Genomic DNA, 55,627 nt, shown 5'->3' on the forward strand with positions numbered 1-55,627 from the left:
TGGCGACCCTGGTCTGGTTCAGCATCTCCGTCATCTGCCGGAAGCCCACCCCCGGACCGCCGACCAGCTCGGCGGCCGCTCCGGTGAACGTCACCTCTCCTGAGGCGAGGCCGCGCGTGCCGAGCTTGTCCTTGAGCCGGTTGATCACGTACGCGTTCCGCGATCCGTCGTCCAGGGTGCGCCGGACCAGGAACAGGGCGAGACCGTCGGTGCCGGGGCCGGCGCCGCGCGGGCGGGCCAGGGTGAGGATGAGGTCCGCCTGGCAGTTGGAGCAGAACCACTTGTCGCCGTGCAACCGCCACGTGCCGTCGGAGTCAGGGCGCGCCTCGACCTCGTTCACGCCCACGTCGGACCCGCCGGCCTTCTCGGTGAGGAACATCGCCGCCTGCCACGCGGTCCCGTCCGTCGCCGTGAGCCGGGGCAGGTATCTCTCCGCCAGTTCGGGCGCGTACAGCCGCAGGACGCGGGCCAGGACGTCCGTCATGGTCAGGCCGGTCACGACGTTGCGGTCGGCGTGGGCGAGCAGGAAGAACAGGGCCTGCTTGGCCACCTCGGGGGCGCGGCCCGGCCAGCCGAGCACACCCTCGCGATGGGACATGGCGGCGATGCCGAACCGCCGGTAGGCCACGTCGACCACACCGTCCCAGGCGGGATGGAACTCGATCTCGTCGATCCGCGCGCCGCGCTTGTCGTAGGGACGTAATCGCGGACCGTGCTGGTCGGCGGTGGCGGCGAGCTCGTCGAGGGGACCGGCGACGAGCTCGCCGATGCCGGCGCAGTGCTCGGCCGCCCACCGCGCCGCGTCGCCGTCCAGCAGGCGGCGCAGGATCCGGGGGAGTACGGGGCTGGCGGTGAAGGGGTTCAGCCCGACGGTGTCGGGCATCGATCGGGGCGGGGGGAGATCCGACATGTCATTCCAATCCGAGTAACCTCGCCTTTTCGTGCGCCGCGGGGAATGTCAGGGGACGCGCCGTGAAGATCTCCAGCGCGATGGCGGTGCGTTCGTCGCCGAGCGCGGTGAGCGCCCAGCCCGCCTGGGCGGCCAGCAGCGCCGCCTGGTACGTACGGGCCATGCCCAGCGCCAGCTCGCGGGCCGCCGCGGGGTCCGGCTCGCGCGAGGTGAGGTCCCGTGCCGCGGTCCGGATGATCCGCGCGGCGGCCTCGGTCCGGGGATGCGGGTGGAGGGTCAGCTGCTTCTCGACGTCGTCCCGGTACGCGGCGGCGACCTCGGGGTCGCCCAGCGCCCGCATCACGTCGAGCGCGAGGACGTTCGTCGTGCCCTCCCAGATGGACTGCACCTGCACGTCGCGCAGGACCTGCGGGATGCCGGTGTCCTCCAGGTAGCCAGCGCCGCCGAACGATTCGAGCAGCTCCGAGCAGGCCCGCACGCCCTGGCGGGCGGTCGACATCTTGGCGAGCGGCACGACGACCCGGGCCAGCCGCGTGTCGTCCCGCCTGTCGTCCCGCGCGTCGTCGGCGCGGGCCTCCTGCCGGCCGACCAGCTGCGCGGCGCGCAGAGCCATCTGCACCATGGCCTCGTACTCGGCCGAGATCTCGGCGAGCCAGCCGTAGTGCAGGGGCGACTCCTCCAGGAGGCCGCCGCGCACCACGCGCCGGCGGGCGTAGTCGCGGGCGAGCTGGAGCAGGTGGCCGGTCGCGCCCGGTCCGGCCTGGGCCGACGCCATGCGGGCGACGTGCAGCACGGACGCGACCTTGGCGATGCCGCCGCCGATCCCGCCCACGGGTACGGCCACCGCGCCGTCCAGGTCGAGCTCCGCCGTGGGAAGCCCGCGGGTGCCGTACTTGTCCTTCAGGCGGCGCACGCGCAGGCCGTTCCAGCCGCCGTCTGGCCCGCGCAGCTCCAGCGCGAACAGGGACAGGCCGCGGCTGCCGGGTTCGGCGTTCACGGGACGCGCCAGGGCGACGGCGACGTCCGCGGTGGTCGCCGAGGTGAACCACTTGGTCCCGCGCAGCGACCAGGTGCCGTCGCCCAGGGGCGTCGCGACGGTCGCGGAGCGCGACAGGTCCGAGCCGCCCTCCTTCTCGGTCATCCACTGGCCGGACGTCCAGCCGCCGACCCGTTTGGTCAGCAGCGGGGCATATCTGGCGGCCAGCTCCGCGTCATGGTCGCGCAGGCACGCCACGGCGCCGTCACTCATGGCGAGCGGGCACAGCGCCGTCGCGGTGACGGCCTGCGCGATCTGGTAGAGGGCGGCCTGCACCACCCGGCCGTGGGGTCCGTACGTCTGCTCGTAGGGGATCGCCACCGCGCCGAGGCCCTGCAGGAGCTTCACCAGCTCCGTCCAGGCGGGGTCGATCTCGATCCGGTCGACCCGCCTGCCCCACGCGTCGTAGGGCACGTGCCTGGGCGGGTTCCCCTCCGCCCTGGCCGCCAGGGGCGCCAGCTCGGTCGCGCAGCGCTCGGCGGCGTGCTCCAGGTCCGCCGCCGCCTTCTCGAAGACGTCGGCCGGGAGGACGCGCCGTACCGCGTGGCGCAGCACCCGGTCCGCCTTCCACCGGTTGGCGAGCCGCGGCGCCGCCTGGACGAACGGGTCGATCTCGAACTGCTCAGCCGACATCGGCGGTCACTCCAGTCACGTTCAGCGCCAGCTTCGTCACATTCGCGATCAGCGACTCGTCGTCGCCGTGATCGTGCTCCGGAGCCAGCGGGCCGACGAGGCATTCGGCCACCGCGCCCACCAGCGCGGCGCCCGTCAGCTCCGGGTTCTGAGGGGGGAGCTCCCCGGCGGCCACGCCCTCGCGGACCAGGCCGGCGAACAGGTCCCGGTAGCGCCGCCGGTACTCCAGCCTGGCCGCGTCGACGGAGGGGTCCACCGGCTCCGCGATCAGCGCGTAGGCGAGGCGGCGCCCGTCCAGCGCGCGGCGGGCGAACGTCGCGATGACGCGCGCGAGGCGCTCCCGCACCCCGCCGTCCGATGCCGCCACGGGGGCCGGTACGGGGGCCGCCACAGAGGCCAGCACGCCGAGCTCGTGGCCGGAGGCACGCTCGAAGACCTCGGTGAGGAGGGCACCCCTCGACGGGAAGTGCCGGTAGATCCCTCCGGCCGACAGACCGGCGCGTTCGGCCACGGCGGACACGCTGGCCGCCTCGAAGCCGCTCTTCGCGACCACCGCCCAGGCCGCCGAGACGATCCGCTCGCGCACTTCGGCGAGTCGCCGCTCGGTCTTCTCCGTACGCCGGTAGGCCATGCCAAGCAGTGAATCGTGATTTGCAGCTTCGGTCAAGAGGCCGCTTCGGCGGGCGAACGGTTTCCGGGCACGAGGACGCGCGCGAATCCCCCGCGCGAACCCGGGAAGGTGTCCACCATGGCGCAGGCCTCCCCCGCGGCCTTCGCCGACGGGAAGGAGCGAGGCCGATGCGGCGCAGACTGTTCGAGAGCGAGCACGAGGCGTTCAGGGAGAGCTTCCGGCGCTTCCTCGGCAAGGAGGTCGTCCCGCACCATCGGGAGTGGGAGCGCGCGGGCATCGTGCCGCGCGAGCTGTTCCTCGCGGCCGGCGCGCGCGGCTTCCTCGGCATGGCCGTCCCCGAGGAGTACGGCGGGGGAGGAGTGGACGACTTCCGCTTCAACGTGGTGATCGGCGAGGAGGTGCAGCGGGCCGGTGTCGCCTCAGCCGGGCTGGGGCTCACGCTCCACAACGACATCTGCCTGCCGTACTTCCTGGCCTACTGCACCGAGGAGCAGAAGGCACGCTGGTTGCCCGGCGTCGCGGCGGGTGAGCTGATCACCGCCATCGCGATGACCGAGCCCGGGATCGGCTCCGACCTGGCGGGCATGACGACGACCGCGCTGCGCGACGGCGGCGACTACGTCGTCAACGGCGCCAAGACGTTCATCACCAACGGGATCAACGCCGACCTGGTCATCACCGCCGCCAAGACCGATCCCGCCCGGCGGCACGACGGCATCAGCCTGCTCGTCCTGGAACGCGGGATGACCGGCTTCGAGCGCGGCCGCAACCTCGACAAACTCGGGCTGCACGGCCAGGACACCGCCGAGATGTCCTTCGACGGCGTGCGCGTGCCCGCCGCCAACCTGCTCGGTGAGGAGGGGAACGGCTTCCGCGAACTGGTGGCCAACCTTCCCCAGGAGCGGCTCAGCATCGCGGTCGCCGCCGTCGCGGCCGCGCGCGCGGCGCTGGAGTGGACCCTCGCGTACGTCAAGGAGCGGCACGCCTTCGGCCGGCCGATCGGCGCCTTCCAGAACACCAGGTTCCGGCTCGCGGAGATCGCCACCGAGATCGACCTCGCCTGCCACTACGTGGACGACTGCGTACGCGCTCTGGGGGAGGGCGAGCTCACCGCGGAGGACGCCGCCAAGGCGAAGTGGTGGTGCACCGAGCTGCAGGGACGGGCCGTCGACACGTGCCTGCAGCTCCACGGCGGCTACGGCTACATGGAGGAGTATCCGATCGCGCGGGCCTACGCCGACGCCCGGATCACCCGCGTCTACGGAGGAACCACCGAGATCATGAAGGAGATCGTCGGCCGGTCGCTGGGTCTGTGAGGCCGCGCTCACGCGCACACCGACAGCGCACGGTACCTCCCCGAGTGGAAGACCAGCGGCTCGCCTCCCTGCCGTTCGAACTGCTCGACCTCGCCCACGAAGATGCGGTGGTCGCCGCCGTCGTGGGCCGTCAGCGTCCGGCACGCGAAGTACGCCACGGTCCCGGGGAGGACCGGCAGGCCGGAGCGGGTGAGGCGGGTCTCCACGCCGGCGAACTTGTCCGGCAGCGGCGTCGCGAACCGCTGGGACAGCTCGTCCTGGTCCGCCGCCAGGATGTTGACCACGAACCGGCCCGCCCGGCGGAACACCGGCTCGCTCGGCGCCCGGAGCGACAGGCACCACAGGACCAGCGGCGGGTCGAGCGAGACCGAGGTGAAGGAGTTGACGGTGACCCCGGCCCGCTCCCCGCACGGGGTGGCGGTCGTGACCACCGCCACCCCGGTCGCGAACTGCCCGAGGGCGTCACGCAGGGATCTCATGACCGCCCCTCACCCGCCGAATCGGTCCAGGTACGCACGGGCCCCGGCGGGGTCCATGAACCACTCGGCGAAGTCCCGCGGGTCGTCGAACCCGTTGACGAAGCGGGAGGCCACCTCCGGCAGACCGCCCGCCGCGCCCAGGAGTTCGAGCACGTGCGGCGGCGGAGGCGCGAGCAGGGCGTTCGTCCACGCCGTGGCGTGCGAGGCGTCCGCCCAGTAGCGCTCGAAGGTCCGCTCCATCCAGGCCGCGTCGTACGGCTCCTCGCCGCGCTCCAGGATCGAGTCCAGATAGGAGGCGGCGCACTTGGCGGCGTTGTTCGAGCCCTGCCCGGTGATCGGGTCGTTGAGCACGACCACGTCGGCCACGCCGAGCACCGCCGCGCCCGAGGGCAGCGCGGCGACCGGCCTGCGGACGGTCGGGGCGAACCTCCCCGCCAGGACGCCGAGCTCGTCGGTGAGCTCCACCCCGGCGCAGCGCTCGGCCTCCCACGGCAGGAAGGTGTCCAGGATCCACCGGCTCCTGGCCAGGTGCTCCGCGGGGGTGCGCACGTCGGCCCAGCAGTCCATCGGCCCGCCCGGAATCCCCTCGAACACCATGATCTGGCACGGGCCCGTGACGGTCAGCGCGGGGAAGACGAAGTACTCGCCCACTCCCGGCACCAGGTTGAAGCACACCGCGGAGTAGTCGGGCCGCGGCGCGAGCCCGGTGACATAGGTGAGGGCGAGCGCCCGCTGCGGGGCGTCGTACGGCGAGCGCGCCGGGTCCCGCTCGAACAGCGAGGCGATCGGCCCCTTGCCCGCGGCGACGAGGACCAGGTCGTACTGCGCGGCGTAGGTCTCCAGGTCGGCGGGCGTCACGTCATGGATGATGATCTTGCCACCCAGTCGCTCGACCTCCGCCAGCCAGGCCGGCATCTTGAGCCGCTGGTCCACCGAGCGGGCGGGGGCGCGCAGCCGCGCCGCCCAGTCGATCGCCCGGCCGCCATCCGGGCCGGGGACCGTGAACTGGATCCCCTCGATCGGGGGGCAGGCGTCACCCCATAAGTCGAGGCCGAGGGCGCGTTCGTGGGCGAGAGCCGTACCGAACATGGCCTGGCTGGACATCACCCGGCCACCGGCGATGTCCTCCGGCGTCCGGTTGGAGACGACCGTGACGTCGTAACCGTGCCGCAGGAGGCCGAGAGCGAGATGCAGGCCGGACTGCCCGGCCCCGACGATCAGGATTCTGCGCATGGTGGGCGTTTTCCTTTCTGAAGTCGACCTGTTCAGAAAGTACGGTCCGTGACGGCGCGCTGACCATCCGCTGAGCGCGGATGTCATCCACCTGGCGCGGACATCACCCCGAAGACCACCTTGGACATGACCCTGAACATCACCCTGACGTCACTCTGACGGGACCCGGACCTCACCGGGCCATCATCCCTCGGTGACGACGAGACGAATATGCGATTCCGCCTGGACGGGTGCACCGTGATCCGTCACCATGTCGGCGTCAGTCCGACGTGCGGCGGGAGCGTCGATGCGTGAGCGGATCCTGCTCGAAAACCGGGCCGTCTTCGCCAGTGATGATCTGGATGAGGTCCGTGACCTGGTCGGACGGGTGTTCTGCCCGCACCGGCTGGACCTGACCGGCGGCCCGGCGCCGTTGTCCGCGCGTTTCAACTCGGCCCAGCTCGGGGCCATCCGGGTGAGCTACCTGGACTACGCGGCCGACGTCCACATAGAGCCGGGCGAGCTGGAGTCCTTCTACCTGGTGCAGGTGCCCCTCGCGGGACGCAGCCTGATCAGGTGCGGGGGACAGGAGATCGTGTCGACGCCGGACCTGGCCTCGCTGCCGTCGCCGACGGAACACCTGGACATGCGCTGGGCGGCCGGCTGCCCCCAGCTGATCGTGAAATTCGACCGCGCGGCCGTGGAGCACACGCTGGAGCAGATGCTCGGCGAGCGGCTCGACCGGCCGCTCGTCTTCGACCTGGGGCTGGACATGACCACGGGACAGGCGCGAGCGTGGCGCGCGATGGCCGACCTGCTCGTCCGGGAGGCCGAGCACGGCGACGGGCTGGCGGGGCAGCCGCTCGCCATGGCACACCTGGAGAACGCGCTGCTCGCCTCGCTGCTGACGATGCAGCCGTCCAACTACTCGGCCCGGCTGAACGCGCCGGTGCCGCCCGCGTTGCCCAAGGTGGTGCGCCGGGCCATGGAGTTCATCGACGAGCACGCCGGCCACCCGCTGAGCACCGACGACGTGGCGCGGGCCGTGGCGGTCAGCAGCCGCTCGCTCCAGGAGGGGTTCCGCCGCCACCTGGGCCTGACCCCGATGGCGCACCTCAGGGACGTCCGCCTGGCCCGGGTCCACGAGGAGCTCAGGGCGGGCGACCCGGCCCGGTGCACCGTGACCACGGTGGCCGCCCGCTGGGGGTTCCTGCACCAGGGCCGGTTCGCCGCGGCCTACCGCGCCCGGTACGGCCAGGCTCCCTCGGTGACCCTCCGCGGACGCTGAACGAGCCGCCGGGGTCTCCCGGAGGCTGCTCGATGTGGTGGTTCGTCCCCTGGCCGTGACTTCGGGGCCGCCTGTACAGCAGAGTGGACACGTGCGCAGTCGTATCGCTGTAGCGGCCGTACTGGCCGGTGTGACCGCCGCGTGTACGTCCGGCGACCCGTCAACGAGGCGAGAGGCCGCATCCTCGCCCCCTCCCGCGGCCTCCGCGACGGTGCGGTGTGACGAGGCGATCGGCGGGGGGCAGGCTCCCTCTGGCGACCTGCAGGTCGTCGGCGATGCTGTGGCCCTGCCGACGAGCAAGAGCAGGGCGCAGGCCCTGCAGGCGGCTGAGGCGGAGTTGCCCGGCGGGGGTTCGGGATGGTTCGCCAAGCAGGGCCTGCTCGTGCGGCGTGGACGACATGTCGAGGTGACGGTGCCGGAGGGCCTGACCGGCCGGCTGTGGCTGGCATGGGGCAGCCCGGGGTCGCCAGGTGCGCGTGTGGTGGTGGACCGCTGTGAATCGGGCGACGAATGGATCGCCTTCGCCGGGGGGTACATCGTCCGCGAGGCCGGATGCCTTCCGATTCGGGTCCGAGTCGACGGCGGTGCGGTGCACGAGGTGCTCATCGGTGTCGGTGCACCGTGTCGAGGGCAGAAGCCCGCTCCCCGGGTCTGATCCGGTTCCCGTGGACGTCGGGGAACGCCTCTCGGGTGTCGGTCATGTGACGCTTGCTTCCCGTGCGGCGGCACCAGCGGCGGCCGGCTCTCCATCTGTCGACGATCAGGGCCCGCACCTGGTGGTGCCGGGTGACCGGTGCGGAGGCAGGCACATCAGCCGGATCGCCGAGGTGAGGGTCTGTGCCTCCGGCCGCCTGTGGGGATAGGCCGTGTCAGTGGCCGTACGGGCATCTCGAGGGTGGGGCCGCCCAGTGCAGGGCGATGTACGGCTCGGCCCGGCCGAAATAGCGCACCCGTTCCCGGGTGACGCGATAGCGGGCGCTCGTCTGCGGGGCGGACGGTGACCGGCGCGGGACCGGGATGGTGAGAGTGCCGATGTCCTGGTCGATGTGGGTGAGCATGCCGTGGCACGGGCCGCCGAGGCAGATCGCGTTGCAGTCGTGAGGGCCGTCCGGCGGGTCGCCGGTCATGCCGGATATCCGTGGGTCTCAGTGGCCTTGACCGCCGCCCAGATCCGCCGGCCAGGGGTGAGGTCGAGCTCGGCGACGGCGGCGGGGGTGACGTCGGCGAACGCGGTGATCGGGCCGTCGAGGTGGACGCGGACGTTGTCGCCGTGCCGTTCGACGCCCTCGATGCGGGCCTGCCACAGGTTGCGCGGGCTGCCGTCAGGGCGGGATCGGTAGAGGGCGACCGCGGCGGGGGAGAAGGCGACGAACGCGGGCCCGTCGAGCTGTTCTGTGACGCTGAACAGCAGCTCGTCGACCTTGACCTGCTGCCCGGAGGCGAGGCCGCGGTAGAGGTTGAGGCCGACCAGGCGGGCGACGTAGTCGGTGCGCGGACGGCGGGCCACGGCCGCGGGGGCGCCCTGCTGGACGACCGTGCCGTTCTCGACGACGACGAGGCGGTCGGCCAGCACCATGGCGTCGAGCGGGTCGTGGGTCACCAGGACGGTGGCGCCGTCGAAGCCGGCCAGGTGGCGGCGCAGCTGGGAGCGGACCTCCAGGCGGGTGTGCGCGTCGAGCGCGGCGAGCGGCTCGTCCAGCAGCAGCAGGCGGGGCCGTACGGCCAGCGCCCGCGCGAGGGCGACGCGCTGCGCCTGCCCGCCCGAGAGTTGCCGGGGCCGGGCGGCGGCGTGTTCCGAGAGGCCGACCCGCTCCAGCAGGGCGGCGGCGACGCGCCGGGCCTCGGCCTTGGCGACACCCTGGCAGCGGGGGCCGAAGGCCACGTTGTCGAGGGCGGACAGGTGCGGGAAGAGCAGGTAGTCCTGGAAGACCATCCCGATCGGGCGTCGCTCGGCGGGGAGGGTGTGCAGCGGCCGGCCGTCGAGAGTGATGTGCCCGCCCGTGGACAGGGCGGTGAGTCCGGCGAGGGCGCGCAGCGCGGTGGTCTTGCCCGCGCCGTTGGGGCCGAGCAGGGCGACGACCTCTCCGGCGGCGACGTCGAGCTCGATATCCAGGGCGAAGGAGGGCCGGGTGACGACCAGGCGGGCGCGCAGGCCGCGCTGCTCAGGCTCGGGCCCGGACTCGGGCGGGGACGCGGGCACGGCTGGGAACGTCGGCCGGGTCATGGACTGGTCACCCACCTGTCGCGCAGGCCGGCCAGGATGACCAGGGAGACGGCGAGCAGGACGAGGCTGAGCACGATGGCGGCCTCGGGCTCCGTCTCCAGCGCGAGGTAGACCGCCAGCGGCATGGTCCGGGTGCTGCCGGGGAAGTTGCCGGCGAACGTGATGGTCGCGCCGAACTCGCCCAGCGCCCTGGCCCAGCACAGCACGGCTCCGGCGACGATGCCCGGGGCGATGAGCGGCAGGGTGACGCGGCGGAAGACCGTCCAGCGCGAGGCGCCCAGCGTGGCGGCGGCCTCCTCGAACCGCTGATCCGTGGCGCGGAGCGCGCCCTCGACGCTGATGACGAGGAACGGCATCGCCACGAACGCCTCGGCGAGCACGACGCCCGCGGTGGTGAAGGGCAGCGAGATCCCGAACGTGGCGTCCAGCCACTGGCCGACCAGGCCGCGACGACCCAGGACCAGCAGCAGCGCGACGCCCCCGACGACCGGGGGCAGCACCAGCGGCACGGTGATCAGCGCCCGCACCAGGCGCCGGCCGGGGAAGGACACCCTGGCCAGCAGCCAGGCCAGCGGCACACCCAGCAGCAGGCACACCAGCGTGGCCACGGTCGCGGTCACCAACGACAGCCGCAGCGCCTCCAGCACCTGCGGCTCGGCCAGCCGCTGGAACAGCGTCGACCAGGGGGCCCGGATCAGCAACCCGGCGAACGGCAGCACCAGGAAGGCCAGCCCGAGCACGCCGGGCACCACCAGGGCCCAGGGCAGGCGGCCGGTGACCGCGCCTCGCCCGGGGCGGTCCGCGAAGCCCCGGGCGGGTGACGGCGTGGTGGAGGTCATCGCGGATCAGGGCGCTTCGAAGCCGGCCTTGCTGAGCACGTCCCTGCCCTGCTGCGACAGCACCAGGTCGACGAACTGCTTGGCCAGGTCACCCGCGGGAGCCTTGGACAGGGTCGCGATCGGGTAGTCGTTGATCGCCTTCTCGGCCTCGGGGAACGCGATGCCGTTCACCTTGCCCCCCGAGGCGATCACGTCGGTCGTGTAGACCAGGGCGGCGTCGACCTCGCCGAGTTCGACCTTGGTGAGGGTGGCCTTGACGTCCTGCTCCAGGGTGACCGGCGTGACCTTCAGCCCCGCGGCGTCCAGCGCCTTGACCGCGGCGGCGCCGCAGGGCACCTGCTCGGCGCAGAGCGCGACCTTCACCTTCGGATCGGTCAGGTCGCTGAGCGCGTCCACCTTGGCCGGGTTGCCGGCCGGGACGGCGATCTGCAACTTGTTGCGGACGAACGTCGTCGGCGCGCTCGCCAGCGAGGCGTCGGTCACCGTCTTCATCGTGGCCGGGCTGGCGGCCGCGAACACGTCGGCCGGCGCCCCCTGGGTGATCTGCTGCGCGAGCGTCGCGCTTGAGCCGAAGTTGAACCTCACCGACGTGCCCGGATGGGCGGCCTCGAACGTCTTGCCGAGCTCGGTGAACGTGCCGGTCAGCGACGCGGCCGCGAACACCGTCACCGTCGTGGCTCCGCCGCCGGACGCGGGGTCGGCCGCCGCGGGCGCGCCCGGCTCGCTGGAACCGCAGCCGGCCACGCCCACGAGCGCGACGGCGAGGGGGAGCGCGACGGCCCACCGGGAAAGACGCCTGAACACCAAGGGGCTCCTTATCGCTTCATTGCTGGGTCACCACACGCGCGTGGTCGGGGATCTCCACGACGACGTTGGTGGACTTGATCACGGCGATCGCCACCACGCCCACCTCCAGGCGCAGCTCGTCGGCGGCCTGGCGGCTCATCAGCGACACCACGCGGTACGGCCCCGCGGCGATCTCCACCTGGGCCATCACCGCGTCCTTGATCACCTCGGTGACGATCCCGCGGAAGCGGTTACGCGCCGAGGAGTGGCCTGAGCCGTTCTCCGCCTCGATCTGCGCCCGGGCGAACGCGGCGAGGTCGGCGCCGTCCACCCGACGGTGGCCGTGCTCGTCCCGCTGGGCCGTCAACCGGCCCGCGTCCACCCATCGACGGACGGTGTCGGAGCTGACTCCGAGCAAGGCGGCCGCCTCGCTGATGCCGAACGTCGTCACAAGCAATCACCTTACTTCGCATAATCAAGCCTGAATACCCGTTTGCTGCCGCAATAGCGCATCGGTTTGGCGTATCGCCATGGCATCCACGAGACGGGAGGCGCGTGACGAGCCCTTTCCCCGCCGCGGTCACTGTGGCAGACGACTATGGCAAATATTTTGGTGCGCCTGTGTCCGGAACCGGGCCGCCCGTTCGTCACCGTGGTGAGTTCACGACGCCGAGTTCACGACACCGAGTTCACGACACCGAGTTCACGACACCGAGGAGCGAAGATGAAGTACATGATGTTCGTCTGCACCGACACCGAGCCCGACACCGACAAGACAGACGAGCCCGACATCGATGTGTGGGTGTCGGAGAACGACGCGCGCGGCCGCCGATTGGAGGGCAGCGTGCTGGCGCCGACGTCCGCCGCCACCACTGTCAGGGTCCGCAATGGCCAACTGCTGGTCTCGGATGGTCCGTTCACGGAGTCCAAGGAAGTGATCGTGGGCTACGACCTGCTGGAGTGCGCCGATCTGGACGAGGCGATCGAGGTTGCCCGCGCCCATCCGATGGCCCGAGAGGGACGGCTGGAGCTGCGCCCGTTGGTCGATCTGTGAGGATGACGGCGTGACCGATTCGTTCGCGGCCGCGACGGCCGACGCCGTCACGGCCGCGAGCGCGGATTCGTACGCGCGGATCGTGGCCGCGCTGATTCGCGTCACCGGCGACTGGACGCTGGCCGAGGACTGCGCCCAGGAGGCGCTGACGCTCGCCCTGCAGCGGTGGCCCCGGGAGGGCGTGCCGGGCGAACCTGGCGGCTGGCTGATGACGGTGGCACGCAACCGCGCGATCGACGTGCTGCGCCGCGCGTCGGTCGAACGCCGCAAGCTTGCCGAGCTGGCGGTGCTCGCGCTTGCCGATCCGGGCCCGGCCCCGGCGGCGGAGGAGCTCGTGGACGACCGGCTGCGGCTCATCTTCACCTGCTGCCATCCCGCGCTCGCCCTGGAGGCGCGCGTGGCGCTGACGCTGCGAACGATCGGCGGGGTGCCCACCGCCGACATCGCGCGGGCCTTTCTGGTCAGCGAGTCGACCATGACCCGGCGCCTGACCCGGGCCAAGAAGAAGATCGCGGATGCGGGCATCCCGTACCGGGTGCCAACCGGCCGGGCGCTCACCGAGCGGCTCCCCGGAGTTCTGGCGGTGCTGTACCTGCTGTTCACCTACGGCTACAACGCCGACGGCCGGCCCGCTTTCGCCGACGAGGCGATCCGCCTGGCCCGTCTCCTCCGGCAGCTCATGCCCGGTCAGGGGGAGGTGTCCGCGCTACTGGCGTTGTTCCTGTTCCAGCACTCCCGGCGTGACGCCCGCCGTGACCTGCACGGCAATCTGCTCGCCCTGGACAAGCAGGACCGGCTCCGCTGGGACCACGCCGCGATCGCCGAGGGCCTGCGCGCCCTCGCCGGGACAACGGAGAACGGCCCGTACGCACTGCAGGCCCGGATCGCCGCCTGCCACGCCACCGCCACCTCCGCCGACGCCACCGACTGGCCGGCGATCGCCACGTGGTACGACCGGCTCGCCGGGATCCAACCCTCACCGGTGATCGAGCTGAATCGCGCCGTGGCGCATGGCTACGCGCACGGGCCGGCGGCCGGGCTGGCACTGCTCGCCTGGGCCCGCGCCGGCGGCGCGCTGGACGACTACCCGCTCGCCATCGCCGTGGAAGCCGACCTCACCGCGCGCCATGGCGACCGCGACCGGGCGGCCGCCCTGTTCCGCCGGGCCGCCGCGGCCGCCCACTCCGAATCCGAACGGCGCGCACTGCTCGAGCGCGCCCGCTGCGAAGATCCCCGCCAACGTCGATCCGCCGAGTGGTCGCGAGAGTCAGCTGCAATGCCCAGGCAGCCTGAGAGCGGACCCGCCCGCCCGTGAGGCGGGCGGGCCGGTCACTCGGCGTCGTCGTCCTCGTGGTGGTCGTGGTCGGCCGTCCCGCGTTTCCAGTAGCCGTCGACGTCGACCTGCTCCTTCGCCAGGCCGCGCTCACGGCGCAGGTGGCGGCGGATCGGCTTGAGCGTCGTCGCCTCGCCCGCGATCCAGGCGAAGCCGACGCCCGGCGGGAGATCGACGGCGCGGATCGCCCGCTCCAGGAGGTCGCTCGTCCCCGGTGCCGCGTCGCCGCGGTGCAGCCAGGTCAGCGACAGGTCGGCCGCCGTGGCGAGGTCCTGCTCCTCCTCCGGCCCGGCGACCTCGGCGAACGCGATGACCCTCGCCCCGGCGGGCAGCGTCTCCAGCCAGCGGCCCAGCGCCGGGATCGCGGTCTCCTCCGCCGCCAGCAGATACCAGTCGTGGGTCAGCGGCGGCACGTGGGAGCCGCGCGGGCCGAGCACGCCCAGCCGCATGCCGGGCTCGGCCCGCGCGGCCCAGGACGAGCCGACGCCGTCGCCGTGCACGACCATGTCCACGTCCAGTTCGAGGGCGTCCGGCCGGTGATGGCGGATCGTGTAGTCACGCGTGATGGGCGCGACGGGGCCGTCCACCCAGGCGTCGTTCTCGATCACCGGTGCGACCGGCAGCTCGGCTCCGGGTTCGGCGAAGCACAGCTTCACGTGGTCGGTGGGCGCCTGCGACCTGAAGCCGGCCAGCGCCTCGCCGCCCAGGGTGACCCGCACCGTGCTCGGGGTGATCCGCACGACCCGCCTCACCTCAAGCAGCCGGTAGACCAGCGGGTGACGGACGATCGTGGTGCGCGGCAGGGTCATGACTCTGCGGTCCTCTCAGGATGGTCTCGGGTGATCCGGCGCAGGGCCTCGGGAAGGGCGACCCGCCAGCACAGGGCGTCGTGGCCGCCGTTGTACTCGTGATAGTCATGCTCGTACCCCCTGGCCGCGAGCACATCGCGCAGGTGGCGGGTGGGGGCGAGCAACGCCCATTCCTGCAACCCCACGTCGAGGTGGAAGCGCACGGGCAGGCGCGGGCGGCGGGCCAGCTCCCGCGTCAGCCAGGCGGGCTCGGCTCCCGGCGCGGCGGCGTTCGGCCACCAGAACGATCCCGACAGCGAGATGACCCTGTCGAACCTGTCCGGCGCGAGGTAGGCCGCGTACGCCGCGGTCAGCCCGCCCAGGCTGGCCCCGCCGATGATCGCGGGCCCGCTGTCGCGAGGCACCAGCTCCTCGGTGAGGAAGCGTGTGAACGGCTCATGGCAGGCCAGCTCGCGCACGCGGGTCGCCGTGTCCACGTTGCCGGGCATGATCGCCCGCAGCGGGGGCACGGCCCCCGCCGCGATGAGATTGTCCAGCACGGTGGCGATCCATCCCGACTGCGCCCACTCCTCGCCGTCCAGCAGCACCAGTACGCCTTCGGAGTGGACGGGCGGTTCGTAGGTCCACACCGTCCGCTCGTCGCCCAGGATCGCGCTGGCGAACCTCCGCTCGGTGAGCGTCCCCTTGGGGACGTCGCGGGGCGCGGACCAGATGTCGGGCGGCGCGTCAGGCAGTTCGACGACCGAGCCGTCCTGGGAGGCCCGGCGGTTGAGCGGGTCGGGAACGGCGTTGGCCAGGCCCTGGCTCCAGCGGCGGATCGCGGCCCTGGGCGCCGGGGAGCCCGCCGCGATCATCCGCAGCGCCACCGGCCCGTCCGTCTCGGGGGCGAGGGGGTCGCCCGGGGCCAGGCGATAGGTCGCGCGCCAGTCCGAGCGCATCACGTAGCCCCTGTGCCAGATGTCGGTGCCCTCGACGCGCTCCATGAGGGAGGCGTCCAGCACGCTGGGGTCGGTCACCTTGTTGACCATGACCAGGACGTCGGGCGCCTCGCCCCGCCACAGGAAGGTGACGATCCGGTGGCCGGGCTCGCCGGGGGCCTCCTCCACGAGGGGCGTTCCTCGCGTCCCGGCCGTACGCCAGAAGTCGTCGGCCGCCGAGGGGTCGCCCCGCCGTACGGACTCGACGAGGGCGGAGACCAGCGGCCCGGTGGCGGTCCTTGGCGGGGACGGGCGCGGCACCTGCGGCGGGACGGTGCGCGGGTCGGGCAGGGAAGGCATCACTGGCCCTTGAAGAACCCGGCCACGCGGTCCACCACGTTGGTGGCGCTGTAGTAGTCGAGGCGGAAGGAGTCCAGGCCCAGGTCGTACAGGCGCTTGTCCTTCACGGCGGGCAGGTCGCGCCAGAGCGGCTTGGCGGCGGCGTCGTCGATGTCCTTCTTGGTGTGGCTGACGAAGAAGAGGGAGGCGTCGCCGAACGCCTTGGTGACGTTCTCGGTGGCGACGGGCACCATGTCGGCGCGTGCTCCGCCCTCGTTCTGGTCGGCGGTGGTCTCCAGGCCGGGGGGCAGTTCGCGCACCTTCAGGCCGAGGGAGGTCAGGAGCTGGCCCTGCGCCGAGACGGGGGTGAAGACGGGGATCTCGGTGGGGTTGACCCGCAGCAGCGCGATCTCCTGCTCCGGCGCCTTGATGGCGGCCTTGACCTCGGAGACGTGCTGGTCGTAGCTCTGGATGACCTTGGCGGCGCCGGCCTCCAGGCCGAGGGCCTTGCCGATCTTGGTGGTCAGGTCCTGCCAGGAGAGGTTGTCGTAGCGGTAGATGAGCGTGGGCGCGATCTCGCTGAGCCGGTCGTACACCTTGGACGCGTCGTCGGCGCCGGAGGCCGAGCCGACGATCAGGTCGGGCCGCAGTCCGGCGATCTTCTCCAGCGCCGGTTCGAAGCCCTTGTAGGCCACCTGCACCCCGCGCTCGACGGCGACGTCGGACCACTGGGAGAAGAAGCCGTTGGAGTCCACGATCGGGGAGGGCGGGGTGGCCTGGCTGGCGATCAGCGGCGCCTCCATGGCCAGCAGGTGGCCGGTCAGCGTCACGCTGACCGAGACGATCCGCTGGGGCTTGGCCGGCACCTCCGTGGTCCCGCCGTCATGCCGGACCGAACGGCCGGCGCCGGAGGACGCGGGGGCCGCCGCGGCCTCGTCCCGCGTCTCACCCCCTCCTGATCCGCACGCGGTGACACCGGCGAGGGCGATGGCCGCGGCCAGTACGGCGGCGGCCCGGCGGGTGAAGGACATGGGCACTCCTCATGTAGGTAAAAATTAGGTAAGGCGAACCTTAGTTCATTAAGGCAAGGCTTACCTAATAAGGTCCCCCTATGATGAAGAAACGGGCCGTCGGCCTCGTCCTCTCCCTGCTGGCGCTCGGCGCCGCGGTGATGGCGAGCCTGGCCGTCGGGGCGCAGTCGATCCCGTTCGACGAGGTGTGGCGGGCGCTGTGGCACGGGGGCGGCTCGGAGCACGCCGTCGTGGTCAGAGAGCTGCGCCTGCCGCGCACCCTTCTCGGCCTGGGCGTGGGAGCCGCGCTCGGTCTGGCGGGCGCGCTGGTCCAGGCGCTGACCAGGAACCCCCTGGGCGACCCCGGGCTGCTCGGCGTCAACGCGGGAGCCTCCGCCGCCGTGGTGGTCGCCATCGCCTTCCTCGGCATCACCGCGCCGCTGTCCTACGTCTGGTTCGCCTTCGCCGGAGCGCTGGGCGCCGCGGTCGCGGTGTACGCCCTGGGCTCGCGCGGCAGGGGAGGCGCCACACCGGTACGGCTGGCACTGGCCGGCACCGCGGTCGGAGCCGCACTCCAGGCGCTGGTCTCCGGCATCGTCATGGTGGACCTGAACGCCTTCGACAAGTTCCGCTTCTGGGCGGTGGGCTCGCTGTCCGGGCGCGACCTGAACGTGCTGGCCGAGCTGCTGCCCTTCCTCGCCGTCGGGATCGCGCTGGCACTGGCGCTGGCCAGGCCGCTCAACAGCATGGCGCTGGGCGACGACGTCGCGCGGGCGCTCGGGGTGCGGCTGACCCGTACCCGGGTGCTCGGCGCGGTCGCGGTGGTCCTGCTGTGCGGCTCGGCGACCGCGTCCGTGGGGCCGCTGATGTTCGTCGGCCTGGCCGTGCCGCATCTGGCCAGGGCCGTCACCGGGCCCGACCAGCGGTGGCTGATGCCGTACTCGGTGGTGCTGGCCGCGGTGCTGCTGCTCGCGGCCGACGTGGCGGCCCGGTTGGTCGCCTGGCCGGGAGAGCTGGAGGTCGGCCTGGTCACCGCGTTCCTCGGAGCCCCCGTGCTCATCGCCCTCGTCCGCGGCGTAAGGATGGCCTCGCTGTGAACACCACCGTACGGACAGGTCCGATCTCCCTGCGCCTGCGCCCCCGCGCGGTGGTCGCGGGCACGCTCGTCGCCGTCGCCGTCGTCGTGGCCGCGATCCTCGCCGTCGGCACGGGAGACGTCCGGATCGCGCCGGGCGAGGTGATCCGCACCCTGTTCGGGCAGGGTGACCGCGCCACCGAGTACGTCGTGCTGAAGCTCCGCCTGCCGCGCACGCTCACCGCGATCATGGTGGGTGCGGCGCTCGGCGTCAGCGGCGCGGTCTTCCAGAGTCTGGCGCGCAACCCCCTCGGCAGCCCCGACGTGGTCGGCTTCACCACGGGGGCGGCCACGGGCGCGATCGTGCAGATCCTCGTCATCGGCGGCGGCCCCCTGCTGCTGGCGGGCTCGGCCGTCGGCGGGGGCGTGCTCACCGCCGCGCTGGTCTACGTCCTGGCGTACCGGCGGGGCGTGCAGGGCTACCGGCTGGTGCTGATCGGCATCGGGGTCAGCGCCATGCTGGTCTCGGTCAACTCCTTCCTGATCACGCGGGCCGAGGTCACCGAGGCGCAGCGCGCCAACGCCTGGCTGTTCGGCAGCCTGAACGGCCGGAGCTGGGAGCACGTCGGGATGATCGCCACCGCGCTCGCGCTCGTCCTGCCCGTACTCGCCGCCGCCGCGCGCAACCTGCCGCTGCTCGAACTCGGTGACGACGCCGCGAAGGGCCTCGGAGTGCCGGTCGAGCGGGTACGGCTGACGCTCATGGTCACCGCGGTCGCGCTGTGCTCGGTCGCCACAGCCTCGGTCGGGCTGATCGAGTTCGTCGCCCTCACCGCGCCGCAGATCGCCCGCCGCCTGACGCGCTCCCCGGGGCCGGGGCTGGTCGCCTCGGGGTTGACGGGCGGCCTGGTGCTGCTCGGGTCGGACGTGGTCGCCCAGCGCCTCACCGACGGCCAGGTGCCGGTGGGTGTGGTGACCGCCGCGCTGGGCGGCTGCTACCTGGCCTGGCTGCTGACCCGCGAACGCCGGGGCTGAGCGGACTCAGGCGGACCTCTCGCGGCGTCCGGCGCCGGAGTCGAGCCGTCCGCGCGGCACCAGGGTCGGGTTGACGTTGTCGAGCACGGTGGCGCGGTCCACCACGACGCGGGCCACGTCGTCCCGGCTCGGCACCTCGTACATCACGTTGAGCAGGATCTCCTCGAGGATCGCGCGCAGCGCCCTGGCGCCGGTGCGGCGCAGCAGGGCCTGGTCGGCGATCGCGGCGACGGCGTCCTCGGTGAACTCCAGTTCGACGCCGTCCATCCCGACCAGCTTCCGGTACTGCTTGATCAGCGCGTTGCGCGGCTCGGTGAGGATCCGCGTCAACGCCGCCCGGTCCAGCGGCCGGAAGGCCGACACCACCGGAAGCCGTCCGACGAGCTCCGGTATCAGTCCGAAGCGCACCAGGTCCTGCGGCATGACCTGGGCGAGGTCGTGGTCCTCGGCAGCCTCCGTGGGGCGGAGCGCGGCGCGGAACCCGGCGCCCACGCGGCCGGTCCGCTGCTCGACGATCCCCTCCAGACCGGGGAACGCGCCGCCGACGATGAACAGCACCCGGGTCGTGTCGATCTGGATGGTGTCCTGGTGCGGGTGCTTGCGGCCGCCCTGGGGAGGCACGCTCGCGGTCGTGCCCTCAAGGATCTTCAGCAGCGCCTGCTGGACGCCCTCGCCGGAGACGTCCCGTGTGATCGACGGGTTCTCGCTCTTGCGGGAGACCTTGTCGATCTCGTCGATGTAGACGATGCCGGTCTCGGCCCTGCTCACGTCGTAGTCGGCGGCCTGGATCAGCTTGAGCAGGATGTTCTCCACGTCCTCCCCGACGTACCCGGCCTCGGTCAGCGCGGTGGCGTCGGCGACGGCGAACGGAACGTCGAGCATGCGGGCGAGTGTCTGGGCGAGGTAGGTCTTACCGCAGCCGGTCGGGCCGATCAGCAGGACGTTGGACTTGGCCAGCTCCAGATCGTCGTCCCTGCCGCGTTCGCCGGGGTGCCGCACCCGCTTGTAGTGGTTGTAGACCGCCACCGCGAGCGTCCGCTTGGCGTCCTCCTGCCCGACGACGTACTGGTCGAGGAACTCGTGGATCTCCCGGGGCTTCGGCAGGCGCCGCGCTCCGTCCTCCGCGCTCTCGCCGCGCTCCTCCTCGATGAGCTCGTTGCAGAGCTCGACGCACTCGTCACAGATGCAGATGTGACCCGGACCCGCGATGAGCTTCCTGACCTGCTGCTGGCTCTTCCCGCAGAACGCGCACGTCAGCACGTTGTCACCGGTGCGTGCCACTCGGAAACGCCTCCTCGGCGGTCGCCCACTCCTGATAGCACCCGAATGTTCATAACATTCAGATGATGATGCCACTTGAATGGCCACGCTATCGTGGCTCGGCAGGTACGGCAAACGCCGCCACGAGGGAGGACGATGGCCCGGCTCAGCAGGGCGCAGACGCAGGAGCGCACCCGCGCCAAGGTGCTCGCCGCGGCCAGGGACGAGTTCGCCGCGCGCGGCTTCCGCGACGCGAAGATCGACGACATCGCCGAGCGCGCCGAGCTCACCCGAGGCGCGGTCTACTCCAACTTCCCCGGCAAGCGGGCCCTCTACTTCGCCGTCCTGGCCGACCTGGCCGAGCGCGCACCCCGCCCGTCACATCCGGAGCCGGGCCTGACCACCCGGGAGGCGCTGCGCGCCTTCGCCCGCGCCTGGGTCGCCCGGCTGCCGCTGGCCACGAGCGACGAGCACGGTCCGGCCCGGCTCGGCGTGGACCTGCTGCACGAGGTCCTCGCCGACGAGCGCACCCGGCGCCCGTTCGCGCAGCTGATGAAACTGGACGCGATCCTGCTCGGGCTCGCCCTCGAACGTCTGGCCCCGCCGGGGACGGGCCGCCTGGTCCGGGTGGCCGAGACCGCGCTCACGACCCTGCACGGCGCCGGCCAGATGGCCGCCGCCGCCCCCGGCTTCGTCGAGCCGTTCGACGTCGTCGGCGCCTGTGAGCGACTGGCGGACCTCGACCTCGGCGACCGGTGGCCGCCCCCGCACGTGACCTGGGTCCCGGCTGCCCGCCCCGCCGACGAGCCCTGGTCCCCGCCGTCCGCGACGGACGCGATCCGGGGCGAGCCCGCGCGGCTCACCGGCGACGGCGTGGTGGCCGTGCTCGGCCTGCACCGGCTGTCCGCGGCCGAGGAGGCGGTGCGGGCCGCGCCGCCCGGAGCCGAGGTCACCGCCGTCCTGGTCACCGGCGACCCGGGCGAGTTGGCGCCGCTGGCGCGGCTGGCCGTCGCCGACCTGTGCGGCTGCCTGCGCCCGGCGTTCCCGCGTTCGGCGTGGCCGCGCCTCCAGGTGGTGTACGACGAGTCCGGTGCCCTCGCCGCGGCGGCGGGCGTGGCCGCCGTCAGCGATGGGACGGAGGTCGCCGTCCGCGTCGAATCCGGCCGGATCGTCGCCCGTGCCGACGGCCTCGGCGCCGTCCACGCCGCCGCGTCCGCCATCGTCCGGTCCCCGTGGCCGTAGCCCGCCGCGCCGGGTTGGAGGACGGCACAACGAAACGGGCCGGATTCGTCGAGGCGGCCGAAGAAGTCGCCGGGGACGGGTGCCTAGTGTTCGGTCATGCCTCGCCTCTCCCTCAGCGACCTCTACCGCCTCGCGGTGCCGGGGGACCCCCGGCTCTGCCCTGACGGGAGCACCGTGGCCTACACGGTCACCAGGGCCGATCGTGAGTCCGACGAGAACCGGTCCGAGATCTGGCTCGCCGCTCCCGGTGGCGAACCGCGACGCCTGACGGGCGGCCCGCGCGACTCCTCCCCGCGCTGGTCGCCCGACGGGCGCTCGCTCGCCTTCCTCCGCCCCGTGGACGGGAAGCCGCAGATCCACCTGCTGCCGATGGACGGCGGCGAACCCCGCGTCCTCACCTCCGCGCCGCTGGGGGCGGGCGCCGCGGTCTGGTCGCCGGACGGGACGCTGATCGCGTACGCCGCGCCGTACGGCGACCTCGACCCGCACGCCCCGGTCGTCGCCGACAGCCTGGAGTACAAGGCCGACGGCACGGGTCTGCTGCGTGGCCTGACCATGCATCTCTTCGTGGTGTCCGTGGACACGGGTGAGGCCCGGCAGATCACCGCGGGCGACTTCCACGCGGGAGAGCCGTCCTGGTCGCCGGACGGCGGGAGGCTCGCCTTCACCACGAGCATGGAGGCCGACCGCGACCTGACCGCGGCCGGCGCGGTCTACTCGGTGGACGTCTCCGGCGGCGAACCCGAGCGGCTCACCGGCCCCGGCGTGATCTGCGCGGGCGCCTGGTGGCTGGGCGAACGGCTGCTGGTCGTCGGATACGACGGCGACCCGGTGGGCCACGCCCGCCTGTTCGACCTCGGGGCCGACGGCCTCGTGGAGATCGAGACCGGCATCGACCGCAACGTCATGGTGGGCGCCCCGGGATATCCCGGCGCGACGCCCCAGCTCGCGGGCGACGACCTGATCTTCTGCGCGCGAGACGGCGGCTTCACCCATCTCTACCGCGCGCCCGGCGAGAAGATCATCGGCGGGGACCAGGTGGTCTCCGGCGTCAGCGCGGCGAAAGGCAGGATCGCCTACATCGCGGCGACGCCGTACAGCGCGGGAGAGGTCTACCTCGCGGACGTCGCCGCGAACGGGGCCGTGACGGCCTCCGAGGCGACCATGCTCTCCTCCCACGGGCTCCACGACGTCGAGCTGTTCGTCCCGCGGAGCCGTACCTTCACCGCCCCTGACGGGACGCGGGTCGAGGGATTCGTGCTGCGGGACGAGACGCTCACGGAGCCGGGACCGCTCCTGCTGGACGCGCACGGCGGCCCGCACAACGCCTGGGCGCCGGTCTTCGATGGCGTCCACCTCTACCACCAGGTGCTCGCAGCCCGGGGCTGGACGGTGCTGACCATCAACCCGCGCGGCAGCGACGGGTACGGCGAGGCGTTCTACACCGCCGCCGTCGGAGCCTGGGGCGTCGCCGACACCGACGACTTCCTGAGCCCGATCGACGACCTGGTCGCCGAAGGCGTCGCCGACCCCGACCGGCTCGCGGTGACGGGCTACAGCTACGGCGGCTACGTCTCCTGCTGGCTGCCCACCCGGACCGGCCGGTTCAAGGCGGCCATCCCCGGAGGGTGCGTCAGCGACCTGACCAGCATGGCCGGCACGTCCGACGCGGGGCACTTCCTCAAGGCGTACGAGTGCCGGGGCGACATCGAGGAGCAGTCCCCGATGACCCACGTCGCCCGGGTGACCACGCCCACGCTGATCCTCCACGGGGAGGACGACGACCGGTGCCCGGTCGGCCAGGCCGAGCAGTGGTTCGCCGCGCTACGCGAACAGGGTGTGCCGGTCCGGCTGGTCCGCTATCCCGGCGGCTCTCATCTGTTCATCCTCAACGGCCGCCCGTCCCACCGGGTGGACTACAACGAAAGGATCGTCGAGTGGCTGGAGCAGTGGATCCCGGTCGATGGCACGCCCGTCTCGCCGAGCTGATCGCCGAATACGAGGTACCCGGCGCCAACCTGGCCTTCCTTCATGAGGGGGAGGTGCACGAGTACGCCGCCGGCGTGCTCAACACGGCCACCGGAGTGGAGGTGACCACCGACTCCCTCTTCCAGATCGGCTCGGTCACCAAGGTGTGGACCGCCACGCAGATCATGCTGCTCGTCGAGCGGGGCGAGCTGACGCTCGAGACCCCGGTCGCCGAGGTCCTGCCCGAGTTCCGGGTCGCAGATCCGGAGGTGACCAAGACCGTCACGATCCGGCACCTGCTCACGCACACCTCCGGAATCGACGGGGACCTGTTCCTCGACACGGGCCGCGGTGACGACTGCGTGGAGAAGTACGTCCAGGCGTGCGCCGACCTGGCGCAGAACCACCCCCTCGGCGCCACCCAGTCGTACTGCAACTCCGGGTTCATCGTCGCCGGGCGCGTCATCGAGCGCCTCACCGGTCAGGTCTGGGACGCCGCGCTGCGTGAGCAGATCATCGAGCCGCTCGGCCTCACCCACACCTGGACCCTGCCCGAGGACGTCCTGCGCTTCCGCGGCGCCATGGGCCACATGGGCGGCGCGCCCGCTCCCACCTGGGGGCTGATGCGCTCCTGCGGCCCGGCCGGGCTGATCTGCGCCCGCCCCGCCGACGTCGTCGCGTTCGCCCGCGCGCACCTGGGCACCGAGCTGCTCGCGGGCCCCGCGGCGATGTGGGAGCCGCAGGTGGACATCCCCAACCCGTACACCCTCGGAAAGCAGTGGGGCATCGGCTGGATCCTGGACGAGTGGCAGGGCCGCCGGGTCGTCTCGCACGGCGGCAACACCATCGGCCAGGCCGCCATGCTCTGGATGATCCCCGAGACGGAGACGGTGGTGTGCGTGCTGGCCAACGGCGGCCACACCGCCGCCTTCCAGCACGCCCTGGCGACCGAGCTCTTCGACGAGCTGCTCGGCCTGGCGGTGCCGCCCGTGCTCGGCCCGCCGGCGGAGCCGCACGAGACCGACGTCGCGCGGTACGCCGGCGTGTACGAGCGGGCGGGCAGCCGGATGACGCTGACCGCGCGCGACGGAAAGCTCTCGCTGTACGGCGAGGCCACCGGTGCCCTCGCCGGGCTGCAGCCGCCGATGGAGTTCGACCTCGTCCCGGTCGACGACACCACCTTCGTCGGCAGGCCGGACGGTGAGCCCCAGTGGCTCTCGGCCGTCTTCTACCAGCTCGACGACGGTTCGCCGTACGTCCACCTCGGCGTGCGCGCCACCCCCAAGATCGCCTGAGGAGTCAGCATGCTCGAGGACCTGCAGAAGCGTTTCGACGAGGCGGCCACCCGGCACGGTGTGCCGGGCGCGGCCCTCGCGGTCTGGACGGGTGGAGAGCTCGTCGAGGTCGCCACCGGCGTGGTGAACAGGAACACCGGCGTGGAGACGACGACCGACAGCGTCTTCCAGGTCGGCTCCACCACCAAGGTGTGGACCGCCGCCCTGGTCATGCAGCTCGTGGACGAGGGGCTGGTCGAGCTGGACCGGCCGGTGCGCGACTACCTGCCCGAATTCGCCGTCGCCGACGGCGCGGAGAAGAGCATCACCGTCCGGCACCTGCTCACCCACACGGGCGGCTTCGACGGCGACCTGTTCGAGGACACCGGGCGCGGCGACGACTGCCTGGACAAGTACATGGCCTTCCTGCACGGCGCCGGTCACGTGCACGAGCCGGGCGCTCTGTTCTCGTACTGCAACGCGGGCTACTGCGTACTGGGCGCGCTGGTCGCGCGGGTGCGGGGCACCACCTGGGAGGAGGCGATGCGCGAGCGCCTGCTGAAGCGGCTCGGCGCCACGAACTGGGCGCTCCTGCCCGAGGAGGCGATCCTCTTCCGGGCGTCGGCCGGACATGTCGGTCCCGAGGGCACTGTCTTCCCCTCGTGGCAGATGCCGCGCTCCAACGCTCCGGCGGGTTCCACGATGTGCCTGGCCCCGCGCGAGCTGGTCCGCTTCGGCCGGATGTTCATGGCCGGGGGAGTGGCCGAGGACGGCACCCGCCTGCTGTCGGAGGAGTCGGTCGCCGCCATGCGGACCGGGCAGGTCGACGTGCCCGGCGTCTCCGGGCTGCTCGCCGACCGCTGGGGGCTCGGGCTCGAGCTGTTCGACTGGGGCGGTGAGGTCTTCGGTCACGACGGCGGGACGATCGGGCAGAGCACGTTCTGGCGGGTCGCGCCCGGCGCGGACTTCGCGATCGCGATGACCGTCAACGGCCCCGGCTTCATGGGGCTGCTCACCGACGTGGCCCTGCCGCTGATTCGCGAGGCGGCCGGGCTCGACGTGCCGGACTTCCCGGTTCCGGCCGGGACGCCCGAGGTCGTGGACCTCACGGCCTACACCGGCAGGTACGACGGCCCGGCGCTCTCCTACGAGATCTCCGAGGCGGACGGCGGCCTGGACGTCACGTTGATCCCCGGCGAGTTCATGCTGAAGGCGGGCGGCGCGCAGGTCACCACCCGGTTCGTCCACTACCGCGATCACTCCTTCATCGCGGCCGAGCCGGAGGAGGGCAGGCACGAGACCCTCACCTTCGTGGTCGAAGACGGCCGGGCCGCCTACGTCCACAACGGCCGGGCGCTACGCCGTGCGTGACGCCCTGCGCGAGGCGTTCGACGACGCGGACGTGGAGGGTTTCGTCCACGTCCGCGATGTCGACGGCCCCGCCGAGGCCGGGCTGAACCCCGACGAGCCGGTCGTGCTCGCCTCGGTGTTCAAGATCCCTGTCGTGCTGGAGTACGCCAGGCAGGCGGCGGCGGGGACCTTGGAACGCACCGAGCGGCTCACTGTCACGGCGGCCGACAAGGACGGAGGCGTCGGCACCTCCGGGTGTGCCGACGACGTCTCGCTGACGTTGCGCGATCTGGCCCACTTCATGATGACCATGAGCGACAACGCGGCCACCGACGTGCTGCTGCGCCGGGTCGGGCTGGACAACCTGCACGCCACGCTGCGCGGGCTCGGTCTGGAGCGTACGCACCTGATCGGCGGCTGCGCCGAACTGCTGGGCAGTATGGTGACCGAGCTCGGTCTCTCCGTCGAGAACCTTTCCGAGGAGGATCTCTCGGGAGTGTCCGAGGAGCGGATCCGGGCACTGTCGGTCCTGGATCCGGCGCGTACGACGTCGGGGACGCCTCGCGAGACCACGACCCTGCTGAGCAAGATCTGGCGGGACGAGGCCGGTCCCCCGGAGGCCTGCGCGGAGGTACGGAAGATCATGGGGAACCAGATCTGGCCGCACCGGCTCTCCTCCGGGTTCGGCGACGAGGTGAAGGTCTCCGGCAAGACCGGCACCCTCCCGGGCGTGCGCAACGAGGCAGGTGTCGTGGAATATCCGGACGGACGGCGCTATGCCGCCGCGGTCTTCCTCCGTACGGACTCGCTCGGCCTGCGGCTGCCCACGGCGGACGCGGCGATCGGCCGGGCGGCCCGCATGGCTATCGAGCACCTTCGCGAGTGATGTCCATTTATGTTCACTATCGTGAGCGGATGAGTGACCGGCCACGTTCCAGCCTGCGGCGCATCCTGGAAGACCTGGGCAGCACCGTGCTGGACGTGGCCGCCGCACCCGGCGAGCTCGACGCCGAGGTCACCGGCGTGCACATCTACGACCCCCTCGACGAGCTGCTCCTGCCCGCGGGCGGCATCCTGCTCGCCGTCGGGGTCGACCGCGCGGAGCAGATCTGCGCCCTGCTCGACGCGGCGGGCGCGGCGGCGGGGATCGTCGTCAAGCAGCCGGTGGACGCCGACGACCTCGTCCGCGCGAAGGTCCGCCAGACCGGGGTGGCGGTCCTGGGACTCACCCGCGCCGCCTCGTGGGCGCAGGTGGCCGCGCTGCTGCGCTCCCTGCTGGCGGAGGGCGACCTCGCCGAGCCGGGGGAGGCCCCGCACGACGACCTGTTCGCCCTGGCCAACGCCGTGTGCGCGTTGCTGGACGCGCCGGTCACCATCGAGGACAGGTCCTCCCGGGTGCTGGCGTACTCCGGGCGGCAGGACGAGGCCGACGCGGGCCGGGTCGCGACCGTGCTCGGCCGCCAGGTGCCGGAGCGGTACCGCCGGATGCTGGAGCAGCGCGGATTCTTCCGGCAGCTCTACCAAAGCCGCGAGCCGATCTACATCGAACTGCACGACGGCAGCCTCAACCGGGCGGCGGTGGCCGTACGGTCGGGAGACGAGATCCTCGGCTCCATCTGGGCCGCCGTGCGCGAACCGCTGAGCGGGCAGCGCCGGCAGGCACTCGGCGACGCCGCCAAGATCGTCGCCTTGCAGCTGCTGCGGCAGCGGGCCGGGGCGGACGCCCAGCGGCGGCTCCGCACCGACCTGCTGTCCACCGTGCTCGCGGGCGGTGGGGACGCCGCCGAGGCCGCCGGCCGCCTCGGCGTCGCGAGCGAGCGTCTCTGCGTGCTCGCCGCCCAGCTCAGCGGCGGATCCGAGACCGACGCCGCCCGCAGGGAGAGCGACCGGCAGCGGTTCTGCGACGCGCTCGCCCTGCACGTCGGCGCCATCCACCCCAAAGCCGCGGCCGCGCTGGTCGGCTCGGTCGCCTACGCCGTGCTCCCGATGCACGCGAGCGGGGAGGAGGAGGCGCGGGCCGTGCGGGTCGCCGAGAGCTTCCTCGCCCGCGTCGGTCCCCGGCACGCGGCCAACATCGGCGTGGGGCGCATGGCGCGCAACCTGGCGGAGGTGGCCAGGTCCCGGGCCGACGCCGATCGGGCGCTGCGGGTGCTGCGGGCCCGCGAGGCGTCCGGCACGGTCGCGGGCTACACCTCCGTGCACTTCGAGTCGTTGCTGCTCCAGCTCTCGGACCTGGTCCAGGCCGAGGAGCAGACGCCCACCGGGCCCTACGAGCGGCTCCTCGCCCATGACGCGGAGCACGGCAGCGAACTGGCCGCCACCCTGCGGGCGTACCTGGACGCCTTCGGGGACGTGAACGCCGCCTCGGCCAGGGTGCACGTGCACGCCAACACCTTCCGCTACCGGTTGAAGCGGCTGCTCGAGATCAGCGGCCTGGACCTGGCCGACCCCGAAGCCCGGCTGGCCGCGATGCTCCAGATGCGGATCTTCGGGCGATAGCACGACGAGCCGTCCGCTTTTCGTCGCCGGGCACGAAGAAGGATCGCCGCCAACCGGCGAATGTGGGGCATCACCCCCGGCTTCCTGGAGTCCCCCATGAGAAACACCGGAGCGGCGGCCGTGCTCGGCGCCCTCTGCCTGTTCGCGGCCGCATGCGGCGGTACGGCGGGCACCCGATCAGGCGAAACCGCCGACGGCGGCACCTTCACCTTCGCGATCAGCAGTGACCCCGGCGTGCTCGATCCGGCCATGGGCGTGCTCTCGGTCACCAACACCGTGCTCTCGTTCGCCTACGACACCCTCGTCCACTACGGGCCCGACGGGAAGATGCTTCCCGGGCTGGCCGAGAAGTGGGACGTCACGCCCGACGCGGTCACCTTCACCCTCCGCAAGGGCGTCACCTGCTCCGACGGGTCCGCGCTCACCCCCGCCGACGTGGCCGCGAACGTCAACCACATCGCCGACCCCGCCACCAAGTCGCCCGTCTACGGCGTTCTCGTGCCCGTCGGGATGAAGGCCGAGGCGGACGACGCGGCGGGCACGGTGACCCTGTCCACCCCGAAGCCGTTCAGCTTCATCCTGGAGAGCGCCCCGCTGATGTTCGTCGTCTGCGGCAAGGGGCTCAAGGACCGGTCGGCGCTGGCCCACGGCACCTCGGGCTCCGGCCCCTACAAACTCGTCGAGGCGGTGCCCAGCGACCACTACACCTTCCAGGTGCGCGAGGATTACGTCTGGGGGCCCGGCGGCGCCACCACGAAGGAGCCCGGCCAGCCCGCCAAGGTCGTGCTGAAGGTCGTGCCGAACGAGCAGACCGCGGCCAACCTGCTGATCTCCGGCGGCCTCAACGGCGCGATCGTCTACGGCGCCGACCGCGCGCGGCTCGAAGCGCTGCCCGGCATCGGCAAGATGGTCCTGTCGGCGGGCAACGGGCAGTTCTTCTACCACCAGGGCGACGACCGTCCCGCCAAGGACCCCGCGGTGCGCAGGGCGCTCACCCAGGCGATCGACCTCAAGGAGCTCGCCGGGATCGCGTCGAGCGGCACCGGCCGCCCCGCCACCGGGCTGGTGCTGGAACCGCGCCCCTGCCAGGGCGACACCGTCACCGGCCACGTCCCCGCCTTCGACGCGTCCGCCGCTTCGGCCGCTCTGGACGCCGCGGGCTGGAAGGCCGGCCCCGACGGCGTACGAGCCAAGGACGGGCGGAAGCTGACCCTGCGCCTGCTCTACGCCACCACCAAGGGCGCGGGCGTGCAGGCCGCGGCCGAATACCTCGCCGCGGCGTGGAAGAAGGCGGGCGTCGACGTCACGCTGAACGGCGTCATCGACACCAAGCTGTCGGAGTCGCTCAACGTCACCCAGGACTGGGACGTCGTCTGGCTGCCGATCGGCGTCACGCTGCCCTCGCAGCTCGTCGGGTTCCTGTCCGGCCCGGCCGCGCCGAAGGGCGCCAACTTCGCCCACCTGGCCAACGAGCGGTACGAGAAGCTGGTGGCCGAGGCCGTGCTCAAGCCGGGCGAGGAGGGCTGCAGGCTCTGGCTGGAGTCGGAGTCCGCGCTGTTCGAGGCCGCCGACCTGGTGCCGGCCGTGGAGACCACCGTGCTGGTCGCCACCAAGAACGCGACGTTCGGCCTGATGGCGGGCTTGTTCTCGCCGACCTCGATCCGGCTGACCGAGGCGGGCTGAATGGCCCAGGCTCCGCGCCCGAGGAGGGCGGGCGGCTCGTTCGTGCTGCGGCGCGTCGTCAGGTTCGCCGTCTCGCTGGCCGTTCTGCTCGTGGCGTCCTTCGCGATGATCCACCTGATCCCGGGCGATCCCGTACGCGCCTCGCTCGGCCCGGCGGCGCCGGTCGAGCTGGTCGCCGCCAGGCGCGCGGCGCTCGGGCTGGACCAGCCGATCCCGGACCAGCTGCTGTCCTACGTCCGCGACGTGCTCGGCGGGGAGTTCGGCACGTCGTTCATCAGCGGGGAGCCGGTCCGCGACGTCATCGCGGCCCGGCTGCCCAACACTCTCGGGCTCGCCCTGCTCGCCACCGTCGTGGCCCTGCTCGTGGCGGTGCCGCTCGGCATGTGGGCGGCGATCCGCACCGAGAACGGCCGCAACAGGGGCACCGAGGCGGCCTTCACCACGGCGACGGGCGCGGCCGTCGCCGTGCCCGAGTTCCTCTATTCGATCGCCCTGGTCGCCGTGTTCGCGATCGGGTTCGGCTGGTTCCCGCCCGCGGGCAAGGGCGGGCCGGAGTCCTTCGTCCTGCCGATCCTCGCCCTGGCCATCGCGCCGACGGCGATGATCGCCCGCATCTCGCGGGTGGAGACGCTGCGCGAGCTGGGCACCGACCACATCCGGCTGGCCCGGGCCAAGCGCCTGCCCGCCGCCCGGCTGTACGTCCGGCACGTCCTGCCCAACACGCTCACCGCGACCCTGACCGTGGGCGGGCTGCTGCTCACCGGCCTGATCGCCGGGAGCGTGCTCGTCGAGTACGTCTTCGCCTGGCCGGGGCTGGGGCTGCGGATCGTGGAGTCCATCACGCAGAAGGACTATCCGGTCGCGCAGGGCGTGATCCTCGTCTACGGCGCGATCGTGCTGGCCGTGAACCTCCTCGTCGATCTGCTTCTCGGTGCGCTCGACCCGACCTCCGCGCTGAAGGAGACCTGATGCGGCATCTGCTGCGGTCCCCCGCCGGGATCGCCGGGACCCTCCTGGTCACGCTCATGGTGATCCTGGCGATCGTCGGCCCGCCGATCTGGGGAGCCGAGGCCGAACGCATCGACTCGACGGCCATCCTCCAGGGAGTCTCGGCCGCGCACCCGCTCGGTACCGACAACCTGGGCCGCGACATCCTCGCCCGGGTGCTGGTCGCCGGACGGCTCTCGCTCGCCCTCGCCCTGCTGGCGACGCTCATCGGCGCGGGGGCCGGCGTCGTCCTCGGCGCCCTTCCCTCGGTGCTGCCCCGCCGCGCCGCACGCCTGGTCACCGGTACGGTCAACGCGCTGGTCGCCTTCCCCGGCCTGCTGCTCGCGATGTTCACCGCGGTGATCGCGGGGCTCGGGGCGCGAGGAGCGGTGCTGGGCATCGGCGCCGCCGTCGCCCCCGGATTCGCCCGGCTCACCCAGACGCTCGCGGCGTCCGTCGCCGGCGCCGACTACGTGTCGGCCGCCCGCATGCTCGGTGTCTCCCGGTGGCGGGTGATGAGCCGGCACGTCCTGCCCAACATCGCCGAGCCGCTGATCCTCAACCTCACACAGGCGCTGGGCGGCGCGCTTCTCGGGCTCGCCGGCATGTCCTTCCTCGGCCTCGGCGTGCAGCCGCCGTCGTTCGACTGGGGCCGGCTGCTCTTCGACGGCTTCAGCCGGATCTACGCCACCCCGGCCGTCGCCCTCGGCCCCGCGGCCGCGGTCGCGCTCGCGGGCATCGGCTTCAACCTGCTGGGAGACGTCCTGGCACGGGCGGCGGCACGCGGTTCCGCGCCGGAGGCGAAGGCCACCGGCCGGGCCGTACCCGACACCGGCGGGATCGGCGAACCCGACCCGGACGCGGTCCTGGAGGTGCGCGACCTGACGGTCACCTTCCCCGGCGGCGTGACACCGGTGCGCGGGCTGTCGCTGACCGTCGCGCCCGGCGAGATCGTCGGCCTGGTGGGGGAGTCGGGCAGCGGGAAGAGCCTGACCGCGTCGGCGATCGGCGGGCTGGTCCCCTACCCGGGCGAGGTGAGCGCGGGACGGCTCCGGCTGTGCGGCGCCGACCTCGGCGAGCTGCCGGAAACGGAGCGCCGCAGGCTGCTCGGGACGTCGCTGGCGATGGTCTTCCAGGACCCGATGGCCTCGCTCAACCCGGCACTGCGGGTCGGCGGGCAGCTCGCCGAGGTGGCGATCGTCCACCAGGGCGCGAGCCGTACCGAGGCCGGGAACCGGGCGGTGGACCGGCTGGAGCACGTGCGCGTCCCGGAGCCCGGCAGGAGGGCCCGGCAGCACCCGCACGAGCTGTCCGGCGGCATGCGGCAGCGTGCGGTGATCGCGATGGGCCTGATGGGCGAACCGCGGCTGATCATCGCCGACGAGCCGACCACCGCGCTCGACGTGACCGTGCAGCGGGAGATCCTGCGCCTGCTGCGCCAGGTGACCGACGAGACCGGCGCGGCCACCCTGTTCATCTCCCATGACATCGCCGTGGTCGGCGAGCTGTGCCATCGGGTCGTGGTGATGTACGCGGGACGCGTCGTGGAGGAGTTGCCGGTCGAGGAGCTGGTCTCCGGCGCCGCGCATCCCTACACCCGCGCGCTGGTCGCCTCGTTGCCCGACATGGAGACCGACAGGTCCCTGCCGCTGGCCAGCATCCCGGGCCGCCAGCCTTCGCCCGCCGAGGTTGGCGGAGGGTGCGCCTTCGCGGCCCGCTGCGAACTGGCGACCGCCCGGTGCGCCGAGCTCCCGCCCCTCATCTCGTACGGCACGGCGCACCGCGTCGCCTGCTGGGAGGCTTGATGATCATCAAGAACCTGACGGTCAGGTTCGGCGCGTTCACCGCCGTCGACGACGTCACGCTGGAGATCCCCCCGGGTTCGATCGTCGGCCTGGTGGGGGAGTCGGGGTCGGGCAAGTCCACGCTCGCCAGGGCGGTGAGCGGTCTGGTGCCGTACACCGGGGCCGTCGAGGGCGGAGATCCGCGCCGGATACAGATGGTCTTCCAGGACCCCTCCACCTCCCTCGACCCGCGCATGACCGTGGGCGCGTCGGTGGCCGAGGGGTTGCGCCTGCCCAGGACCGCGCGCGGACCCGAGGTGGAGCGGCTGCTGTCGCTGGTGTCACTGCCGGCCGAGCTGGCGGGGCGCTACCCGCGCGAGCTGTCGGGTGGCCAGCGCCAGCGGGTGGCGATCGCCCGCGCGCTCGGCGCCCGGCCCGAGCTGCTGATCGCCGACGAGATCACCTCCGCCCTGGACGTCTCCGTCCAGGGCGCGGTGCTCAACCTGGTCCGCTCGCTGCGCGCGGAGTTCGGCCTGTCGATGCTGTTCATCTCGCACAACCTCGCCGTCGTCCGGTACGTCTCCGACGTCGTGGCGGTGATGCACGAGGGCCGGCTCGTCGAGACGGGGCCGACCGAGGAGGTGGTGGGCGCGCCCAAGGAGGGCTACACCCGCTCGCTGCTCGAGGCGGTTCCCCGCCTCGGCCGGGGCTGACGGGCGGCCTCGCGCTACCTCGTGATCCACTCGGTGGAGGTGGTGACCTCGTCCAGGATGTCCTGGACGGGGTCGACGCCGATACCGGGGCCCGCCGGGACGTTCAGGTGGCCGTCGCGCAGCTCGAACGGCGGTGTGATGTCGGTGGCGAAATAGCGGCGTGAGGCCGAGGTGTCACCGGGCAGCGTGAAGCCGGGAAGGGCGGCCAGGGCGACGTTGGCCGCCCGGCCGATCCCCGTCTCCAGCATGCCGCCGCACCACACGGCGACGCCGTGGGCGCGGGCCAGGTCGTGGATGCGGCGCGCCTCCAGGTAACCCCCGACGCGGGCGGGCTTGACGTTGATGATCGAGCAGGCGCCCAGCGTGATGGCGGCCGCGGCGTGCTCGGCCGACTCGATGGACTCGTCCAGGCAGACCGGGGTGGTGATCCTGCGGGCGAGCGCGGCGTGCTGCACCATGTCGTCGTTGGCCAGCGGCTGCTCGATGAGCAGTAGGTCGAAGGCGTCGAGCTTGGCCAGATGGGGGGCGTCGGTCAGGGTGTAGGCCGCGTTGGCGTCGACCTGGAGCGGCACGTCCGGGCCGAACCGCTCGCGTACGGCGCGGACGGGTGCGAGGTCCCAACCGGGCTGGATCTTCAGCTTGATCCGGACGTACCCCTCGGACAGGTAGCCCTCGACGGCGTCGAGCAGCTCGGGGATCGAGTCCATGATGCCGACCGACACCCCGCAGGGCACCCGCTCTGCGGCGGCGCCGAGGAAGGAGGCGAAGGACTGGCCGGAGGAGCGGAGCTGGGCGTCCAGGACCGCCGTCTCCAGGGCGGCCTTGGCCATCCGGTGGCCCTTGAACGGAGCCAGTGCCCGGCCCGTGCCGAAGGCGTCGACGCGGGCGGGCAGGGCGGGGATGAGGAAGCGGCGCAGCGCCTCGGCGGCGCCGTCGGCGTACTCGGAGGAGTAGAGCGGCTCCGACATGGCCGCGCACTCGCCCCAGCCCTCGGAGTCGGGGGTGACGACCCGTACGAGCAGCACGTCGCGGGCCGTCTCGGTGCCGAACGAGGTGCGGAACGGCGCCACCAGCGGCATCGCGATCCGCCGCATCTCGATTCCAGTGATCTTCATGATGGTGCGGCTTTCCGCCGCGTCTCCCTCCGACACGGCCGCCGGTCGGGCGGCCTGCTCGTCTCTTCCACCGCTTGCCCCCATGTGTCCGCCGACCGGCCGGGGGAAGGCCGTCTGATCAGGCCGGATGTTCCACGACGTAACAGGACTTCCGGTGGAACCCGGTGACCCGGTAACCGTCTCGCAGGAGGCCGCCCAGCACTTCGCGTACGGCGTGCCGCCACGCCTTGGCCGCGCCGGGATCGGTACGGCGCAGGCTCTCGATGTCGCCGGGCACCGCCACCAGGACCGTCCGCGCGTCGGTCCGGCCGGGGACCGGATGGCCGTCCCTGTCGGCCAGCCCGATCGCCGCGTCCGGCGGGAGCTGCGGCGCGTACGGCTCCCGCCGGACGGCGGCCAGCACGTGCGGATCGGTCAGGCGCCAGATGGCGAGCATCCGGTCCGACTCGTCCCCGCCGTTGATCGCGTCCTCCATGGTGCCGTAGAACGACGGCAGGTACTCCTCGGGGCGCGCTCCGAGCTTGGCCAGGTTGAAGTGGGCGTTGCGGCGCACCAGCGGGTCGTAGGTCCAGGTGATCCGGTCCAGGCCCCGGGCGAGCGCCCAGTCGCGCTGGTGCAGCTTGAGCGCGTACCCGATCCCGCGGCCGATCGAGGCGCCGGTGACGTGGGAGTGCAGCACCCGGCCGGCCGGGGCCGCCAGGAAACCGACGGAAGCGCCGGCCAGGCGGTCCCCCTCGTAGGCTCCGGTGACGTAGTTCCCCGAGTGCGACAGCGCCCGCATCAGCTCCACGGTGATGGGCGCGCCGCCCGGTTCCGGGTGCCAGATGTCGTCGAAGAGCCGGAAGACGTCCTCGAACTCCGCGATGGTGTGCAGTTCGCGCACCGCCACACCGGTCATCCGAGCACCGTCCGGACCAGTTCGGCGAGCAGCCTCGTCCGGCCGGGCATCTCCGCGACGAGCGTGTGCTCGTGGGCCGCGTGCGCGCCGCCGCCCACCGCGCCCAGCCCGTCGAGCGTGGGACAGCCGACCCCCGCGGTGAGGTTGCCGTCGGACGCGCCGCCCACGGCCACGCCCCGCAACGGCGGCATGCCCAGCTCCTCGGCGATCCGGCGCGCCAGCGCGAACAGGCGGGCCGAGGACGCCTCCTCCAGCGGCGGCCGGTTCGGACCTCCGCTCACCAGCAGCCGGGTCCCGGCGAGACGGGGGGACAACCCCCGCACCAGCTCGTCCACCCTCTTCTGCTCCTTGAGGGAGGGGACCCGTACGTCCACCGCCACCGAGGCCAGCGCGGGCACGGTGTTGATCGTGCTCCCGCCGGACAGCACGGTCGGGGTGACCGTGGTGTCGCCCTCGCCCATCGCGGCGAGCGCGAGGATCTGATGGGCCAGCTCCATGCCGGCGTTGGCCCCCGCCTGCGGCTCCAGGCCCGCGTGCGCGGCCCTTCCCCGGACGGTGACCTGGTAGGTGGAGATGCCCTTGCGCGCGGTCTTGAGCGCGCCGCCGTCGGCCGCGGCCTCGAGCACGAACGCGGCCGCGCACCCGCGCGCGGAGTCCTCGATCAGCGCGCGCGAGGAGGGAGAGCCGAGCTCCTCGTCCCCGGTGACCAGCACGCACACCCCCTCGAGCGAGGGAAGCGCGGCCAGCGCGTGGAAGGTCTGCACCAGCCCGGCCTTCATGTCGAACACGCCGGGTCCCCTGGCGATCCCGTCCTCCAGCGACCAGGGGTGCTCGCGCAGCGAACCGATCGGCCAGACCGTGTCGTGGTGACCGACCAGCAGCACCCGTGGCGCACCGAAGGTCCAGCGCAGATGGCTGACGCCGTCGATCACGATGGTCTCGGGACGCGCGCCGAGCCTGCCGGCCCCCTGGTCGGCGACCACCGTCGCGCTGCGGGCCACCGCCTCGTGGTCGGCGGAGAAGGACTCGCAGACGACGAGCTCCTCCAGGTCCTCAAGCATCAGGCCGAGGTTCACTACGGACACGTACCAGCCCTCCGATGGATGTTTACCGCAAACGGTATGAGAAGGCAGGGCTGGGGAATTCGTCCGCTTCACCTAAGCGGATCGCGTTGTTCGTCCGTGCGGCCAAGAGGCGGGCATACCCCGGGGATCACGACCCGGTGTGGGCGGCGAACCACGCCACCCACCGCCGTTGCCAGGGAGTCTCGATCGCCCGGTGGTGGTAGTGCTCGCGTGTCCAGGTGACGGCGTCGTGAGGGGACAGACCCGTGAGGGTGGCCAGACAGGCCATGACCGTGCCGGTCCGGCCGACACCCCCGTCGCAGGCGACCTCGACGGCCTCGCCGGACCGTGCCCGGTCATGCAGGTGGGTGATGGAGCGGGCGGCCGCGTGCCGGTCCAGGGGGAGCAGGAAGTCCGGCCAGCGGATCCATTCGTGCGGCCAGAGCAGGGCGGCCTGATGGCGACGCCGGAGGCGGGCGGAGCCGAGGTAGACCGCGAAGTCGGGTACCGGGCCGCCGGGAGCCGGCCTGCGCAGTCCCCGACCGCGGATCTGGACGCCGTCGGGGAGCCGGGTCGCGCCGGTGAGCGGTTTTCTCATGCGGTGATTGTGGCTCACCGGCGTCGCCGCCGGCGTCCGGCGGATTCCGGTGTCAGGAGTTGGGGATGACCGCCGCGTACGGCAGGCTGCCGCCGAGGACGACGTTCGCCCGGCTGCCGCAGGTGGAGAGATCGTCGGAGTCACCGCAGTAGTGGGAAGCGGTGTACGAACCGGTCGCGAGGTCCCGCGCCCAGGTCGAGGTGAAGTCGCGCAGCCGGGAGACCTGCGTGGCGTTGGGGGAGCAGGCGGCGCCGAGGACGCCGATCGCGTCGGTGTTCTCCCCCTCGGCGTCGATGTGGCAGCTACCTCCGGAGGGGACCCCGAGGGTGTACTTCGTCCACACGAGCTGGATGCCGACGAAGTCCGACCCGAGGCTCGCCAGCGCGTCGAAGGAGTTGTTGAACAGGTTGGCGACGCTCGGCCGCGCCGCGATCTGGAGGACCGGGCGGGTGGCGCCGGCCGAGATGGCGAGGAGGTTGCCGGTGAAGCCCGAGGACGCCACGCCGTCGAACAGGATCGCGCCCTTCAGGTTCGGGTAGCCGTTGCCGGCCAGGCGCCACACGTTTCTCCCTGTGCTCGGCGGGGTGGTGGCACCTTTCACTGGTCGGGTGAAAAGGAAACAGTGTTTCGTACAGTAGAACGGGCTGCCGGGTTGTGCAATGCTCGGGAGTCCGGCCAGATCCCCGCACGGCCGAGCTGGGCGGGGACCCGGGTGCCCAGCGCGGCCTCGACGAGCTCGGCGGCGGCCAGTACGCCGGCCAGATCGACCCCGGTGGCGATCTCCGAGCGGTGCAGCAGGTAGGCCAGATCCTCGGTGGCGATGTTGCCGGTGGCGGCGGGGGCGAAGGGGCACCCGCCGATGCCGCCCGCGCTGGCGTCGAGGGCGACGGCGCCCGACTCCAGCGCGGCCACGGCGTTCGCGTACCCGGTGTTGCGGGTGTTGTGGAAGTGGAAGCGCAGCGGCAGCGGGCTCACCTCGCGGACGGCGGCGGCCAGCCGCCGCACGTCGGCGGGGACGCCCACGCCGATGGTGTCGGCCAGCGCGATCTCCTGCGCTCCCGGACAGCGCCGTACGATGCCGGCGACCAGGTCCGGGGCCACCTCGCCCTCGAACGGGCAGCCGAAGGCGGCCGCCACGGTCAGCGTCACCCGGAGCCCCGCCTCGCGGGCGCGGACGGCGATCACGCCGAACCCGGCGACGGCGTCGTCCACGCACATGCCCTGGTTGCGCTGGGAGAAGGTCTCCGTGGCCACCACAACGGCGTTGACCTCGTCCACCCCGGCCCGCAGCGCGCGGTCGAGGCCGCGCTCGTTCAGCACCAGCCCCGCGTAGCGGACCCCCGGGACACGCGGGACGCGGGCCATGACCTCCTCCGCGTCGGCCATCTGCGGAACGCGGCGCGGGTGGACGAAGCTGACGGCCTCGACGCGCCGCAGCCCGGCAGCGATCAGCGATCGGATGTAGGCCACCTTGGCGGCCGTGGGCACGATGACCGGCTCGTTCTGCAGCCCGTCGCGCGGCCCGACTTCGATGATCTCGATGTCCATGGATTGTATGCAACCCCTTGCTCGAAACCGGTGTTTTCCGCATCATGGTGGCAGTTCGACCGGAGGAATGTACACATGACAGTGACGGATGATTTGCGGAGCCTGATCCTCGGCGGGCACTACGCCCCGGGAGACCGGCTCGGCGAGGTCGATCTCGCCGAGACGCTCGGCGTCAGCCGCACCCCGGTCAGGGAGGCCCTGTGGCGCCTGCAGGCCGAGGGACTGGTCGAGATCACGGCCAACAAGGGAGCGCGGGTCGTGGAGTACCCCCGCGAGGACCTGGAGACGATCTTCGAGCTGCGGGCCAGGATCGAGGGGCTCGCCGCCAGACAGGCGGCCGTCACCGCCACCGCCGAGGACGCGGCGCACCTGCACGAGGTCGCCGTCGCGATCAGGGACCACGCCGGGCGGCGTGACCTGGACACCGTCTACCGGCTGAACGCCGACTTCCACCAGGCGTTGGTCCGGCTCGGCGGAAGCATGGTGCTCGCTCAGTCGATCAGCTCGCTGGTCCACTCGGCGGTTCTGCTGCGCACGTACAACTCCTTCGACGACGAGGCCATGCGGCGCAGCGTCGACCACCACATCGAGATCGCGGCGGCCGTACGGGCCGGGGACCCGGAGTGGGCGGAGGCGGTCATGCGCGCCCACCTGTTCTCCGCGCGGGCGTCGCTGCTGGGTCCGCGTCACCACGAAACGAACCTTGACCACGAAACGAGCCCTCACCAGGAGATGGAATGAGAGACATCCCCCTCGGCGACGTCCGCGTCATCGAGCTCGGGCAGCTGCTCGCCGGCCCGTTCTGCGGCCAGCTGCTCGGCGACTTCGGCGCGGAGGTCATTAAGGTCGAGGACCCCGGAAGGGGCGACCCCATGCGCCAGTGGGGCAGGGAGAAGCCCTACGGCAAGTCGCTGTGGTGGCCCGTCGTGGCGCGCAACAAGAAGTCGGTGACCTGCGACCTGCGCACCTCCGCGGGCCAGGACCTGGTCCGGCGGCTGGTGGAGCGGGCCGACGTCCTGCTGGAGAACTTCCGGCCCGGCACGCTGGAACGCTGGGGCATGAGCCCGGACGAGCTGCACGCGATCAACCCGCGGCTGATCATCACGCGGGTCACCGGGTTCGGACAGACCGGCCCCTACGCGCCGCGGGCGGGCTACGGCTCGATCGGTGAGGCGATGGGCGGCATCCGCCATGTCACCGGCGACCCGGACCGGCCGCCGTCGCGTGCCGGGATCTCGCTCGGCGACTCGCTCGCCGCCGTGCACGCGTGCGTGGGCACGCTCGTCGCGCTGCACGAGCGCACGCGCAGCGGCAAGGGGCAGGTGGTCGACTCCGCGATCTACGAGGCCGTGCTGGCGATGATGGAGTCGATGCTGCCCGAATGGCAGCAGTCGTCCTACCAGCGCGAGCGCACCGGGCCCGTGCTGCCCAACGTCTCGCCGAGCAACGTCTATCCCACGATGGACGGCGACTCCGTCCTCATCGCCGCCAACCAGGACAGCGTCTTCACCCGGCTGGCCAAGGTCATGGACCGGCCCGAGCTCGCGGCCGACGACCGGTACGCGACGCACAGCGCGCGCGGCGAGCACATGGCCGAGCTGGACGAGATCATCGCCGCCTGGACCGCCGGGATCGACGCCGACGACCTGCTGGCCCGGCTCAACGAGGGCGGCGTGCCGGCCGGGCGCATCTACCGGGCCGAGGACATGTTCGCGGACCCGCACTTCGCCGCCCGCGAGGCGATCGTGCGCGTCCCGCACCCCGACTTCGGTGAGCTGGCGATGCAGAACGTCGTGCCCAAGCTGTCGGCCACGCCCGGCAGCGTGCGCAGCGTGGGACCCGCGCTGGGCCAGCACAACGAGGAGGTCTATCGGGGCCTGCTCGGACTCACCGACGCGGACCTCGCCCGCCTGTCGGGCGACGGCGTCATCTGACGTCGCCGGACGAGCCAGGAAGGAGCGCCCATGCCCCTGCCTCATGAACCTCATGACGTGGTCAGGCCCCATGACGAGGTGTACGGGCGCTCCCTGCCCTTCGGGGACCGCCCGGTGCTCCTCCTCATCGACCTGATGCGGGCCTACTTCGAGCCGGGAGCCGAGCTGTACATGGGCTCGCGCGCGTGCCTGGAGTCGGCGGCCCGTGTCCTGTCCGCGGCGCGTACGGCGGGCGTCCCGGTCATCCACACCCGGGTCGCGTTCGGCCCCGGTGGGGTCGACGGCGGGCTGTTCTTCCGGAAGGTGGCGCCGCTGCGGCATCTGGTCGGTGACGGTCCGCTCGGCGAGTTGATGCCCGAGGTGGCGCCCCGGGACGGCGAACTGGTGATCGTCAAGCAGTACGCCAGCTCGTTCTTCGGCACCACCCTGGCCTCCACCCTGACCGCGTCGCGGGCCGACACCCTGGTCATCGCCGGAGTCTCGACCAGCGGCTGCGTCCGCGCCACCGCCGTCGACTCCGTGCAACACGGGTTCGTGCCCGTCGTGGTACGGCAGGCCGTCGGCGACCGCGACGACCGCCCGCACGAGGCGAGCCTGTTCGACATCCAGGCCAAGTACGGCGAGGTCTGGGATGAGGCGGCGGTCGTCGCCCGGTTCTGACCGCCGCTTCTCAGTGGTCGCGCAGCAGGGATCCGGCGCCGTGGACCTTGTCCTCGACGCCGTTGTCGCGCAGGGCCATCCACCAGGTGGCGGCGTTGATCGCGATGACCGGCTTGCCGAGCCAGCGCTCGGCCTCGTCGGCGAGCCCGACCATCGACAGGTTCGTCCCGCACTGGACGAGCGCGTCGACGTCCGGCCCGTCGACGCTGAGCAGGGCCTTTCTCAGCTCGTCCTCGGTGACGTGGGCGATCGACACGGCGGTCGGACAGCGCAGGCCGTTGATCGCCGTCACCTCGAAGCCGATCTCGCCGAAGAACCGGACCACGTTCGCGTCACCCACCGGCTGGTACGGCGTGACGACGCCGATGCGGCGCGCGCCGTACAGCTTCAGGGCCCGCTCGCACGCCTCCGCGCCCGTGGCGACCCGCAGCCCGGTGATGTCGTGGATCTGCTTGACGAACTGGCGGTTCCCCTCGACCCCGCCCCAGAACGTCTCGGCGGACATGCCCATCACCATGTAGTCCGGCTCGCAGGTCAGCACCCGCTCGCAGGCCGCGCCGATCTCCTCGCGGATCTGCTCGAGCAGCCGCTCCATCCCCGCGTCGCCGTCCATGTTCTGGTCGCGGATGTGGATGCGGCTGAAGTGCGCGGTCACGCCGGGGACCGCCATGCGGTAGAAGTCCGGCTCCACGATCGTGTTCGTGGAGGGTGCGATCACGCCGAACTTCCGGCGCCAGCCGAGCGCGTCGGTCATCGAAATCTCCTTCGGTGTGGGGGCTACGGAGTACGGCTCAGGCCGTGAAGAGGTCACGCCTGCGGAAGGGCGCGGTGGCGAAGCGGGCCATCGTCCTGGTCGTGGTCAACCATCGGACGTGGGCGCCGTTGCGGGTCTGCGACACGGCCTGCTCGGCCAGCCAGGGGGCGACGGTCTCGACCCGGTCGGCCAGGATGTTGAAGATCTTCTTGGCCTTCTCCAGCGCCTCGGGGTCGTAGTCATGGGTCAGCAGATCGGTGACGACCATCCCGGGGCTGAGCAGCCCGGCCGACACCCCGGGCGGCACCTCCTTGGCCAGGGCCCGGGTCAGGTAGGTCACCGCGCGCTTGGTCGCGCCGTAGATCGCCAGCCCGGGTACCGAGCGGCCGTCGCTGCCGAGGCCCTCCATGTTCCACAGGTGTCCGGAGCCCTGATCGGCCATGCCGGCCAGCGCCACCGCCGAGCCGTTGAGCACGCCGAGCAGGTTGACGTCCACGACCGAGCGGGCGGCGCCCGCCGTCAGCTCCCACATCGGTCTCCTGGCGTGGGAGATCCCCGCGTTGTTGATCCAGACGTCGATCCGGCCGTACCGCTCGGCCGCGGCGTCCCAGAGCGCCCTGACCTGCTCCCGGTCGGCCACGTCCGCGACCATGGCGAGGGCGTCACGAAGGTCCGGGCCGGCGCGTTCCACCGACTCCTCCGTGCTGCCGCAGACGGCCACCGAGTGGCCGCGCTCCAGCAGCGCCCGCGCCATGCCGAGGCCGATGCCCCGGGTGCCGCCGGTCACGACGACGACGGTCAAGCCTCGACTCCACCGGTGCGGCGCTCCAGCACACCGTGCGCGACGGCGGACAGCCCGCCGCCCTCGAACAACTCGTAGACCACGGCGAGCGTGGAACCGGCGCCCATGCCCGGCTCGGCGTCGATCATGAACTCCCTGGACCTGAGCTTCCACACATCGGTGAAGTGGAGGGTGCCGTAGTTCGCCCTGCCGTACGCGATCGCGTTGCCCCAGGCGTCCGGCCCCTCGTAGAGGGAGCGGAAGCCGTCGCGGCGCACGACCGTCTCATAGGAGCGGTTGAGCGATCCGCTCCAGGTGACGCGGTGCCGGGTGGTCAGCAGGTTCACCGGTTCGAGCTCGATCGTGATCTGCACGTTCCCGCGCGGCTTCTGGTCCGCGCCCCACAGCTCGCACGTCCCGCCGTACACCGCGGTGTCCTTGGTCGGCAGGATGTACGGCACGGCCCCGCACCGCGTCTCCTGGGCGAGCCTGGCCTCGACCTTCTCCGGGTTGCGCGTGTAGACGCCGTTGAAGATGCCGATCATGGCCGGGCCCTGGTAGAGCGCCGACGAGTAGACCTGGGTCTCGCCGTCGGGCAGCACCTGGTTCCAGGTGTTGAGGTCGGTCTGCCAGCCGGGTCCGTAGTAGTGGGCGTCCACGAAGGAGCCGTACGGCTGGCCGGTGCCGAAGAAGTCGGGGCCGGTGTAGACGCGGTCGAGGTCGGAGTCGGTCACCCCGAAGGCGAAGGGCGCGCCCAGCTTGAAACGCCCCGCCATGGGCCCGCCGCCGGTGAGGCCGCCGTCCATGTAGTAGGTCGTGACGCCGTCCTCGAACACCGACGATCGCCGGATGTCCTCGAAGCCCTGCCAGGTGCCCGTCGCGTCGAACAGCGACGGCCGCCCGACCCACTCACCCGCGATGCGCCGCTGCCACTCGCTCGGCTCGCTCATCGGACCAGTTCTCCTCTCACGCGTTCGGACTGTTCGGCTCCGATGAGCCGGGTGACCTGGTGCCAGACCGGGTCGACCTCGGGGGAGAAGAGGTTCTCCCGGCCGGCGCGGTCACGGGCGGCCAGGTCGCCCTCAAGTGCGGGCACGCCCCCGGCGACCAGGCTGAGCCAGTGCCGGAGGTACGCGTCGACGGTGCCGTCCAGCGCGGTGAACGCTTCGGGGGTCGCCCTGCACACGACCATCCACGGCGACATCATGGCTCGCTGCCGGGGCCCGATCGCCGCTGGCGAGACGCCCTCGATCTTCGCGGCGTCCTCCAGCAGGGGGGTCAGCTCCAGGTAGCACGCGTCCAGGTAGGCGAGGTTGACCGCCAGTTCGCCCCGCGGGATCAGGTCGAGGTGCATGGCGTGGTAGTCCGGCGAGGCCACCGAGTCGAGGGTGAAGTGCGGCACCGCCGAGTCAGGCACGGTGAACGCGAAGATCATGTGACTGTCCAGCCCGATCATCGGCACGACCAGGCTGACCGCCACCACCTTGTCGACCACCAGGTCCACCGGCTGCTCCGCCCCCTTCGCGGCCGGGGGCCGGCGCAGGACGAGGAGGCGGCCGACGGGATCGGGCGACATCGGGCTGGTCAGGGGGATGTCGTCGACGGTCTCAAGGCCGAGGGCCTCGCTGAGCGCCGACAGGGTCCGCTCGCTGAGAGCGGCGGGGAGGCTCATCACGCGACTTCTTCCGGTTTCTATAGGGGGCCGTCGGCGTCCGCGGACAAGCGGCCGCGCTCGGACCTGGCCTTGTGCACCCACGCGCGGGCGAGTTCGGGGTTGTCGCGGCGCGCGGGGGAGGGGATGACGGTGGCCCGGCGGTGCGGGTGCTCGCTGACCACCGTGTCGTCGTCGCCGACCCACCAGCCCTTCTGGATGAGCTCGGCGCGGCGGCGGCGGTAGGCGACCTGGAGCGCGTCGCTGCGGATGTGCAGCTCGTCGGACAGGTCGAAGGGCAGGAGTTCCGGGCGCTGCGACTCCACGATCGGTATGTCCTGCTTGAGGATCCGCATGGTCCGCTTGATCGCGTTCTTGTCGGCCCAGGCTCTGGGGAAGAAGGTGCGGAAGGCCAGGATCTTGATGAGCGTGCGGTCCTGCGAGAGCGGGATGTTGAAGTCCCACATGATCAGTTCGCCGAACGGGAGCCGGACGTGCAGCTTGATCACGTTGGGCAGGTACCAGCCGTTGGTCACGGTCACGTGCTCGGGCCGCTTCCTACGCCTGGCCAGCATTCCCCAGATGCCCTTGGGCATCGGCGGGCTGAGCTGGACGTCGGCCTCGGCGAACCAGTCCTCCTGCCGGATGGTGTAGTCGGGGATCTCCGGCTTGTCCGGATTGCCGAACACGGTGCCGTGAACGAACGGGGTGTGCGCGGCGTCCACCGCGTTCTCGAAGGCCCGCTCGTAGTTGGCGTTGACCTCCATCTCGAGCCGGACCATGCGGAAGGCCGGATTGTCGTACTCCGGGATGTGCGGGATGGGCGGCCGCTCCTCCTCCGGCAGGTCGCCGAGGAACGCCCACACCAGGCCGTATCTCGTGGTCGTCGGGTAGGAGTCGACCCGGGCCTTCCTGGGGATGCCCCGTCCTTCCGGGTTGGCGGGGATCCGCACGCACGCGCCGCCGGGTTCGTACTCCCAGCCGTGGTAGGGACACACGACCGTGTCGTCCTTGAGGGTGCCCATGGACAGCGCGCCGCCCCGGTGGACGCACAGGTCGGACAGGCAGGCGACCTCGCCCTTGCGCGTGCGGTAGAGCACGAAGTCCTGGCCCAGGCAACGTACTTTGATGGGCTTGCGCCCGACCCTGTCGGCGAACTCCAGCGCGTACCAGAAATTCTTGAGCATGATCTCGCTCCTAACGTCGACGTAGTCCGTCGAATCCGTCGAGTGCGGCTCGGGCCCCGTGGTCCTGAGACAGGTGGGCCCCCAGGAAGACCATGACGAGATGCCCGAACTGAGGGAGGACATCGCGAGAGGCGGGGCCGTCCAGGAACGCGCGCGCCACGGTCGGGTCCACCGGGTCGGCGATCGCGAAATGGTTGGCGCCTTCGTAGACGGCCAGCAGATGGTCACCGCCCCGCCCGCTTTCCGGCGACTCGGGCAGGGCCTCCTCGAAGGTCCTGGTCACCGGATCCCGCCGGGTCGCGGGGTCCTCGCCGTACCGGTCGGCGCTGCCGTCGACGACGCCGTCGTTGCCTCCGGCGCCGAGCAGTACGGGGCAGGTCACCTGGGCGGGCAACACCGTGCCCGCCGGCCAGCCGAGCATGGTGGCCGCCATCGTGTGCGTGCCCCAGGCGAACACCGCCTTCACCTGGGGGAAGAAGCGCGCGGACTGCAGAGCGACCGTGCCGCCGGCGGAGTGGCCGCCGAGCGCGACGCGGTCCAGGTCCAGCGCGCCCTTGAGCGGTCCCGTCTCGTTGAGCCGGGCCAGCGCGTCCAGCAGCGCGGGGATGGCCGGGCAGGTGGGGCGTGTGCCGTACGTCCGCGGTGTGGCCGCGTCGACGTCGACTCCCGGCGTCAGGCCGTACTGGCCGCCGAACAGTTCCGCCACCTGGTCGAAGGTCACCACGGCGAAGCCCCCGGCCGCGAGCAGGCAGGCGAGCCGCCGGTAGGCGTCCTGCCCGACGTTGATGCCCGAGAGGAACAGCACGACGGGGTACGGCATGCCGTCCGGGGCGGGCGGGAACACTCCGGCCAGCCGCTCCGCGTCGTCACCGTGGGCCGTCGCCGGATAGTAGACCTTGAGATGCGCGGTGTCGAAGGGAGGTCGTCCCCCGGTCCGCGCGGCCCACCACAGTGACCTGACCAGGCTCATAGGGTCATTCACCCGGTCCCGAGGGCCGGGGGAGCACCCGGTCGCCGCCCCACAGGGAGCGCACCAGCATGTCGGTGGTCTCCTGGCCGAACAGCTTGACGCCCATCACGTTCGCCGGGTCGCGTTCGGCGATGTTCCTGCGGACGGCGAGGTCGCGCTCGGACAGCGCGGCCCGCTCCTCGAACGGGACGGGCTCGGCCTCGTCCACCCAGGCCAGCCACTGGTCGACCCGCCGGTGCAGCACGTCGCGTACGACCTCGATGTTGGCTTGGGAGGCCGGGAAGGAGTAGCAGTACGCCGTCGGGGAGAGGCTGGCCCGGATGAACGCGGTCGGGCTGGTGAACCAGACGAAGTCCTCGTGCTTCTCCCTGTGCTCCAGCCAGTCCGCCTCGTTGGGGGTGTAGTAGCGGTCGTAGTAGTCCCCGTCGCCGATGAGGTCGCCGCGTGGGATGGCGTCGGCGTAGAACCACCCTTCGGGCCAGAGCAGCAGCGCGATGCCCAGGTGCGGGACCCTGATGTGCGGGCCGAGCCAGACCGTCAGGTGCAGGTTGACGAAGCTCGCCTTCGGGTTCCCGATCCAGGAGTGAACCATCCAGTCGATCTCCGGACCGCTGAAGGCGGCGAGCCTGCCGCCCGCCCCCTCAGGGTAGGACCCGTACGACTCGAGAGCCTCGGTGGACGGGTCGCGCCTCAGTTCGAACCGGGCCTCGATCTTCGCTGTCAGCTCGCCGAGCAACTCCTGCCACCGCTGGAAGGCCTCGGTGACGTCGACGATCGGCGACTGGTCGACCATGTCTTCCACGTTCTGGAGCGTCTCTTTCAAAACGGGACTCCTGTTCGAAACATTGTTTCCCATGGTGAAACTCTTGGCGTGGCTATGTCAATGGCCGGTGACGAGTGCGTCGACCAGCCGCCAGGGCCTGCCGTCCACGAGGTCGGTCAGGCGGGAGACGTGCCGGTTGACGGCCTGCGCCGGGTAGACGTCGGCGCGAACCACGCGGTCGCCGTTCTTGACCGGCGTGACGAGCGGGTGGCTGATCCGGCCGCTGAACGGGCCCTCCCAGGCGGTCCAGAGGGTGAAGTCGCGCGGCGCCGCCAGGATCGCCCCGGCCAGGCCCGCCGGTCCGTCATGGCCGGCGGCGACGACGTTGAGCCGGTTCTCCGCGGCCCGTTCCAGCAGGCCGTACTCCAGCTCCCAGGGTTCGGACGGGGTGAACGGAACCGCGACGACGTCCGCGTCGGCCAGCGCCGCCAGCCTGAACGTCTCGGGGTACACCGCGTCGTCGCCGACGACGACGGCGAGCCGTCCCCAGGGCAGTTCGAAGATCTCCAGGCCATCGCCCAGTGAGGTGACCCGCCCGGCGTGCCGTGCGGAGGCGTGGAGGGCCCGCTGCCGCCCCACGACCCCCTCACCGGAGACCAGCAGCCCCTCGTGGGCCCCGTCCCGGATCTCGGTGAGCACCACGTGCGCCGCCGTCCCGCGGACCGCTCGTGCCGCGTCCGCCGCCGTCACCCCGCAGAGTTCGGGGAGCACGACCAGTTCCGCTCCGCCTTCGGCCGCCTGCCGGATGAGATCCGCGGCGGTACCCGGCTCGTCGCCGGGCCGCACTGCGGACACGACCAGGCGCTCGGCTCCGGCGGAAGCCCTGCGGCCCCGGGGCTCGGCGGCGATCGGCCCGTAGAGGGCCGGGCGGCGAGCGGCCAGGATGTCCGTGCCGTCGGGGCGGAGCTTGTCGTCGGCGAGGGCCATGTCGATGTCGGCGACGACCACCGCCTCGCCGGTCCGTGGCGCTCGGGCCACGATGGCGCCGTCCGGAGCGACGATCTGGCTCTCGCCCGCGCCGTGCAACCATTCCGGCGGGACGCCGAGCCCGGCGCTGACCGAGCCCAGCGTGTCCGCGGGCACCAGCGGCCCGACCTTGTTGGCGGCGACCACCCAGACCTTGTTCTCGGCGGCGCGGACGGGGATGTGCAGGCTCGCCTCGTCCACGGCGAACGAGTTCAGGCTGTTGAGCAGCACCTGCGCGCCGCGCAGCACCAGCCCCCGGGTGATCTCGCTGATCACGCCCTCCATGCAGGCGTACATGCCGAGCCGGCCGATCTCGGTCGCGATCACCGGGCCGACGGTCGTTCCGGGGTCGAGGTGGTCGTTCTCCGCGCCCATCAGGGTCTGCTTGTCGGCCTCGCCGAGGAGGGTTCCGTCGGGGCCGTAGAGCAGTGAGGCGCCTGTGGTGCGTCCGTCCCGCCTCGCCAGGGTGACGCCGATCTTGACGTACGCGCGGTGCCTGGCGGCCCGCTCGGAGACAGCGGAGAGAAACGGGTCCCCGTGTCGGCAGGCCAGCCGTCGCGCGTGCGCGCGGTCCTCGTACCAGGACAGGTGGTTGCAGAACTCGGGCAGCACGATCACCTCGGCTCCCTGGGCCGCGGCCGAGTCGATCACGCGGAGGCAGGCGGCAAGGTTGGCCGCCACGTCCTGACCCGTCTCAAGTTGCGCCGCCGCGACACGCACCATGCCCGCTCCTCGACTGTTACATCTAGAGAAACACTGTTTCCAAGTCGTAGGATCTCGCGGAACCGGAGGAAATGTCCAGGAGGAAAATCATGCTGACCCACGTGGTGCTGATGAGGTTCACGGATCGGGAGGACGCGCCGAAGGCCGCGGAGCTGCTCCAAGGGCTGAGGGGCAGGGTGGAGCAGATCCGCGATCTCGTCGTCGGGCTCGACACGGTCGGGTCTCCGGTCTCCTACGACCTGTGCCTGATCACGCGGCACGAGTCCCTCGAAGAGCTGACCGGTTACCAGGAGCACCCGGCCCACCTCGAGGTGGCCGCCTGGCTCCGCCCGCGGCTCGCCGCTCGCGCCGTCGTCGACCACGATTCGTGATCCCACCCGCTGTTGCTAGTCTTCGTAGGCAAAACAATGTTTCCTTATGGGAAACACACTGTGGTTGGAGGATGAGATGAGAAAGCTCCATCTGAACGCCTTCCTCATGGGCGTCGGCCACCACGAGGCCGCCTGGCGTACCGCGGGCGCGGATCCCTCCCGGGTCACCGACATCCGGCACTACCAGGAGCTGGCCCAGATCGCCGAGCGGGGCAAACTCGACTCGGTGTTCCTGGCCGACTCCCTCTCCTTCTGGGGAGACATCAAGTACCACACCCTCGGCGGCCTGGAGCCGGTCACGACGCTGGCCGCGATGGCCGCGGTCACCGAGCACGTGGGCCTGATCGGTACCGTGTCCACCACCTACAACGAGCCGTTCAACGTGGCGCGCAAGTTCGCTTCGCTGGATCACATCAGCCATGGCCGCGCCGGATGGAACATCGTCACCTCGGCCTTCGAGTCGGAGGCGCGCAACTTCGGCGGGGACCTCCCGCCCCACGCCGCCCGATACGTCAGGGCGACCGAGTTCGTGGACGTGGTCACCAAGCTCTGGGACAGCTGGGCGGACGACGCCATCGTCGCCGACCAGGACCAGGGCATCTACGCCGACAAGGAGAAGGTCCGCGCCGTGGACCACAAGGGACATCTCTTCAAGGTCCACGGACCGCTGAACATCCCCCGCCCGCCGCAGGGCCGGCCGCTGCTGGTCCAGGCGGGCTCCTCCGAGGACGGCAAGGAGTTCGCCGCCCGCTACGCCGAAGCCGTCTTCACCGCGCAACCGGTCATCTACTCGGCCCTGGCGTTCTACGCCGACTTCAAGGGACGGCTCGCGAAGTACGGCCGGGACCGCGACGATGTGGCGATCCTGCCGGGCCTGTCGCCCATCATCGGCTCCACCGAAGCCGAGGCGGCGCGGCTGCAGGAGGAGCTCGGGGCGCTCGTCGTCCCCGAGTCGGCGCTCGGCGCGCTCTCCGACGTCCTCGGCGTGGACCTGACGGACCATCCACTCGACGAGCCGCTGCCCGAGATCCCGGGGGTGAACGAGGGCCAGCGGAGCCGGGCCGGGGTCGTCGTGGCCATGGCCAAGCGGGAGGGCCTGACCGTACGGCAGTTGCTCAGCCGCCTGGCCGGGAACCGGGGACACCGAGTGGTGGCGGGCACCCCCGAGCGGATCGCCGACGAGATCGAGGAATGGTTCACCAAGGGCGCCGCCGACGGCTTCAACGTCATGCCCCCGACCCTGCCCGGCGGCCTGGAGGACTTCGTCGACCACGTCGTGCCGGAGCTGCAGCGGCGGGGCCTGTTCCGTACCGAGTACGACGGCACGACGCTCCGCGAGAACTTCGGCTTCGCGCGTCCCGCCGTGGCGCACGCCTAGCCAGGCGGTATCCGACGGATACCGCCTGGTCAGGCGCCGGGGACCGCCGCGACCAGGGCCCTGGTGTAGTCGTGCGAGGGCCGGCCGAGCACCTGCTCGGCCGGCCCCGTCTCGACCAGCCGGCCGGCGTGCATCACCGCGATCCGATGGGCGACGGCGCTCACCACCGCGAGGTCGTGCGAGATGAACAGGTAGCCCAGGCCGCGCTCCTCCTGCAGCCGGAGCAGCAGGTTGATGATCTGGGCCTGCACGGAGACGTCCAACGCGGTGACCGGCTCGTCGAGCACCAGCAGGTCGGGCGAGAGGGCCAGCGCCCTCGCGATGCCCACGCGTTGCCGCTGCCCGCCGGAGAGCTGGTGCGGGTGCCTGCCCGCGAGCCCGGGGTCCAGGCCGACTTCCGAGAGCAGGCCGGGCACGTCCCCGCGCACGCCTTGCAGGCGTAGCGGCTCCCGCACGATCTCTTCGACGGTCCAGCGCGGGTTCAGCGAGGTGGAGGGGTCCTGGAAGACGAGCTGGAAACGTGGCCGCAGCGGGCGCAGCCGCCGGCGTGACAGTGTCGCCAGCTCCAGCCCGTCCAAGCGCACGCTGCCGCTGGTGGGCTGCGCCAGCCGCGCCACACACCGGGCCAGCGTCGACTTCCCGCAGCCGGACTCGCCCACGATCGCGAGCGTCTCGCCCCGATCGACCTCGAACGTCACGCCGTCGACCGCCCATGACGCGCCGTAGCTCTTGCGCAGGTCGGTGACACGGAGCAGCGGCTCAGCCATCCTGCACCGCCCAGCAGGCCACGCCGCCGGCAAGCGGGGGGATCTCCTGCGCGCAACGGGCGAGCGCGACAGGACAGCGGGGGTGAAAGGCACAGCCGGGTGGGCGTGACTTCGGCGCGGGCGGATGCCCGGGGATCACCGGCAGCGGCCCCCGGCCCGCGCCGATCCGCGGCCGTGACCGCATGAGGGCGGCGGAGTAGGGGTGCCGAGGCGCGCCGAGGACCTCGTCCGCGGTTCCTGTCTCGACCAGGCGGCCGGAGTACATCACCGCGATCCGGTGCGCGGCCTCGGAGACGAGGCCGAGATCGTGGCTGACGAGCACGGTCGCCGCTCCCGTCTCCCGCTGCGCGGCGCGTAGCACCCGCATGATCTGCTCCTGGACCGTGACGTCCAGCGCCGTGGTGGGTTCGTCCGCGATCAACAGGGCGGGCCTGAGCGCGATGGCCATCGCGATCACGATCCGCTGCCGCATCCCGCCCGAGAGCTCGTGCGGATACACCCTGGCCCGCTCCGGGCCGATGCCGACCTGCTCCAGCAGCTCCACGGCCCGCCGCCGCGCCGCCGTACGGCCCAGGCCGTGAATCCGCAGCACCTCCGCGATCTGCGCGCCGACCCGCATGAGCGGGTTGAGCGACGTCGCCGGGTCCTGGAAGACGAAGCCGATCCGGCGTCCCCTGATCCGTTCGAGCCGGGCCTCGGTCAGCTCGGTGCCGTACAGGGCGGCCGTCCCTCCGGTGATCCGGGCCGGGCCGGGCAGCAGCCCGGCCACCGCGAGCATGGTCATCGTCTTGCCCGACCCCGACTCGCCGACCATGCCGAGCACCTCGCCCGGTCGTACCTCGAAGGAGACGCCGTCGACGATCCGCACGCCCCCGGCGGTCACCACCAGATCCTTCACTTCAAGCATGGTCGTCCGTCCGAACGTCGAGAGTGTCACGGAGTCCGTCGCCCAGCAGGTTGACGAGGAGCACGGTCAGGGTGAGCGTCAGTCCCGGCCACAGCGGGATCCACCACGCCGTCTCCAGCAACTCGCGTCCGTCGTTGAGGATCGTGCCCCAGGAAGGGGTGGGCGGGCGCACACCCAGACCGAGGAACGACAGTCCGCCCTCGACGAGCACCATCGTGCCGACGCTGAAGGTCCAGATCACCAGGTTGGCGCCGGCCACCGCGGGCAGCAGATGCCGGGTCAGCACGTTCAGGTGACCGGCGCCCGCGCCGACCGCCGCCATCACGTAGTCCTCACCCCTGACCTGCTTGACGATCGCCCGGGTCACCCTGGCGGAGGTGACCCAGCCGGCGAGTACGAGCAGCGTGATCAGGACCGGGGTCGACGAACCCACGACGCCGATGGTCGCGATCGCCAGCACCAGGAAGGGAAAGGCGATCCAGAGATCGCCCAGCCCCATGACCAGCCGGTCGACCCAGCCGCCGAGGTAGCCCGCGAGCAGCCCCACCACGATGCCCACCGCGCAGGCGAGCGAGCTGGCGGCGAAGCCGACCAGCAGTGAGGTCCGCCCGCCCGCCAGGACACGCGCCAGCAGATCGCGGCCGAGTTGGTCGGTGCCGAGTGGATGGCCGGCCAGCGCGCCCTCCATCCAGAACGGCGGCGCCAGCTTGGCCGGCAGATCCTGCTCCAGCGGATCCAGACCGAGCAGAGGCGGGCCGAACGTCACCGCGAGCGCGATCAGCGCCGACCCCGCCAGTGCGATCCGCACCGACGTCCTCATCCCGCCGCCTCCCTTCTGACTCGCGGGTCGACGAGCGCGCCGAGCACGTCGCCGATCGCGCTGACCGCGACGACCAGCACCGCCACCACGAACACCGTCGCCTGCACGATCGGGTAGTCCCGCTGGAAGATCGCGTCCACGAGTTGCTTGCCGATTCCGTCGTAGGCGTAGAGCTGTTCGACGATCACCGTGCTGGACAGCAGGTAGGCGCTGTCGACCACGAGGAAGGCCAGCACCGGCGGGAACGCGTTGGGCAGCGCGTGCCGCGCCAGCGCGCGCAGACGGCCGCCCCCCTTCGCCCGTACCGTGCGGATGAAGTCCTGCTCGATCGCCTCCAGCAAGCCGGCACGTACCAGCCGTACGACGCGGGCGACGGTGAAGGCGGCGAGGGTCAGCGTCGGGAGCACCGCGTGCAGCGGGCTCTCCGCGCCGTAGCTCGGCAACCAGCCGAGCCAGAGCGCGAAGACCAGCAGGAGCAGCAGGCCGAGCACGAAGTTCGGCATCGCCTGGGCGATCGAGGCGGCCGCTGTGACGGCGCGGGCGGAGGCGTGGCGGGCCCGGGCCGCGGCGAGCATGCCGAGCGGCACGCCGATCAGCACCGCGAGCGCGAGCGTGGCGCCGACGATCTGCAGGGTGAGTGGCAGCCGGGCCAGCACCGCCGAGATGGCGGGCTCTCCCGTATGCGGGGAGACCCCGAAGTCGAGCCGGGCGACATCGCCGAGGAAGGTGCCGTACTGCGTCCACAGCGGAAGGTCCAGGCCCAGTTCGGTGCGGACCCGGTCGATGTCCTCCTGGGACCCGCCCGGTCCCACGAGGACCGCGGCGGGATCACCGGACAGGCGGAGGAGGAAGAAGAGCAGGGTCAGCACGCCCAGGACGGTCACGACCAGCCGGACCAGCCATACCGCGCCCGCGCGGAGAACCCGCGGGGCTGTACGGCCTGCGCTCATATCGCCTTCCTGGATTCGGACAGCAGCACGTTGCCGTCGACGTTGAGCTTCAGGTCGGACGTGGCCGAGTGGACGTAGACCGTCTGCGGCCAGGCCAGGAAGACGACTCCGGCCTCGTCGTGGAGCCGCCTGGCCATCGCCTTGATGGTCTCCTCCCGCTTGGCCGGATCCATCTCGGCCTGGGCTTTCGTGAAGAGGCTGATGTACTCCTCGTCGTCCACGTGCTTCTGCACACCCTCGGGCTGCGGGCCGAAGCGGCTGACCCCGGCGATGTCGCGCAGGTCGAAGTAGTCGGTCTGCCAGTAGATCAGGGGGGTCTCGCTCTTCTTCAGCAACGTGGTGATGAAGCTCGAGAGGTCTTGGATGACCACCTCGGAGGTGATGCCGACCTTGGCGAGGTAGCCGGCGGCTATCTCGGCCTGCTGCTTGAAGAGCGCGGTGGTGGCGATGTTCAGGGTCAGGCCCTCCGCACCGGCCTCCTTGAGCAGGGCCTTGGCGCGATCAGGGTCATAGGGGAAGGCCTCCAGGGAGGGGTCGTGACCGACGAAGCCGGGCTGGAGCAGCTGCCCGTTGGGCACCTTCCCGTAGCCCGACAGCCCGGACTTCACGAACTCCTCCTTGTTGACGGCCAGGTTGAGCGCCAGCCGTACCCGCTTGTCGCGTAGCTTGGGCTCCACATCGCCGATCATGCTCAGCACCGCGCAGGATCCGGCGGTGACGGGCTTCACGGTGAACGACGCGGCCAGTTGCGCCGCCACCGCGGGCGGCAGGCCGTAGGCGCCGTCCACCTCGCCGGTACGGAGCGCGGTGGTCAGCGTGCCGGGGTCGGGGATGGCGACGATGCGGGCGGTCGTGACGCTCGCGGACTTCCGCCAGGACTCGGGGAACGCCTCCAACTCGATGCTCTTGGCCGGGGTGTACGCGGTCACCCGGAAGGGGCCGGTGCCGGAGGCGACCGTGCCCGGCTTCTCCTTGAAGATCGCCGGGTCGGTGATGCTCAACCGGACCAGGCGGTTCAGCAGGACGGGGTCCGGTTCCTTCGTCGTGATCCGTACGGTGCTCGCGTCGACGACCTC

55 protein-coding genes (2 of these 55 cut by a window edge) are annotated in these 55,627 nt (G+C 71.9%); 22 read left to right on the top strand and 33 right to left on the bottom strand.

The window, feature by feature from the left end:
• The 3 genes in view from AB0I59_RS21275 to AB0I59_RS21285 are tightly spaced (at most 1 nt apart) and all read right to left on the bottom strand, a layout consistent with a single transcriptional unit that may run on beyond the window.
• On the bottom strand, positions 1–910 hold the 5' portion of the coding sequence (locus AB0I59_RS21275) for an acyl-CoA dehydrogenase family protein (RefSeq protein ID WP_358135179.1). The gene continues 818 nt to the left of window position 1, outside the view; the window shows 910 of its 1,728 coding nt (coding positions 1–910); its start codon is at positions 908–910; its stop codon lies off the left edge, out of view.
• Between the two features lies 1 nt (position 911).
• Positions 912–2,579, bottom strand: a complete 1,668-nt coding sequence (locus AB0I59_RS21280) for an acyl-CoA dehydrogenase family protein (RefSeq protein WP_358135182.1) — start codon at positions 2,577–2,579, stop codon at positions 912–914.
• Positions 2,569–3,210 carry a TetR/AcrR family transcriptional regulator gene (locus tag AB0I59_RS21285; RefSeq protein WP_358135185.1) on the bottom strand — a complete coding sequence of 214 codons (642 nt, stop codon included), beginning with the start codon at positions 3,208–3,210 and terminating at the stop codon, positions 2,569–2,571. The genes AB0I59_RS21280 and AB0I59_RS21285 overlap by 11 nt, the downstream gene beginning before the upstream one ends.
• 167 nt (positions 3,211–3,377) lie before the next feature.
• Here AB0I59_RS21285 and AB0I59_RS21290 point away from each other — a divergent pair, with 167 nt between their 5' ends.
• On the top strand, positions 3,378–4,526 hold the full coding sequence (locus AB0I59_RS21290; RefSeq protein ID WP_358135188.1) for an acyl-CoA dehydrogenase family protein: 1,149 nt from the start codon (positions 3,378–3,380) through the stop codon (positions 4,524–4,526).
• Between the two features lie 8 nt (positions 4,527–4,534).
• Here AB0I59_RS21290 and AB0I59_RS21295 read toward each other — a convergent pair whose 3' ends face one another.
• Positions 4,535–5,005: a flavin reductase family protein gene (locus AB0I59_RS21295; protein ID WP_061258897.1), complete on the bottom strand. Its 471-nt coding sequence runs from the start codon at positions 5,003–5,005 to the stop codon at positions 4,535–4,537.
• 9 nt (positions 5,006–5,014) lie between these two features.
• A complete protein-coding gene (locus AB0I59_RS21300; protein ID WP_061258896.1) occupies positions 5,015–6,238 on the bottom strand; it encodes a styrene monooxygenase/indole monooxygenase family protein in 1,224 nt (407 codons plus the stop codon).
• Between the two features lie 286 nt (positions 6,239–6,524).
• Here AB0I59_RS21300 and AB0I59_RS21305 point away from each other — a divergent pair, with 286 nt between their 5' ends.
• Positions 6,525–7,505 (top strand): AraC family transcriptional regulator, encoded by a 981-nt coding sequence (locus tag AB0I59_RS21305; RefSeq protein ID WP_358135192.1) that lies wholly within the window; start codon positions 6,525–6,527, stop codon positions 7,503–7,505.
• Positions 7,506–7,596: 91 nt separating this feature from the next.
• Positions 7,597–8,160 carry a hypothetical protein gene (locus tag AB0I59_RS21310; RefSeq protein WP_358135195.1) on the top strand — a complete coding sequence of 188 codons (564 nt, stop codon included), beginning with the start codon at positions 7,597–7,599 and terminating at the stop codon, positions 8,158–8,160.
• Positions 8,161–8,374: 214 nt separating this feature from the next.
• On the opposite strand, the gene AB0I59_RS21315 is transcribed toward AB0I59_RS21310, so the two are convergent.
• The 5 genes from AB0I59_RS21315 to AB0I59_RS21335 are packed head-to-tail and all read right to left on the bottom strand — an operon-like array spanning position 8,375 to position 11,805.
• Entirely contained in the window at positions 8,375–8,632 is a 258-nt protein-coding gene (locus AB0I59_RS21315; protein WP_358135198.1) for a hypothetical protein, read from the bottom strand.
• Positions 8,629–9,729 carry an ABC transporter ATP-binding protein gene (locus AB0I59_RS21320; RefSeq protein WP_082777315.1) on the bottom strand — a complete coding sequence of 367 codons (1,101 nt, stop codon included), beginning with the start codon at positions 9,727–9,729 and terminating at the stop codon, positions 8,629–8,631. The genes AB0I59_RS21315 and AB0I59_RS21320 overlap by 4 nt, the downstream gene beginning before the upstream one ends.
• Entirely contained in the window at positions 9,726–10,568 is an 843-nt protein-coding gene (locus AB0I59_RS21325; protein WP_061258892.1) for an ABC transporter permease, read from the bottom strand. The genes AB0I59_RS21320 and AB0I59_RS21325 overlap by 4 nt, the downstream gene beginning before the upstream one ends.
• 6 nt (positions 10,569–10,574) lie before the next feature.
• Complete coding sequence (gene modA, locus AB0I59_RS21330; protein WP_358135202.1) at positions 10,575–11,372, bottom strand: molybdate ABC transporter substrate-binding protein; 798 nt, start codon at positions 11,370–11,372, stop codon at positions 10,575–10,577.
• A 19-nt stretch (positions 11,373–11,391) separates the two neighbouring features.
• Positions 11,392–11,805 carry a TOBE domain-containing protein gene (locus tag AB0I59_RS21335; protein WP_358135205.1) on the bottom strand — a complete coding sequence of 138 codons (414 nt, stop codon included), beginning with the start codon at positions 11,803–11,805 and terminating at the stop codon, positions 11,392–11,394.
• A gap of 273 nt (positions 11,806–12,078) precedes the next feature.
• On the opposite strand from AB0I59_RS21335, the gene AB0I59_RS21340 reads away from it, so the two are divergent.
• Together AB0I59_RS21340 and AB0I59_RS21345 are read left to right on the top strand one after the other, a co-directional pair.
• Complete coding sequence (locus AB0I59_RS21340) at positions 12,079–12,408, top strand: YciI family protein (RefSeq protein ID WP_061258889.1); 330 nt, start codon at positions 12,079–12,081, stop codon at positions 12,406–12,408.
• Positions 12,409–12,418: 10 nt separating this feature from the next.
• On the top strand, positions 12,419–13,723 hold the full coding sequence (locus tag AB0I59_RS21345; protein ID WP_358135208.1) for an RNA polymerase sigma factor: 1,305 nt from the start codon (positions 12,419–12,421) through the stop codon (positions 13,721–13,723).
• Positions 13,724–13,737: 14 nt separating this feature from the next.
• On the opposite strand, the gene AB0I59_RS21350 is transcribed toward AB0I59_RS21345, so the two are convergent.
• Genes AB0I59_RS21350 through fepB form a run of 3 tightly spaced genes read right to left on the bottom strand, consistent with a single transcriptional unit; the run spans position 13,738 to position 16,837 of the window.
• Complete coding sequence (locus AB0I59_RS21350; RefSeq protein WP_358135211.1) at positions 13,738–14,550, bottom strand: siderophore-interacting protein; 813 nt, start codon at positions 14,548–14,550, stop codon at positions 13,738–13,740.
• On the bottom strand, positions 14,547–15,827 hold the full coding sequence (fes, locus tag AB0I59_RS21355) for an enterochelin esterase (protein WP_061258887.1): 1,281 nt from the start codon (positions 15,825–15,827) through the stop codon (positions 14,547–14,549). The genes AB0I59_RS21350 and fes overlap by 4 nt, the downstream gene beginning before the upstream one ends.
• Entirely contained in the window at positions 15,827–16,837 is a 1,011-nt protein-coding gene (fepB, locus tag AB0I59_RS21360) for a Fe2+-enterobactin ABC transporter substrate-binding protein (RefSeq protein WP_358135213.1), read from the bottom strand. The genes fes and fepB overlap by 1 nt, the downstream gene beginning before the upstream one ends.
• Before the next feature lie 80 nt (positions 16,838–16,917).
• Between fepB and AB0I59_RS21365 the strand changes: the two genes are divergently transcribed.
• Together AB0I59_RS21365 and AB0I59_RS21370 are read left to right on the top strand one after the other, a co-directional pair.
• Entirely contained in the window at positions 16,918–17,913 is a 996-nt protein-coding gene (locus AB0I59_RS21365) for an iron chelate uptake ABC transporter family permease subunit (RefSeq protein ID WP_358135216.1), read from the top strand.
• Entirely contained in the window at positions 17,910–18,926 is a 1,017-nt protein-coding gene (locus AB0I59_RS21370; protein WP_358135218.1) for a FecCD family ABC transporter permease, read from the top strand. The genes AB0I59_RS21365 and AB0I59_RS21370 overlap by 4 nt, the downstream gene beginning before the upstream one ends.
• Positions 18,927–18,932: 6 nt before the next feature.
• Here the strand turns inward: AB0I59_RS21370 and clpX are convergent, their stop codons facing one another.
• Positions 18,933–20,207 carry an ATP-dependent Clp protease ATP-binding subunit ClpX gene (gene clpX / locus AB0I59_RS21375; protein ID WP_061258883.1) on the bottom strand — a complete coding sequence of 425 codons (1,275 nt, stop codon included), beginning with the start codon at positions 20,205–20,207 and terminating at the stop codon, positions 18,933–18,935.
• A 135-nt stretch (positions 20,208–20,342) separates the two neighbouring features.
• Here clpX and AB0I59_RS21380 point away from each other — a divergent pair, with 135 nt between their 5' ends.
• From AB0I59_RS21380 to AB0I59_RS21425, 10 genes are all read left to right on the top strand, one after another.
• Positions 20,343–21,428: a TetR/AcrR family transcriptional regulator gene (locus tag AB0I59_RS21380; RefSeq protein WP_358135220.1), complete on the top strand. Its 1,086-nt coding sequence runs from the start codon at positions 20,343–20,345 to the stop codon at positions 21,426–21,428.
• A 96-nt stretch (positions 21,429–21,524) separates the two neighbouring features.
• A complete protein-coding gene (locus tag AB0I59_RS21385; protein ID WP_358135222.1) occupies positions 21,525–23,417 on the top strand; it encodes a S9 family peptidase in 1,893 nt (630 codons plus the stop codon).
• Positions 23,366–24,691, top strand: a complete 1,326-nt coding sequence (locus tag AB0I59_RS21390; RefSeq protein ID WP_358135225.1) for a serine hydrolase — start codon at positions 23,366–23,368, stop codon at positions 24,689–24,691. Before AB0I59_RS21385 ends, AB0I59_RS21390 begins: the two co-directional genes overlap by 52 nt.
• Before the next feature lie 9 nt (positions 24,692–24,700).
• Positions 24,701–26,041, top strand: a complete 1,341-nt coding sequence (locus tag AB0I59_RS21395; RefSeq protein WP_358135227.1) for a serine hydrolase domain-containing protein — start codon at positions 24,701–24,703, stop codon at positions 26,039–26,041.
• The gene (locus AB0I59_RS21400; protein WP_358135230.1) at positions 26,034–26,906 is read left to right on the top strand and encodes a serine hydrolase; all 873 of its coding nucleotides are present in this window, start codon (positions 26,034–26,036) and stop codon (positions 26,904–26,906) included. The genes AB0I59_RS21395 and AB0I59_RS21400 overlap by 8 nt, the downstream gene beginning before the upstream one ends.
• Positions 26,907–26,935: 29 nt before the next feature.
• Positions 26,936–28,519: a PucR family transcriptional regulator gene (locus AB0I59_RS21405; RefSeq protein ID WP_061258879.1), complete on the top strand. Its 1,584-nt coding sequence runs from the start codon at positions 26,936–26,938 to the stop codon at positions 28,517–28,519.
• A 96-nt stretch (positions 28,520–28,615) separates the two neighbouring features.
• Positions 28,616–30,202: an ABC transporter substrate-binding protein gene (locus AB0I59_RS21410; RefSeq protein ID WP_358135233.1), complete on the top strand. Its 1,587-nt coding sequence runs from the start codon at positions 28,616–28,618 to the stop codon at positions 30,200–30,202.
• A complete protein-coding gene (locus AB0I59_RS21415) occupies positions 30,203–31,171 on the top strand; it encodes an ABC transporter permease (RefSeq protein WP_358135236.1) in 969 nt (322 codons plus the stop codon). It abuts the gene before it with no gap.
• Positions 31,171–32,994 (top strand): dipeptide/oligopeptide/nickel ABC transporter permease/ATP-binding protein, encoded by a 1,824-nt coding sequence (locus tag AB0I59_RS21420; protein ID WP_061258877.1) that lies wholly within the window; start codon positions 31,171–31,173, stop codon positions 32,992–32,994. Before AB0I59_RS21415 ends, AB0I59_RS21420 begins: the two co-directional genes overlap by 1 nt.
• Complete coding sequence (locus AB0I59_RS21425; protein ID WP_358135239.1) at positions 32,994–33,686, top strand: ABC transporter ATP-binding protein; 693 nt, start codon at positions 32,994–32,996, stop codon at positions 33,684–33,686. The genes AB0I59_RS21420 and AB0I59_RS21425 overlap by 1 nt, the downstream gene beginning before the upstream one ends.
• A 14-nt stretch (positions 33,687–33,700) precedes the next feature.
• On the opposite strand, the gene menC is transcribed toward AB0I59_RS21425, so the two are convergent.
• The 6 genes from menC to AB0I59_RS21455 all read right to left on the bottom strand — a co-directional run bounded on the left by menC (position 33,701) and on the right by AB0I59_RS21455 (position 38,909).
• The gene (gene menC / locus AB0I59_RS21430) at positions 33,701–34,801 is read right to left on the bottom strand and encodes an o-succinylbenzoate synthase (RefSeq protein ID WP_358135242.1); all 1,101 of its coding nucleotides are present in this window, start codon (positions 34,799–34,801) and stop codon (positions 33,701–33,703) included.
• 118 nt (positions 34,802–34,919) lie between these two features.
• A complete protein-coding gene (locus AB0I59_RS21435) occupies positions 34,920–35,699 on the bottom strand; it encodes a GNAT family N-acetyltransferase (protein ID WP_358135245.1) in 780 nt (259 codons plus the stop codon).
• The gene (locus AB0I59_RS21440; protein ID WP_358135248.1) at positions 35,696–36,784 is read right to left on the bottom strand and encodes a M20/M25/M40 family metallo-hydrolase; all 1,089 of its coding nucleotides are present in this window, start codon (positions 36,782–36,784) and stop codon (positions 35,696–35,698) included. Before AB0I59_RS21440 ends, AB0I59_RS21435 begins: the two co-directional genes overlap by 4 nt.
• Before the next feature lie 127 nt (positions 36,785–36,911).
• Complete coding sequence (locus tag AB0I59_RS21445; RefSeq protein ID WP_228644350.1) at positions 36,912–37,361, bottom strand: protein-tyrosine phosphatase family protein; 450 nt, start codon at positions 37,359–37,361, stop codon at positions 36,912–36,914.
• Positions 37,362–37,413: 52 nt separating this feature from the next.
• Positions 37,414–37,923: a hypothetical protein gene (locus AB0I59_RS21450; protein WP_358135250.1), complete on the bottom strand. Its 510-nt coding sequence runs from the start codon at positions 37,921–37,923 to the stop codon at positions 37,414–37,416.
• A gap of 35 nt (positions 37,924–37,958) precedes the next feature.
• A complete protein-coding gene (locus AB0I59_RS21455; RefSeq protein ID WP_061258872.1) occupies positions 37,959–38,909 on the bottom strand; it encodes a hydroxymethylglutaryl-CoA lyase in 951 nt (316 codons plus the stop codon).
• 75 nt (positions 38,910–38,984) lie between these two features.
• Here AB0I59_RS21455 and AB0I59_RS21460 point away from each other — a divergent pair, with 75 nt between their 5' ends.
• Genes AB0I59_RS21460 through AB0I59_RS21470 form a run of 3 tightly spaced genes read left to right on the top strand, consistent with a single transcriptional unit; the run spans position 38,985 to position 41,503 of the window.
• Positions 38,985–39,650, top strand: coding sequence for a GntR family transcriptional regulator (locus tag AB0I59_RS21460; RefSeq protein ID WP_358135252.1), 666 nt, complete (start codon positions 38,985–38,987; stop codon positions 39,648–39,650).
• Positions 39,647–40,843 carry a CaiB/BaiF CoA transferase family protein gene (locus AB0I59_RS21465; RefSeq protein ID WP_358135254.1) on the top strand — a complete coding sequence of 399 codons (1,197 nt, stop codon included), beginning with the start codon at positions 39,647–39,649 and terminating at the stop codon, positions 40,841–40,843. The genes AB0I59_RS21460 and AB0I59_RS21465 overlap by 4 nt, the downstream gene beginning before the upstream one ends.
• A gap of 30 nt (positions 40,844–40,873) precedes the next feature.
• Positions 40,874–41,503, top strand: a complete 630-nt coding sequence (locus AB0I59_RS21470) for an isochorismatase family protein (RefSeq protein WP_061258869.1) — start codon at positions 40,874–40,876, stop codon at positions 41,501–41,503.
• A 10-nt stretch (positions 41,504–41,513) separates the two neighbouring features.
• On the opposite strand, the gene AB0I59_RS21475 is transcribed toward AB0I59_RS21470, so the two are convergent.
• From AB0I59_RS21475 to AB0I59_RS21510, 8 genes are read right to left on the bottom strand one after another with little or no spacing between them, the layout of a single operon-like run.
• Entirely contained in the window at positions 41,514–42,257 is a 744-nt protein-coding gene (locus AB0I59_RS21475; protein WP_061258868.1) for a maleate cis-trans isomerase family protein, read from the bottom strand.
• A 37-nt stretch (positions 42,258–42,294) separates the two neighbouring features.
• Entirely contained in the window at positions 42,295–43,059 is a 765-nt protein-coding gene (locus AB0I59_RS21480; protein WP_358135256.1) for an SDR family oxidoreductase, read from the bottom strand.
• The gene (locus tag AB0I59_RS21485; RefSeq protein ID WP_358135259.1) at positions 43,056–43,988 is read right to left on the bottom strand and encodes a hypothetical protein; all 933 of its coding nucleotides are present in this window, start codon (positions 43,986–43,988) and stop codon (positions 43,056–43,058) included. The genes AB0I59_RS21480 and AB0I59_RS21485 overlap by 4 nt, the downstream gene beginning before the upstream one ends.
• Positions 43,985–44,710, bottom strand: coding sequence for a hypothetical protein (locus AB0I59_RS21490; protein WP_358135262.1), 726 nt, complete (start codon positions 44,708–44,710; stop codon positions 43,985–43,987). Before AB0I59_RS21490 ends, AB0I59_RS21485 begins: the two co-directional genes overlap by 4 nt.
• A gap of 20 nt (positions 44,711–44,730) precedes the next feature.
• The gene (locus AB0I59_RS21495) at positions 44,731–45,876 is read right to left on the bottom strand and encodes an aromatic ring-hydroxylating dioxygenase subunit alpha (protein WP_358135264.1); all 1,146 of its coding nucleotides are present in this window, start codon (positions 45,874–45,876) and stop codon (positions 44,731–44,733) included.
• Positions 45,877–45,886: 10 nt separating this feature from the next.
• The gene (locus tag AB0I59_RS21500; protein ID WP_063818886.1) at positions 45,887–46,846 is read right to left on the bottom strand and encodes an alpha/beta hydrolase family protein; all 960 of its coding nucleotides are present in this window, start codon (positions 46,844–46,846) and stop codon (positions 45,887–45,889) included.
• Between the two features lie 4 nt (positions 46,847–46,850).
• The gene (locus AB0I59_RS21505) at positions 46,851–47,669 is read right to left on the bottom strand and encodes an oxidoreductase (RefSeq protein WP_358135266.1); all 819 of its coding nucleotides are present in this window, start codon (positions 47,667–47,669) and stop codon (positions 46,851–46,853) included.
• A gap of 57 nt (positions 47,670–47,726) precedes the next feature.
• On the bottom strand, positions 47,727–49,358 hold the full coding sequence (locus AB0I59_RS21510) for a nitrilase-related carbon-nitrogen hydrolase (RefSeq protein ID WP_358135269.1): 1,632 nt from the start codon (positions 49,356–49,358) through the stop codon (positions 47,727–47,729).
• A gap of 89 nt (positions 49,359–49,447) precedes the next feature.
• Between AB0I59_RS21510 and AB0I59_RS21515 the strand changes: the two genes are divergently transcribed.
• Positions 49,448–49,729 carry a Dabb family protein gene (locus tag AB0I59_RS21515; protein WP_061258862.1) on the top strand — a complete coding sequence of 94 codons (282 nt, stop codon included), beginning with the start codon at positions 49,448–49,450 and terminating at the stop codon, positions 49,727–49,729.
• Between the two features lie 76 nt (positions 49,730–49,805).
• Positions 49,806–51,107, top strand: coding sequence for an LLM class flavin-dependent oxidoreductase (locus tag AB0I59_RS21520; RefSeq protein WP_358135272.1), 1,302 nt, complete (start codon positions 49,806–49,808; stop codon positions 51,105–51,107).
• A gap of 29 nt (positions 51,108–51,136) precedes the next feature.
• Here AB0I59_RS21520 and AB0I59_RS21525 read toward each other — a convergent pair whose 3' ends face one another.
• The 5 genes in view from AB0I59_RS21525 to AB0I59_RS21545 are tightly spaced (at most 1 nt apart) and all read right to left on the bottom strand, a layout consistent with a single transcriptional unit that may run on beyond the window.
• A complete protein-coding gene (locus AB0I59_RS21525) occupies positions 51,137–51,874 on the bottom strand; it encodes an ATP-binding cassette domain-containing protein (protein ID WP_358135274.1) in 738 nt (245 codons plus the stop codon).
• The gene (locus AB0I59_RS21530; RefSeq protein ID WP_358135277.1) at positions 51,867–52,772 is read right to left on the bottom strand and encodes an ABC transporter ATP-binding protein; all 906 of its coding nucleotides are present in this window, start codon (positions 52,770–52,772) and stop codon (positions 51,867–51,869) included. Before AB0I59_RS21530 ends, AB0I59_RS21525 begins: the two co-directional genes overlap by 8 nt.
• Position 52,773: 1 nt before the next feature.
• Entirely contained in the window at positions 52,774–53,601 is an 828-nt protein-coding gene (locus AB0I59_RS21535) for an ABC transporter permease (protein WP_061258858.1), read from the bottom strand.
• Positions 53,598–54,551, bottom strand: a complete 954-nt coding sequence (locus AB0I59_RS21540) for an ABC transporter permease (protein ID WP_358135280.1) — start codon at positions 54,549–54,551, stop codon at positions 53,598–53,600. The genes AB0I59_RS21535 and AB0I59_RS21540 overlap by 4 nt, the downstream gene beginning before the upstream one ends.
• Positions 54,548–55,627 carry the 3' portion of an ABC transporter substrate-binding protein gene (locus AB0I59_RS21545; RefSeq protein ID WP_358135283.1) on the bottom strand. 450 nt of this gene lie beyond the right edge of the window, so only the last 1,080 of its 1,530 coding nucleotides appear in the window; its start codon lies off the right edge, out of view — the gene reads right to left on this strand; its stop codon occupies positions 54,548–54,550. Before AB0I59_RS21545 ends, AB0I59_RS21540 begins: the two co-directional genes overlap by 4 nt.

This window comes from Microtetraspora glauca (assembly GCF_040656155.1).
Taxonomy (GTDB): Bacteria; Actinomycetota; Actinomycetes; order Streptosporangiales; family Streptosporangiaceae; genus Microtetraspora; species Microtetraspora glauca.

Bases quoted from the DNA above. Each gene is read 5' to 3' on its own strand.
- AB0I59_RS21475 (WP_061258868.1), bottom strand. From the start codon at position 42,257: ATGACCGACGCGCTCGGCTGGCGCCGGAAGTTCGGCGTGATCGCACCC.
- AB0I59_RS21435 (WP_358135245.1), bottom strand. From the start codon at position 35,699: ATGACCGGTGTGGCGGTGCGCGAACTGCACACCATCGCGGAGTTCGAG.
- AB0I59_RS21365 (WP_358135216.1), top strand. From the start codon at position 16,918: ATGATGAAGAAACGGGCCGTCGGCCTCGTCCTCTCCCTGCTGGCGCTC.
- AB0I59_RS21395 (WP_358135227.1), top strand. From the start codon at position 24,701: ATGCTCGAGGACCTGCAGAAGCGTTTCGACGAGGCGGCCACCCGGCAC.
- AB0I59_RS21515 (WP_061258862.1), top strand. From the start codon at position 49,448: ATGCTGACCCACGTGGTGCTGATGAGGTTCACGGATCGGGAGGACGCG.
- AB0I59_RS21420 (WP_061258877.1), top strand. From the start codon at position 31,171: ATGCGGCATCTGCTGCGGTCCCCCGCCGGGATCGCCGGGACCCTCCTG.
- AB0I59_RS21460 (WP_358135252.1), top strand. From the start codon at position 38,985: ATGACAGTGACGGATGATTTGCGGAGCCTGATCCTCGGCGGGCACTAC.
- AB0I59_RS21535 (WP_061258858.1), bottom strand. From the start codon at position 53,601: ATGAGGACGTCGGTGCGGATCGCACTGGCGGGGTCGGCGCTGATCGCG.
- AB0I59_RS21465 (WP_358135254.1), top strand. From the start codon at position 39,647: ATGAGAGACATCCCCCTCGGCGACGTCCGCGTCATCGAGCTCGGGCAG.
- AB0I59_RS21280 (WP_358135182.1), bottom strand. From the start codon at position 2,579: ATGTCGGCTGAGCAGTTCGAGATCGACCCGTTCGTCCAGGCGGCGCCG.
- AB0I59_RS21490 (WP_358135262.1), bottom strand. From the start codon at position 44,710: ATGAGCCTCCCCGCCGCTCTCAGCGAGCGGACCCTGTCGGCGCTCAGC.
- AB0I59_RS21510 (WP_358135269.1), bottom strand. From the start codon at position 49,358: ATGGTGCGTGTCGCGGCGGCGCAACTTGAGACGGGTCAGGACGTGGCG.
- AB0I59_RS21540 (WP_358135280.1), bottom strand. From the start codon at position 54,551: ATGAGCGCAGGCCGTACAGCCCCGCGGGTTCTCCGCGCGGGCGCGGTA.
- menC (WP_358135242.1), bottom strand. From the start codon at position 34,801: ATGAAGATCACTGGAATCGAGATGCGGCGGATCGCGATGCCGCTGGTG.
- AB0I59_RS21300 (WP_061258896.1), bottom strand. From the start codon at position 6,238: ATGCGCAGAATCCTGATCGTCGGGGCCGGGCAGTCCGGCCTGCATCTC.
- AB0I59_RS21415 (WP_358135236.1), top strand. From the start codon at position 30,203: ATGGCCCAGGCTCCGCGCCCGAGGAGGGCGGGCGGCTCGTTCGTGCTG.
- AB0I59_RS21445 (WP_228644350.1), bottom strand. From the start codon at position 37,361: ATGAGAAAACCGCTCACCGGCGCGACCCGGCTCCCCGACGGCGTCCAG.
- AB0I59_RS21520 (WP_358135272.1), top strand. From the start codon at position 49,806: ATGAGAAAGCTCCATCTGAACGCCTTCCTCATGGGCGTCGGCCACCAC.
- AB0I59_RS21320 (WP_082777315.1), bottom strand. From the start codon at position 9,729: ATGACCCGGCCGACGTTCCCAGCCGTGCCCGCGTCCCCGCCCGAGTCC.
- AB0I59_RS21325 (WP_061258892.1), bottom strand. From the start codon at position 10,568: ATGACCTCCACCACGCCGTCACCCGCCCGGGGCTTCGCGGACCGCCCC.
- AB0I59_RS21380 (WP_358135220.1), top strand. From the start codon at position 20,343: ATGGCCCGGCTCAGCAGGGCGCAGACGCAGGAGCGCACCCGCGCCAAG.
- AB0I59_RS21350 (WP_358135211.1), bottom strand. From the start codon at position 14,550: ATGACCCTGCCGCGCACCACGATCGTCCGTCACCCGCTGGTCTACCGG.
- AB0I59_RS21410 (WP_358135233.1), top strand. From the start codon at position 28,616: ATGAGAAACACCGGAGCGGCGGCCGTGCTCGGCGCCCTCTGCCTGTTC.
- AB0I59_RS21285 (WP_358135185.1), bottom strand. From the start codon at position 3,210: ATGGCCTACCGGCGTACGGAGAAGACCGAGCGGCGACTCGCCGAAGTG.
- AB0I59_RS21385 (WP_358135222.1), top strand. From the start codon at position 21,525: ATGCCTCGCCTCTCCCTCAGCGACCTCTACCGCCTCGCGGTGCCGGGG.
- AB0I59_RS21470 (WP_061258869.1), top strand. From the start codon at position 40,874: ATGCCCCTGCCTCATGAACCTCATGACGTGGTCAGGCCCCATGACGAG.
- AB0I59_RS21485 (WP_358135259.1), bottom strand. From the start codon at position 43,988: ATGAGCGAGCCGAGCGAGTGGCAGCGGCGCATCGCGGGTGAGTGGGTC.
- fes (WP_061258887.1), bottom strand. From the start codon at position 15,827: ATGCCTTCCCTGCCCGACCCGCGCACCGTCCCGCCGCAGGTGCCGCGC.
- AB0I59_RS21425 (WP_358135239.1), top strand. From the start codon at position 32,994: ATGATCATCAAGAACCTGACGGTCAGGTTCGGCGCGTTCACCGCCGTC.
- AB0I59_RS21315 (WP_358135198.1), bottom strand. From the start codon at position 8,632: ATGACCGGCGACCCGCCGGACGGCCCTCACGACTGCAACGCGATCTGC.
- AB0I59_RS21305 (WP_358135192.1), top strand. From the start codon at position 6,525: ATGCGTGAGCGGATCCTGCTCGAAAACCGGGCCGTCTTCGCCAGTGAT.
- AB0I59_RS21500 (WP_063818886.1), bottom strand. From the start codon at position 46,846: ATGAGCCTGGTCAGGTCACTGTGGTGGGCCGCGCGGACCGGGGGACGA.
- AB0I59_RS21290 (WP_358135188.1), top strand. From the start codon at position 3,378: ATGCGGCGCAGACTGTTCGAGAGCGAGCACGAGGCGTTCAGGGAGAGC.
- AB0I59_RS21405 (WP_061258879.1), top strand. From the start codon at position 26,936: ATGAGTGACCGGCCACGTTCCAGCCTGCGGCGCATCCTGGAAGACCTG.
- AB0I59_RS21295 (WP_061258897.1), bottom strand. From the start codon at position 5,005: ATGAGATCCCTGCGTGACGCCCTCGGGCAGTTCGCGACCGGGGTGGCG.
- AB0I59_RS21340 (WP_061258889.1), top strand. From the start codon at position 12,079: ATGAAGTACATGATGTTCGTCTGCACCGACACCGAGCCCGACACCGAC.
- AB0I59_RS21455 (WP_061258872.1), bottom strand. From the start codon at position 38,909: ATGGACATCGAGATCATCGAAGTCGGGCCGCGCGACGGGCTGCAGAAC.
- AB0I59_RS21525 (WP_358135274.1), bottom strand. From the start codon at position 51,874: ATGGCTGAGCCGCTGCTCCGTGTCACCGACCTGCGCAAGAGCTACGGC.
- fepB (WP_358135213.1), bottom strand. From the start codon at position 16,837: ATGTCCTTCACCCGCCGGGCCGCCGCCGTACTGGCCGCGGCCATCGCC.
- AB0I59_RS21495 (WP_358135264.1), bottom strand. From the start codon at position 45,876: ATGCTCAAGAATTTCTGGTACGCGCTGGAGTTCGCCGACAGGGTCGGG.